A 57,671-nucleotide genomic window follows, 5' to 3' on the forward strand; every position below is an offset into this window, starting at 1 on the left:
CAGCACCGCTTCCGTGAGGAACTGGCGCAGGATGTCGCGCCGGCGCGCGCCCGTCGCCATGCGGATGCCGATTTCACGCGTGCGCTCGCGCACCGTCATCAGCATCACGTTCATGACGCCGATGCCGCCCACCACGAGCGAAACGGCCGCGATCAGGCTGAGCATCATGGTCATATTGTCCTGCGTGCGCGCTTCGGCCGCAATAGAAGCGGCCGCGTTGCTGATGCCGTAGTCGCGGATGCGGTGGCGCTCGAACATGACGGCGTCGACCGCCTTCTCGGTTTCGGCGATGCGCTTCACGTCGTCGGCCGCCAGCACGATATACGTGGGCTCGCGCTGGCCGAAGACGCGGATACCTGCCGTGGAAAACGGCAGCAGCAGCACGTCATCCTCATCCTTGTCGCCAGTCAGCGCGCCCTTCTCGCTCATTACGCCGATCACCTGGAACGGCACGTTGCCGATCAGGATATTCTGTCCCACCGGGTTGGCAATGTCAGGCATCAGCTTGTGCGCCAGGCGCCAGCCCAGTACGGCAACGGTGGCCATCTCGCGCTCGTCCTGCTGCGTGAAGAAGCCGCCATGCGCCAGCGGCCAGGTCTGGATCTGCGGCAGCGCCGCGCCCGTGCCCCGTACATAGGTTTGCACGTCGAGGTTGCCATGGCGGATTACCTTGTTGCCGGTAACGTTAGGCAACACGTGGGAAATGCCGGGCACGCCCTCAAGCGCCTCGAGGTCGGCCAGGGTGATGCTGCGCCCGGGGATGCGCGAGCTTTCGCCGATCGACGACATATATAAGAGGTTCGAGCCGAAAGCGCCCAGCTGCGCCATCACCTGCTGGCGCGTGCCCAGGCCGATGGCCAGCATGACGATCACGGAAGCGACGCCAATGATGATGCCGAGCAGGGTCAGACCCGTGCGGAAGCGGTTGATCCACAGCACGCGCCAGGCGGCGCGCGCCGCGTCGAGCAATTCCGTGCCCAGCGACGCGCCGGTATCATGAGCGGCGCGCGACATGTCCAGCGGCGGCAGGGCCGTCGACGTGGCGGGAATGGCGATGGCGCCCGTGTCCGCGATGATTTCGCCGTCGCTGATCTCGATCACCCTGCGCGCCTGGGCCGCCACCTTGCGGTCATGCGTAATGAGGATGATGGTGTGGCCCGCATCGGCCAGTTCCCCCAGCAGGGCCATGACTTCGGCGCCGCTGCTGCTGTCCAGGGCCCCCGTCGGTTCATCGGCCAGGATGATGCGCCCGCCATTCATCAGGGCGCGGGCGATCGACACGCGCTGCTGCTGCCCGCCGGACAGTTGATTCGGCCGGTGGTCGAGCCGGTCACCGAGTCCAAGGCGCTTGAGCAGCGCCTTGGAACGGGCATGGCGCGCCGCGGCCGGCATGCCCGCGTACAGGGCCGGCACCTCCACGTTCTCGCGCGCCGATTCGGTGGCGATCAGATGATACCCCTGGAAGACGAAACCGAACGCTTCGCGCCGCAGCCACGCCAGTTCATCGGGATTCAGGCTGGCCACGTCCTGCCCGGCAAAACGGTAGGAGCCGTCGCTGGGCCGGTCCAGGCAACCGAGCAAGTGCATCAGGGTCGACTTGCCGGAACCGGACGCGCCGACGATGGCGACGAATTCGCCGGCGCCGATAGCCAAGGTCAGGCCGCGCAGCACTTCCACGGCCGGCGCGCCGTCATGGCCGCCGTAGCGCTTGCGGATGCCTTGCAATTCAATCAACGGCGCCGCCGGACCCGCGTCGCCGGACGGGCCCAGCGACGCCACTTCGCTCATGGCGCTCATAGCTGGAACCTGCTGGCGCCGCCACCGGCCGGCTGCTCGCCCGTGACCAGCAATTCGCCTTCGCGCAAGCCTTGCAGCACTTCCGCGCTGAGGCGGTTGCGCACGCCCACGGTGACGGTGCGCGTGTCGACCTTGCCGTCGGCATCCATCACGCGGGCCGTGAACTGGCCAGGCGGCGCGCCGTCCTCGGTGGACGGTTTCAGGGCCGGCAGGGGCACGGCCAGCACATTATTCTTCGCGGCCGTAACAAATACCACCTGCGCCGTCATCTGCGGCATCAACTCGCCATCGGCGTTGTCGACATCGAACAGCACTGTATACAGGATCACCTTGCTGGTCGACGGCGCCAGGGCCGTGCCGGCGCTGGTGCCGCCCGGCACCGGCGGCGCGGGCAGCACCTGCCGCACCTTGCCGCTCCAGCGCCGCTGGTCGCCGCCCAGGGTGGTGAAGTACACGGGCATGTCCGCGCGCACGCGGCGCACGTCCGCTTCCGACACTTCCGTCCACACCGTCATGGCCGACAAGTCGGCAATGCGCAGGATATTCGGCGTCTGGTACGTCGCGTTCAGGGTCTGCCCCTCTTTCGCATCCAGGCCCACGACGCTGCCGCCCATCGGCGCGTAGATGCGCGTATAGCCGAGACGCGCCTCGTCGGCCTTCAGGCTGGCCTGGGTCTGGTCGATCTGCGCCTTCAGGTGGTCGATCTTGGCGGCCGCCGAGGCCAGGGTGGCTTCCGCCGTTTCCAGGTCGGCCAAAGGCGTCGAGTCGAATTTCGCCATCTGCTTCTGGCGCACGTGCTGCTGGCCCGCCAGCCGGTGCTGCGCCTGCTGGTCGGCCAGCTGCGCGCGCAAACCGGCCAGCGCTGCGCGGCCCGCATCGACCGTGGCTTGCTGCACGCTGGGGTCGATCTCGGCCAGCAGCTGGCCTTTTTCCACGGCGCTGCCGGGCTGCACGTGCAGACGCGTGATCTGGCCCGACACCTGCGCGCCCACGTCGACATAGGTTTGCGGCTGCAGGGTGCCGATGGCCGTGACGCTCGCTTCGATATTGCCGCGCTTGACGGGCGCCGTGTCGAACACGGTGGCCGGGCCGCGCGTGGCCCATAGAACGCCGGCGCCAAACAGCGCCAGCAAGACCGCGCCGCCCAGGATGCGGGCGCGGCGGGAAGGCAGGCGGGCCGCCATCAGGAAGCCACTTTCAATACATTCAAAACATCAAACGGTGTCGCCAGGCGTAAAAAGTGCATCAGTCTATCCTTGAAAATGGCAGTCAACATTACTGCAGGAACGTCACAAGACCTGCCAGCGCGGCGACGGCTGCCAGCAGGGAACTACGAAACAGCAAGCGGGGCGCATACGGCAGCAACAGGGCCACCAGCAGCGCGCCGGCAGAAATAAAACCCAGCCAGGCGACCACGCCGACGGTGGCGCTCCAGCCGGCCACGCAGGGCCAGATGGCCAGCGCCAGCAGCAACGCACCGGCCAGCTGCAGCGCGCGCCGCACGTTCGGCGCCGCGTCGCGCCCCCATACCTGGCCGTGATGACGGTCCATGGCCAGCGAGAGGCTGGCCATGCCCGCATACGACAGACCCAGCGCGCAAAGGATGGTGTTGATCATGACTGTCCTTCCGTATTGACCTGCAGGCTGGCCACTGGCGCTGCCCTGGCGGCGGCCTTTTTCACCGGTTTTTCCTTGCGCTTGTGGACTTTCCACGCGCCCCAGACGGCCAGCAGGCCGAAGGCCATGCTGCCCAGTTCCACGCCGGCGCTTTCCCAGTCGCCGCGCGCGACCTGTGCCATCAGGTTGTCGCCCGTGCTCAGCACATTGAGGACGGGCAGCAACAGGCACAGGGCGGCCAGCAGGCACAGTTGCTCGATCCACGCGCGCTTTTCCGCGCGCAGGCAGGCGTGCACAAGCATCAAAAACCAGACGCCGAAGAAGGCGCGCACTTCCCAGCCGGCGCGCTGCTCGATGCCGACGGGGATCAGGCGGTTGGCCCACAGGAAGCCCACGCAGGCGATGGCCAGGCCGGCGATGGCCGCCACGTTCAGGCATTCGATGACGCGGTACACGCGCTGCGTATAGGCGCCGAACTCGCCGCCCGACTTCTGGCGGCGCTTGAGCATGAACAAAATGGCGCCCGTGCCCATCATGACCGTGCCGGCCAGACCGCAAAAGAAGTACAGCCAGCGCATGGGCGTGCCGCCAAAACCCACCATGTGCAGGTTCGACATGACGGAGCGCGTCAGGCCTGCGCCGCCCGTGTCCGACTCGCCAGGACGGCGCAAGGCGGTCTGCTCGCCCGTGGCCAGCGCATAGCAGGCCCTGCCCGTGTTGGCGCTGATGCGCTCCATCGTATCCGTTTCTTCATTCCAGCCGTACATGCAGACGCGCATGGAGGCGTCGTTCGGATTGTCCAGCACCACGGCGCGGATTTCCTGGCCGATGGCCTGCTCGGCGCGCAGCGCGAACGATTCCAGCGCGGGAATGGCCAGCGGCTGGCCCGTCTTCACAGGTTTGCCCGCATCGTTCCAGTCTGCCAGGAAGGCTTTCTTTGGATTGTCCATGCCGTACTGCGCCGCCACGGGCGCCGGCACATAGTCGTCGCTGTAGAACGCCAGGCCCGTGTAGGCGATCATGAACTGGAACGGCAAGGTCAGCACGGCCACCGCGTTGTGCGCATCGAGCCAAGAGCGCTGCCCTTTTGCCGGGCGGAAGGTGAAGAAATCCTTGAAGATGCGCTTGTGCGTGATGACGCCGCTCACCAGCGCCACCAGCATGATCATGGTGGTGATGCCGACGATCCATACGCCGATGCGGCCCGCGTGCAGCTCATAGTGGAAATCGACGAAATGGTGACCGCCGATGGTTTCGCGCTCCGTTGCTTCGCGCGCATGTTCGATGACGGCGCCCGTCAGCGGATCGAGGTCCGCCGAGCCATAGCCGCCGCTGGGCTGGAACCAGTAGGCGGACAGGCCGTGGCCGGGACGCTGCACGGGCCAGATTTCCCACATGTCCGCCTTCGGGTGCTCCTTCGCCATGAAGTCGAGCGCCAGCTCCAGGCGGTGCGCGCGGTCCGTGACCTTCGGCAGCGGCGGATCGTTCGCATGCGCCGCCTCTTCCAACGCGTGTTCGGGCGTCATCCAGTGGCCGATCGGGTCGTCGAAGACGGCCAGGGTGCCGGTCAGAAAGATGGCGAACAGCAGCCAGGAAATCCACAGGCCGCTCCACGTATGCAGCCAGGCCATGGCCTGGCGCAGGCCGCCCTGCTGTGGCGTTTTCACCACTTTGTCTACCTTGACGGCGTTCATGCGGCCCCCCGCGACAGCAGCAGGCCGATGCCGCCGCACAGGATCGCTGGCAGCAGCATGCCGAGCCAGGCGCGGCGCAGGTCTTGCACGGCAAAGACCCAGATCACGGCGCAGGTGTAGACGACAAAGGCGCTCAGGGTCGCCGTCAGCACGGCTTCGGCGCGCGACAGCGGCAGCACGGCCGCCAGCAGCACGGCCACGCCGGACGTGAGCGCATAGCCGCCGAAAACGGCGGCGAGCACGCGCGAAAACAACATCATATTGGCCGATTTCATCATCGCGGCGCTCCCTGTGGCATACGCTGGCCCGCGCCGTCGCGGGCCAGATTCAACTGCACATCCATAAGCCATGCATCCTTCATCAAGATAGGTCATTCAAAAGTGATTGTTTACAGTTTGTAGTTCAATGTCAGCATCACGTTGCGCGGCGCCCCTGCCAGGTTGCCGAAGACATCGGAATAGATGCTCTGGTAATAGTGCTTGTCGAGCGCATTGTTGACGTTCAGGCGCAGCTCGGCGCGGCTGTCGATCTGCCAGGCCGCGTTCAGGCCCACGATCGCATAGCGGCCCTGGCGCAGATGGTAGGTGCCGTCGCTCGACTCGGTCGCGCCCTGGCCGTACACCGAGGCGCCGACGCGCCAGCCCTGCGCCGCGCCGGACAGGCGGTAGCTGGTGGCCAGCTTGAGCTGCTGGCGCGGATAGCGGCTATTAAAATCCTTGCCGATATTGGCCGGATCGCTGTCGCGCGTAAATTGCGCCTTCACATACGTAAAACCGGCCGACAGCTGCCAGTTCGGCGTCAGCGCGCCCGCCACGTCCAGTTCCACGCCTTCGCTGCGCACTTCGCCCGAGGCGCGCTGGCAATAGCCCCAGGTGCTGCCGGGGCAGGGAGTCGGGCCGGCCAGATCGTCCACGCCGCGGTTCTGCTGGCGGATCTGGAACACGGCCGCGCTGGCATTGAGAGCGCCGCCGAAATATTCGCCCTTCACGCCAGCTTCATAGTTGGTGCCGCTGATCGGCTTCAGGGGCTGCGCATGGACGTCCGTGGCCGCCTGCGGCTGAAAGATCTCGGTCCAGCTGGCGTACACGGAATGCTGCTTGTCGAGGTCATACACGACGCCGGCGTAGGGCGTGAATTCGCGCGCCACCGAATAGCCGGCGTCGTCCTTGTACCAGCTTACGCGCCCGCCCAGCACCAGCGACAGCGGGTCGGCCAGGCGCAGGCGCGTGCCCGCATATATGCCGCTTTGCTCGGTGATGCTGGCCGTGCGCCACTGCGCGTAGTTGATGACGGGGCGCGCCACGCTGCCCGCGTCCCAGTTGTACGGGTCAAGCACGGGCGCGTTCGCGCCCCAGCTGTACGGCGCCCATCCGCCATAGCTGTTTTTCGACGAACGGCGGTGGCTGGCGCCGACCGTCAGCTCGTGCTGGCGGCCGAACAGGCCGTAGCTGCCGCTCGCATACGCGTCGTAGCTGGTGTTGGCCAGTTCGGCGCGGTAGCTTTGCGAATTGAAGCGCAGGGTGTCGCCACGACGGTTGATGCCGGAAAACGTGGTATCGATCTCCGGCGTCTTGCGCGTGGCCGCCAGCCTGGCCTTCCAGCCGTTGCCGAAGCGGTGTTCCAGTTCGGCGAAGATGGTTTTATCGGTCTGGCGCCAGCCGTCGAAGTCGCTGCCCAGGTAAGTCGAGCGGGGCAAATTCAAGAAGCGGCCGTCGGCGGCCGTGACCACGCCCGTCGTGACGCCGTCGTTATCGGTCTTGCGGTAATGCGCACCCAGGGTCAACGTGGTGTCAGGGCGCAGGTCGGCCTCGATGACGCCGTACAGCTGGTGATTGCGGCCATGCAGCACGTCGACAAAATCCTTCTTGTCCTGCAGCGTGACGACCATGCGCCCGCGCACGGTCTTCGCTTCATTGAGCGCGTTGGCGGCGTCGGCTTCCAGGCGGTAGTTGCTCCAGCTGCCCACGCTGGCCGAGAACGACGCCTGCGGCGTGGCCGTCGGGCGCTTGCGCACCATATTGATGGCCGCGCTGGGCGTGCCGCTGCCCGTGGTCAAGCCCGTGGCGCCGCGCACCACCTCGATGCGGTCGTAGATGGCCAGGTCGTCATTGTCGCCATTAAAAGTATTGTTCGCACCGAGGCTGGTGGGCAAGCCGTCGAGCAGGATGTTGTCGACTGGAAAGCCCCGTGCGCTGAAACTGCCCGAATCGCCCGTAAAGTTGCCTTTTTGCATGACCAACCCCGTGATCGACTGCACGGCGTCGTCCAGCGTGGTGATGCCCAGGTCGTCGATCTGCTGGCGCGTCAGCACGCTGACCGACTGCGGCGTCTCGCGCAGCGACAGGTTCAGCTTGGTTGCCGTGTTGCTCACGCCCGTCGTATAGGAGCCGCTGCCTTCTGTCGTCGCATCGCGCCCCGCGGTGACGGAGACGCCGGCCATGGTCTGCTCGGACGCAGGGCCGGCTGGCGCCTGCTGGGCCAGCGCCGGCAGGCCCGCGGCCAGGCACAGGGCCGCAGCCGCCTGCGCCAGCGGGCGCAGTCTGGAAAGATGCGATGTCGAAATAGCAATTTGCAAAGCTTGTGGCATGAAAAATCCTGAAAATGGCGTCATGAGACGGTAAGAAATAGGCGCCTACTCTGTAGGTGCCGCGAAAACTAAAAACGGGCAATCGAACTGTAAATATTTTTACGGGCCTGCTATGGGGCGGGCTCCACCGTCACCCAAAACGGCGTGCGGCTGCGCACCTGCACCGGCAGGGAATGGGGCAGCATGGTCAGGATGCGCTGGGTGTCGTCCAGCGGGAATACACCCGACAGGCGCAACCGGGCGACCTCCGGCGCACAATGAATCACGCCGGGGCGATAACGGGCCAGGTCGGCCAGGAAATCGCCCAGGGTCACGTCGTCGACGATCAGCTGCCCGCGCGACCAGCCGTCGGCAGACGCATCGATGGCGTGCGGCGCGCCGGGCGCGTGGCGCGAAAACGCCACGCCACGCCCGGCCGCCAGCCGCATTGGCACGCCATCGCCGTCGCGGGGGCTGATGTCAACGGCGCTTTCAAACACGTCCACCGTGCTGGTGCCATCGTGCTGGCGCACGGCAAAGCGCGTGCCCAGCGCGCGCACCACGCCTTCGCGCGTGACCACTTCCAGCGGCGCGGCGCTGCCGGCGCCGTGGCCGCTGGCGACGAGGATTTCACCAGCCAGCAGCTCGATCAGGCGGCGGCTGGCGTCGAAACGCACGTTCACGGCCGATCCCGTATTCAGGCTGAGCATGCTGCCGTCGTCCAGCGCCACCTCGCGCCGCTCGCCCGTGGCCGTGCGGTAGTCGGCGCGCACGGTGCGGACTGCATCCCAGGCGCCCGTCTGCGCGGCCAGCAAACCGCCGCCGGCCGCCACGCCCAGCCACGCCAGCAACTGGCGCCGCTTGCCGTTGGCGGCGTTCTGCTGCGTGCCGGCCAGCGCCTGCGCGGCCGCGCTGCGATGCAAGCCGTTGAAGCGCTGCGATACCGCTTCAATATGCCGCCAGGCCCGTTCATGTTCCGGGTCGGCTGCGCGCCAGCGCTGCCAGGCCGCGTGCTCCGCTGCGCTGGCCGCGTCCGACATCAGCACGGTCAGCCATTCGGCCGCCTGCTGCTGCACTTCCTCGTGGATCGCTGCCGGGGCCGTGGATTCTGCCACCGCGCTCATGCCGGCAGCGAGAAAAACACCTGGCGGTTGGCGCGCGTCAGGTATTGCTTGACCGAGCTGGCCGACACCTTCAGGCGCGCGGCGATCTCGGCATAGCTGAGGCCCTCCAATTGCGCCAGCAAAAACGCCGTGCGCACGGGCGCGGGCAAGCCTTCGAGGGCCTGGTCGATTTCCTGCAACGCTTCCAGCGCCAGCAGCCGCGCTTCGGGCGCGGGCGCCACCTCGTGCGGCAGGCAAGCGAGCGCCTGCAGGTAGGCGTCTTCCAGCACTTGCCGGCGGTAGCGGTGCGCCACCAGGCGGCGCGCGACAGTGGCAAGAAACGGCCGCGCTTCGCGGATCTGCGGCGCCGTACCGTTGCTCAGCACGCTGATGAAGGTGTCTTGCGCCAGATCCGCCGCATCGCCCGCATGGCCCAGCTTATGCCGCAGCCAGCCCTGCAGCCAGCCGTGATGGCTGCTGTAGAGCGCGTGCAGGTCTTGTTGCTGGGCAAAATCGGCGGCCGACATGGCATCCCTTTCCGGTCAAGCGCGGCGCGCCTGCGAATGTAAATAAGAATTATTCTCATTTTAACCGTGTTTTTGACTTTCATGCAATCGTGGCATTGCCAGAAATACCAACTCATTCAAAAGCAGGCCAACCGTCAGGCGCTGCTGCGCGGGACCGCCAGCCAACCGCGATAAGGTAAAATGACGCCCATCGTCCGGTTTAGAGCCTCCCGCCCAGTAGATGAATACATCTCCTGCTGGGCTAAGCTCCTAGCGCCGCCCACTCCCAAGCTTTTCATTGCAGGTTCATCATGCTAGATAATCTCACCCAACGGCTTGCCAAAGTCGTCAAGACCATGCGCGGCGAGGCGCGCCTGACCGAAGCGAACACCGCCGACATGCTGCGCGAAGTGCGCCTGGCGCTGCTCGAGGCCGACGTCGCCCTGCCCGCCGTGCGCGAATTCATCGCCAAAGTCAAAGAAAAAGCCATGGGCGAGGATGTCATTTCCTCGCTCACGCCAGGCCAGGCCCTGGTGGGCGTGGTGCAGCGCGAGCTGGCCGCCCTGATGGGCGCCGACCTGGGACCGGAAGCGTCGCAGATCAGCTTTGCCCAGCAGCCGCCCGCCATCATCCTGATGGCCGGTTTGCAGGGTGTGGGTAAAACCACCACCGTCGGCAAGCTGGCGAAGTACCTGAAGGAAGAAAAGAAGAAGAAAGTGCTGACCGTCTCGGCCGACGTGTACCGTCCCGCCGCGATCGCCCAGCTGCAATCGGTCACGGCCCAGGTGGGCGCCGACTTCTTCCCGTCCACCAGCACGGACAAGCCGGTCGATATCGCGCTGGCCGCGCTGGACTGGGCGAAAAAGCACTACCACGACGTACTGATCATCGATACGGCGGGCCGCCTCGGTATCGACGAAGAGATGATGCGCGAAATCGCCGCCGTCCACGGCGCCGTGAAACCGATCGAAACCCTGTTTGTCGTCGACGCCATGCTGGGCCAGGACGCCATCAACACGGCGAAAGCCTTTAACGATGCGCTGCCGCTGACCGGTATCGTGCTGACCAAGCTCGATGGCGACGCGCGCGGCGGTGCGGCCCTGTCGGTGCGCCACATCACGGGCAAACCGATCAAGTTTGCCGGTGTCTCGGAAAAACTCGACGGCCTGGAAGCGTTCGACCCGACCCGCATGGCCAACCGCATCCTGGGCATGGGCGACATCCTCGCGCTGGTCGAAGAGGCGCGCAAGGGCGTCGACAGCAAGGCGGCGGCCGATCTGGCGCAAAAGATCAAGGTCGGCGGCAAGTTCGACATGAACGACTTCAAGGCGCAGCTGGGGCAAATGAAGAAAATGGGCGGCATGGCCAACCTGATGGACAAGCTGCCGGCCCAGTTCCAGCAGGCGGCAGGCGGCAAGAACATGGATCAGGCCGATAAGCAGGTGCGCCGCATGTGCGGCATCATCGATTCGATGACGCCGCAGGAACGCGCCAAGCCTGAACTGATCAAGGCGACGCGCAAGCGCCGCATCGCCGCCGGCGCCGGCGTGCAGGTGCAGGAAGTGAACCGCATGCTGACGCAATTCGAGCAGATGCAGACGATGATGAAGAAATTGTCGGGCGGCGGCATGATGAAGATGATGCGCTCCATGAAGGGCATGATGCCCGGGATGAGGTAAGGCTTCAAAATCCGCTGCGCGGGGCGCCTTGCGGCCGGCGATGCTCAGCGCACTAGAGTGCGCTTGCGCTTCTCGGCCACAAATCATCCCCGCTCGCTGTGATTTTGAAGGCCTTTTTTACGCCGCGTGAGGCGTAGTTCGAATCCAGAAACACCGTTATAAAATAATGCCGGATTGCATTTTCAGGTGTCCGGCATCACGCTCCCCTCCCTCCGCAGTCCCCCTCCCCGCATAGCCAGCAACCATGCCATTTACGGGCAAAAACGCCGTTCTGCGCTCCCAAGCGGTGCGCCCGGGCGACAGCATTGCCATTTCCCTGCTTTTTCCTCGTGAAAACGTGAAAAACACTTGCATACTAGGTAAATCCACACCAATATTAGCCGTGCGATTAATTGCGCAATTTCCCATGTGTTTGTTAAGGAGGCTCGAAGATGGCAACAGCCAAAAAAACCCCAGTAGCAGCGCCAGCCAAAGCAGCAGCAGCCAAGCCTGCAGCCGCCAAGAAAGCAGCACCCGCAGCCAAAGCAGCAGCGAAACCAGCAGCGGCGAAGAAAGCGGCAGCACCGGCAACACCACGCAAGCCAAACGCAGCATTCATGAAAGCGATGACGCCATCCGCCTCCCTGGCAGCCGTCGTTGGCGCAGCACCGCTGCCGCGCACGGAAGTGACCAAAAAGGTATGGGATTACATCAAAAAACTCGATCTGCAAGATCCGGCCAACCGCCGCATGATCAATGCGGACGACAAGCTGAAAGCAGTTTTCGGCGGCAAAGCCCAAGTCTCCATGTTTGAAATGACGAAACTGATCTCCGATCATTTGAAATAAATCAGATACGCGCCGGCTTCAACCGCCGAGCGAGTGCCCCGCCGCATCACTGCGAGCGGGGCATTTTTTTGCCTGCCGGTCAACTGGCTGGCTTGAATTCCCACTGCCGCCACGCCGCCCGCACGGCATTCGGGTACTCGGCCCGCCCCCGGCTGCCGTTGTAGCGCCCCAGCGCCAGGTATAAGTCGCCCTTTTCCATGTCCAGGTACATGCGCAGGATGGCGCAGCCGTAGCGCAGATTCGTCTGCATGTGGAACAGCTTGCTGCGGTCATGGTCGCCGATGACGCCCGTCCAGAATGGCATCACCTGCATGTAGCCGCGCGCGCCGGCCAGCGAAACGGCGTATTTGCGATAGGCCGACTCGACCTGGATCAGGCCCAGCACCAGGGCCGGCTCCAGGCCCGCGCGGCGCGACTCGTACCAGACGGTTTCCAGGAATTCCGTGCGCAACTGGGCGTCCGGCAGCTTGCGCTGCAGGCGTTGCGACATCTGCGCCAGCCATTGCTGGTAGCGCTGCAAGTCGGCGCGCGTGGCAAATTTGGGTTGCGGCGGGCGTTCGTCGCGGATCGCGTGCGACAGGGCCAGGCGGACGGAGTCGGCCAGCGCCTCCTCCTTCTGGTTGCCGGCCTGCGCCAGGGGAGCGCAGGCCAGGCAGGCGGCCAGCGCGAGCGCGCCGGCCGTTTTACTTAGCGATGGGCGCTTCACTGCGCCATTTTGCCCTGGATGAAGGCGACGATCTCGTCCGGCGCCACGCCGGTCGCTTCCGCATCGCGGCGGCCCTGGTATTCCAGCTTGCCTTCTTTCAGGCCGCGCTCGCCGATGACGATGCGGTGCGGCACGCCAATCAGTTCCCAGTCAGCAAACATGGCGCCAGGGCGCAGGCCGCGGTCGTCGACGATGACGTCCACGCCAGCGCCTTGCAGGGCCGCGTACAGCTTCTCCGTCTCTTCCTTGACCAGTTCGCTGCGGTCCATGCCCATCGGGCACAGCACGACTTCGAAAGGCGCGATCGACGCTGGCCAGATGATGCCCTTGTCGTCGAAGTTCTGTTCGATGGCGGCGCCCAGGATGCGCGTCACGCCGATGCCGTAGCAACCCATCTGCAGTGGCGCCGGTTTGCCGTTTTCGTCGAGGAAGGTGGCTTTCATGCTTTCCGAATACGCCGTCCCCAGCTGGAACACGTGGCCCACTTCGATGCCGCGCTCGATGGCGAGCAGGCCCTGGCCGTCCGGCGACGCGTCGCCGGCAACGACATTGCGCAAGTCGGCCACGATGGCAGGCTCTGCCATGTCACGGCCCCAGTTGGCGCCCGTGTAGTGGAAACCGGCCGCATTCGCGCCGCAGACGAAATCATTCATGAGGGCAACAGTGCGGTCCGCCACCACGGTGACCGGTGCTTGCGTGCCGATCGGGCCCAGGTAGCCGGGGATGGTGCCGTAGACTTCCAGGATTTCCGCTTCCGTCGAGAAACGGTGACCGGCCAGGCCGGCAACCTTGCCCACCTTGATCTCGTTCAATTCATGGTCGCCGCGCAGCAGCAGCATGAAATGCTGCTTCGTGACTTTCTCGTCCTTGCCCGTCGTTTCCACCGTCAGGGCGATGGTTTTCACGGTGCGCGACAGATCAATACCCAGCAAGGCTGCCACGGTTTCGCACTTGACGGTGTCCGGCGTGGCCGTTTTCGTCAGGGCCTGGGTGGCGGCTGGACGCGCGCCCGCTGGCGGCAGCGCTTCGGCCGCTTCCATGTTGGCCGCGTAGTCGGACGTCGGGCAGTACACGAGCGCGTCTTCGCCCGTATGGGCGATGACGTGGAATTCGTGCGAACCGGAACCGCCGATGGCGCCGTTATCGGCCGCCACGGCGCGGAATTTCAGGCCGAAACGCGTAAAGATGCGCGTGTAGGCGTCAAACATGACTTTATACGACGCCTGCATGCCGGCCAGGTCGCGGTCGAACGAATAGGCGTCTTTCATGGTGAATTCGCGGCCGCGCATCAGGCCGAAGCGGGGACGGCGCTCGTCGCGGAACTTGGTCTGGATATGATAAAAGTTCAGCGGCAGCTGGCGGTAGGACTTGATTTCCGTGCGCACGACATCCGTGATGACCTCTTCCGACGTCGGCTGGATCGCGTATTCGCGGCCGTGGCGGTCCTTCACGCGCATCAGTTCGTCGCCCATCTTGGTCCAGCGGCCCGTCTCCTGCCACAGTTCGGCTGGCTGCACGAGCGGCATCAGCAGTTCGATGGCGGCGGCTTTGTTCATCTCGTCACGGATGATGGCTTCCACCTTGCGGATCACGCGCAAGCCCATCGGCATGTAGGTATAGATGCCGGAACCGAGGCGTTTGATCATGCCTGCACGCATCATCAATTGGTGGCTGACGATTTCCGCGTCAGAAGGTGCATCTTTAAGTGTGGAAATAAAAAAACGGGAGGCGCGCATAACGGTGAATTCTTTTTAAAAAGAGAGGGTTATAATCAACCTAATTTTAAAGGATTAGCTGGCTGATGCGTCCATACTTTACACAAATGCGCTCAATTGGCGCGATTCCGGCGCTTTTCGCACCCCGAAAAGGCTGCCGGCTTGCGGAGTTGTGGGCAAAAATGTAAAAAAAGACGCGATGTCGCAGAAAGTTTGAGGTGCATTATGCTCGACCGTGAAGGGTTTCGGCCCAACGTCGGCATCATCCTGCTAAACGCCCAGAACGAGGTGTGGTGGGGCAAGCGGGTGCGCGAGCACTCTTGGCAGTTTCCGCAGGGCGGTATCAAATATGGCGAAACACCGGAACAAGCCATGTTTCGCGAACTTGAAGAGGAAATCGGACTCAGACAGGAACACGTCAAAATTGTCGGCCGCACCCGCGACTGGCTGCGCTATGAGGTGCCAGACCACTTCATCAAGCGCGAGATTCGCGGCCATTACCGTGGCCAGAAGCAGATTTGGTTTCTGCTGAGAATGTGCGCGCGCGATAACGACGTCAATCTGCGCCTGACCGACCATCCCGAGTTCGACGCCTGGCGCTGGCATGAGTACTGGGTCCCGCTCGATGTCGTGATTGAATTTAAACGCGATGTGTACCAGCGCGCCTTGCAGGAGCTGTCCCGCTTCCTGACCTGGCCCGTGCATGGCAACGCACAGCAAGCGCACCGCCACACGTCGCGCTACCTGCGCCAGCCCCATGCGCCCCGCGCGCAGGACGCTGCAGCGCTGGCCAAGCCTTGCGACGGCATTGCCGCCGAAGGGTGTACGCCGGAGCTGATTCTGCCGGGCAAGGAGTAGTCCGAAGCAATGAACGCACTCTCCCACGCAAAAGGGGCAGCCTGAACAGGCTGCCCCTTTTGCGTTCATGCCGACAGGAAACTCCCCTGCCGCTCAGGCTGACTTAATTTGCTGTCGGCGCTGGCGCAGCGGCGGGAACATCGAGCGTGATCGCTTTCAAGCCCAGGATATTGCTGCTGTAGTGGCGGATCTTGTTGGCCAGGGCTGGGTCATTGTTCAGCTTTTGACCATACGACGGCACCATTTCCACCATCTTTGCCTGCCATTCCGGGGTTGCCAGGCGGCTCTTGAATGCCGTTTGCAGCACCTTGATCATGATCGGCGGCGCGGTCGAGGCGCCTGGCGAAGCGCCCAGCAGGGCAACGATGCTGCCATCGGCGGCGCCGACGACTTCCGTACCGAACTGCAGCAAACCGCCTTTGACAGGGTCATCCTTGACGATCTGCACGCGCTGGCCCGCGTTTTGCAGGGTCCAGTCTTCCATCTTGGCGTTCGGCAAGTATTCGCGCAGGGTCTTCAAACGGTCTTCCGGCGTGTTCATGACCTGCTCGACCAGATATTTCGTCAGCGGAATATTGTCGTAGCCGGCTTGCAGCATCGGTTTGACGTTGCCCGTGCCGATCGAGGCAGGCAGGTCGATCCAGGAACCGTTTTTCAGGAATTTCGTCGAGAAGGTGGCGAACGGGCCAAACAGCAGGGCTTTCTTGCCGTCGATGATGCGCGTATCGAGATGCGGCACGGACATCGGCGGCGAACCGACGGAGGCCTTGCCATACACCTTGGCCGCATGCGCCGCCACCAGTTCCGGATTGGTCGTGACCAGCCATTGGCCGCCTACCGGCACGCCGCCGTAGCCCTTGGCTTCAGGAATGCCCGATTTTTCCAGCAGCGGCAGCGAGCCGCCGCCGGCGCCGATGAAGACAAACTTGGCGCGCATGGTCTTTTCCTTGCCGGCGGCCAGGTCTTTCACCGTCACGTTCCACACGCCATCGGCGCCGCGCCGGATGTCTTCCACCTGGTGGCGCAGGTGCAGCACCATGCCGTGGCTGTCCGTCAGGTACTTCACCAGGCCGCGCGTGAGGTTGCCGAAATTGACGTCGGTACCGATGTCCATGCGCGTGGCCGCCACTTTCTGGCCCTTGTCGCGGCCTTGCATGACCAGCGGCGCCCATTGCGCGATCTGCGCCGGGTCTTCCGAGTACAGCATGCCCTTGAACAAGTTTTCCTTTTGCAACGCTTCATAACGTTTGTGCAAGAAAGCAATATTTGCATCGCCCCAGACAAAGGCCATGTGCGGCACGTTGTTGATGAAGGTGTGCGGCGCGCCCAGGTGCTTGTTAGCTACCTGATAAGCCCAGAATTGCTTGGAAATTTCGAATTGCTCGTTGATGGCAACGGCTTTCTTGGTCTCGATGCTGCCGTCGGCCGCTTCCGGCGTGTAGTTCAGTTCGGCAAACGCCGAGTGGCCCGTGCCGGCATTGTTCATCGCGTCCGAGCTTTCGGCGGCCACGGAATCGAGGCGCTCGACCATTTCCATCGTCAGCGAGGGGTCGAGTTCCTTGAGCATGCTGCCCAGGGTGGCGCTCATGGTGCCGGCGCCGATCAGCAGCACGTCGACCGGTTTCTCTGACGAGGCCGGAGGGGTCTTGTTACATGCCGCCAGGATCAGGCACGACATCAAAAGTAATAGCGATTTACGCATACGTAACTCCGTTTATGAATACTGAAGGATGATTCTTGCGCGCCACCGTGGCGGCACCATCGCGGCTATCGGCGAATCTGACGAAAAACAGCCAGCGCTCCGGCGCGCCGAGACGGCCGGACAGCTCAATGTCGATGGTGATAGGCATGCTGCCGCGCTCCGGGATAAGCCAGGAGCAAGATCTGGTGGCAAAGGTGCGGGCTATGGACAGCGCGGACATCGTTGTCGGCTGAAAAACCGGCAATGAAATCGCCGTCATGTCCAGTGCAAATATCAAGAGCGGCGATTTTATCACCGTTATTTGGCGCCGCCGGGCTGCGGCGGTAGTGGATAATACTTACTGCAGGGTATTAAATTGCGGTGACTATCGGGTCATGCAAGCGCGTGCCAGACGGCAAAAAGGGCATCGTCGATGCCCTTTGTTTATGTACGCGGTACAATGCCGGCTGCCCTTTAGTCCTAGCCCTTCAGCCATGTTCAACCCCTCTTCCGACGACGTGCGCCGTTTCTTTTGTGAAACATTGCGCAAGCACCGCGCCCATGAAATCCTCACGCCGATGGAAGCCATCGCGCTCGACTGGATACTGGAACACCCCGAATATGAAAACGAGCTCTCCGACGTGGAAGCGGCGCTGGCGCGCGACTACTCCGTCGAAGGCGGCCAGGCCAACCCGTTCCTGCACCTGTCCATGCATCTGTCGATCACGGAGCAGGTGCAGGTGGACCAGCCGCGCGGCATCCGCCCGGCTGTCCAGCAGCTGACCCAGCGCCTCGATTCGGCCCATGCGGCCCAGCACGAAGTGATGGAATGCCTGGGCCAGATGATCTGGGCTTCGCAGCGCTCGGGCTTGCCGCCCGATACGGACGCGTATATCGACTGCGTGCGCCGCCGCTAAGCCCAAGGTAGTATTCTGCACAAGTTTGCTTGATCTGGCATAAGACGTGCAGATAAGCAACACTCTACAGTGGCAACTCCAGCCATGAACAGGGTGTGCCATGAGCGATCCCAGCAACGGACCGGTTAAGCCCGCTATCGATCCCCGCCTTATCATGGCAGGCAAGATCTGCGGCAGCACCAATTTCAGCCACAGCCTGCTGGAATGCCTGCAGCAGGTGCCGTCACCGGGCATCGTTATCTTTGTGCATGGCGTCAATTCCGATGGCGAGTGGTACCGCCAGAGCGAGGAAGGCCTGTGCAAGGGCTTGAATACCCGCCTGAAACGCTGCGATGAGCACCTGGCCTACCCCAGCGTGGAAGGTGGACAGTTATGGCCCGTTACCTACCGGCGCGAATTGACGGATGACGGCTTTATCGACCCCGACCGCACGCCCAACACCTTCATTGCCGACGCCGGGCACCACTCGCCCGTGATCCAGTTCCGCTGGGGTTACAAGGCCAGTGACCTCGAATTACAGGAATACGGCGCTTCCATTTATCTCAACGAATATGACTACTGGGGCGGCGGGCCATTCGCGAACGGCTGTTCTTCCTTGCCTGACCTGTGGGGCAATGGCTTGCTCGATACCTTGTTTCTGTGGATACATATCGAACACCTCAACCCCCTCAACGACGCCATGGTGTTTTCGGCGCCGCCCCGCCCGTATTTTGTGCTGGCCGCGCTGCGACTGGCGAAGCTGGTCGAATCGATACGCAAGGAACAGGCCGACGTGCCGATTACCCTCGTGTGCCATAGCCAGGGCAATATGATCGGCATGGCGGCCGCCTTCCAGGGCGACAAGATGGCCGATGTGCAAGATGCAGCAGGGATCAAGGGCCGCTGCGTAGCCGACACCTATGTGCTGTGCAATCCGCCATACAGCGTACTCGAAGACAACAGCACGGAAGACTGGGTGCAAGGCCAGGAGGCGGATCCGGACGGCAACGTGGGCCGGCAGACCTGCCAGGCGCGCATCGATACCTTGAAAAACTTCTTCAAGATCGTCGGCCAGCAGGCCGATGTGCCGCCGCATTCAGCCGCGCTGGCGCAACTGGCCGCCAACCACGCGCACGGTTTTACGCTGGATAGCGACAGCAACAAATACCGCTGCGGCCCCGTCACCACCACACGCGGCAAGGTCACCTTGTATTGCAATCCGCATGACCAGATCATCTCCTCGACCGCCATCCAGGGCATGGGCTGGCGCGGCCTGTGCGCAGCCGAAATCCAGGCGGCGCAAGGAAAGAATGTATTCACGCAGCGGGTGTTTTCCCAAGGCTACCCCGTCGGCAAGCCCGGAATTTATGATTACTGGAGCAAGCAACACAATCATCCGGAACGGGGCAGCCTGGACTTCTGGGTGCCGCATTCGAAGATCACCGACTATTCCAGCCAGAAAGGGCGATTGGCCAACAGCACAGGAAGCGGCCGCGCCATGACGCAAGTCGCCGCCCTGGCCTTGATTCCCCTGGCGAAAGGAGCGGGCGTGCGCATCAACGCGCTGCCGCCGCGCGACTGGAGCATCCCCGTCAATGCGCCGGCGCTGCCCGAACCGTTCTTACCGCAGGCAGTGCAGTACGGCGTGGCCAGCGAGGACTTCGACCAGCTATACAATCCGCGCGGCAGCCTGCGCGATCCACGGCGCAGCCATGCCGCCGGCGATCCATACCAGGCCTTGAGCGACGAGCAGATAGGCGCGCCCAAGGGCGACCGCGACAGCCACGCCACCATGCTGTACGAAGACCACGCCCGCGTGCGCTTGATGGCCAAACGCACGGGTCGCACGCCGATGGGAGAGAAGGTCAGCGAGGAAGACATGCCGGCCACCGCCAGCGAAGAGCACAAGCGATGGCGCGGCGACCTCATCACCGCCAATCTGGCCGCCAACCTCGACACGCACGCCACCGATCATTCAACCATCATGACCAATGGCATGCATGCGGAAAAGGCATTGGCGTATGACGTGGCGGTGGGGGTAAGCCATATTCAAGAAAAGGCGTTGCGCAAATTGCGAGTGATAGCCGATTGGCGATTGTTGAAGAACTTGGATGACAGTCATTCGCACAAGATATTTTATGAATACTTTAGAACTGGAAAATTCAAGACAATGAGTGTATTCGATTGGGTTCATAGTCCTGGCAGCACTGGCGCGTTACCAGATTCCATCGTTAACAAACGCAGGAACTCGCGCTGGAAGGATCACTGATGCGTGCACTGATCGCCACTCCCCTACGCCGCCTGGCTTGGAGCTGCTGTGCATTTTTCCTGCTTGCCAGCATGGCAGTCTGGTTCGCCAGCCAGTCCGACGCCGCTCCCCTCACCGATGGAGACATGATGAAACGCTATCTCGTGATGCCGTTCTTATTTGCCCTGATGATATTTTCCTTGCTCAGTGCTTGCGCGATCAAGCCAGCCACGAAAGGCGATGTCGCGACAGCGACGCCTGCGCAGCCAGCCAGGCCTTATATGGCCCAGGTGGTGGGCGTGCAATGGCTCAATCCCTTGCAACGGCGCGACTATTCGACGGAGTGGCAATTGTTGTGGACCTTGGGGCTGGCCAAGCCGAACCAGAACGATGACAAAGTCAGGGAAAATCCAGCGCGCTTCAGCAAGGTGCAATCCATCGGCATGATTGCATCGGGAAACGATGGCGAGGAGACCTTCAAAGGCTATCACCATAAATACGTGGATGAGCTGACACTATTGTTCCGTCAATCCTATTTCGCCAATGGCAGTTACTTCTACAACGCGCACTCGCTGAAAGACAAATCGACCCGGCGCGAACTGGCCGGCATCCATATCGAGTATGCACTGCCCGCCGGAAGGCTCGATCCAGTGGAAGCGGGCAACTTTGTGCGCGACAATATCAACGATACCTTCAGCATCGGCAATCCCCACTTCCCCAATTCCTGGACCACGGCAACGCCGCCCGATGTGCGCGTGACGATGGGCGGCGCGAACGCAGGTTTTACCTCGCTGGCGGCGGGCCTTGCATATTTGCAGGCGCATCCCGATAAAACCGTATGGGTGATGAACTGGGACGCGCCCAGCTTTCCGCCCAAGGATGAGCAGATCGATGAAAACATCGCTCTCTTGATACTGGCCGGTCCCGACTTCAAGACGCAGCGCGCGCCGCTGGCCTGGCTGGGCTTCCCGGCAACGGCCGCCGTCGCCGACTACCAGGCGGCGAAAGGTCAACCGCCGCGCGCGGTACAGGCATGGGCGGCGGCCATCGAACAGGCGGCGGAGCAGGCCAATCTCGATACTGACAAGATAGCCTATGTGATCCACGATGCGGGCAATAGATATCCGGCATCTTCCGAGCGCATCGGCTCGCTGGCGCAAAGCCTGACCCTGAATTTACCCGATCTGGACTTTACCAAGCAAACCTTCAACACCTCGGCCCTGCTGGGCGAGATGGGGGCCGGTACGGCGCTGACGAATGTGGCGCTGGCCGTCGCCTATGCGAATCATCAGGGCCGGCCGGTGCTGGTGGCGGGCACGGGCGACCTGGAGGCGCCCGTTGCCGTGCTGGTGGCGCCACCTGCAGTGGCGCGCCCCATCGATCCGGAAAAACCCTGGTTCCGCGCACGCGGCGAAGCTTCAGTCTTTTTACCGTGGTGGGGACTGCGCCACGATGCAAAGACCTTGATGCAGGGCTATTCGAACTGAGCTCACAATGGTATGCCGGCAGCCGCCGGCCGCGTGCCCTCGCTCACCTGCGGCCTTAGCAACCCCAGCACCACCTGCAGCGCCATGGCCACCGCGCCGACGATGAACACCACGTCGCCGAAGGTACGTATCCAGCGCAGGTTCTGCAACAGCGGCTGCTGCATGAATGCCTCGCTGCGCGCATGCCACAGGCCTTCCGTCACGCTGGCGTGGAACTGGATGATGCCAATCGGCAACAGACTGGTAAAGATCATCAGCGCCAGGCCCCCGTTCAAGCCCCAGAACGCCGTCTTCATCAACGCAGGGCTGAAGCGGTAATCGGGCCGCAAATAGCGCAGCACCAGCAAGGTAAAGCCCAGCGCCAGGAAGCCGTACACGCCGAACAGCGCCGCATGCGCATGCACGGGAGTCGTGTTCAGGCCCTGGATGTAGTACAAGGCCACGGGCGGATTGATCATGAAGCCCAGCACGCCCGCGCCCAGCATGTTCCAAAAGGCGACGGCGACAAAGCACATCAGGGGCCAGCGCAGGTTTTCCATCCACGGCGCGCGTTCCTTCAGGCGCCAGTTCTCCCACGCTTCATGGCCCAGCACGATCAGCGGCACCACTTCCAGCGCGCTGAAGCTCGCGCCGATGGCCATCACGGGCGTGGTGGTGCCGGCAAAGTACAGGTGGTGGAAGGTGCCGGGTATGCCACCGAGCATGAACAGCGAAGCCGACGCCAGGCTGGCCGTCGTGGCCATGCGCACCGACACCAGGCCCAGGGTCGAGAAAATGAAGGCCAGCGCCGTGGTGGCGAACACTTCAAAGAAACATTCCACCCACAGATGCACCACCCACCAGCGCCAGTATTCCATCACCGATAAATGCGTGCGTTCGCCGTAGAACAGGCCGGCGCCATAGAACAGCCCGATGGCGCCCACGGACGCAGTCAGCAGCGCCAGCAGGTTCCTGTCGCCGCCCGGCTGGCGCAGGGCCGGCACGACGCCGCGCAGCATCAGCACGAGCCACAGCAGGATGCCGACGAATTTGCCGATCTGCCACAGCCGTCCCAGGTCGACATATTCATAGCCCTGATGACCGAGCCAGAAATTCCACTCGGGCGGCATCACTTGCGCGATGGCCAGGTAATTGCCGATAAACGAGCCGACGACGACCGCGACCAGGGCCCAGAACAGCACGTCGACGCCGAGGCGCTGCCACTTCGGGTCCTTGCCGCCGTTAATCAGGGGCGCGAGGAACAGGCCGGCGGCCAGGAAGCCCGTGGCGATCCAGAACAGCGCGGCCTGGATATGCCAGGTGCGCGTAAGCGCATACGGGAACCAGCGCGACACGTCGATGCCGTAGAACTGCTGTCCTTCCACCGTGTAGTGCGCCGTAAAGCCGCCGATGAAGACCTGGAAGATGAACAGCGCCACCACCAGGAACAGGTATTTGCCCAGTCCGCGCTGCGAAGGCGTCAGCGCGAAAGTGGTGAGCGGGTCGCGCGGACCGGCCGCCGGCAGCGCTTCGTCATGGTCGCGCAAGAAGGCCCAGCCCCAGACGAGGAAACCCACGCCGGCCAGCAGCACCACCACGCTGGCGACCGACCAGACGAGGTTTTCGCCGCTGGGCTGGTTGCCGATCAGCGGCTCGTGCGGCCAGTTGTTCGTATAGGTCACTTTCTGGCCCGGACGCTCGGTGGCGGCAGCCCACGCCGTCCAGAAGAAGAACTGCGTCATCTGCGCGCGCCGCCCGGCGCTGGGCAGGGTGTTTTCCTTCATGGCGAAATGCTCGCGGCTGGCGTGCAGCAAAGGCGCGTCCGAGAACAGCTGGTCGTAATAGTGCGCCGTGCTGGCCATCGCCTGCACGCGGCGCGCCGACAGATGCAGTACTTGTTCTTCATCGACCCGGTTGGTGCGGTATTCCAGCTTGAGCGCCTCGCGCAGCGCCGCCTGCGCGGGGCCGTCGAGCGCCGCGTATGCCTTGCCATGCTGCTCTTGCGCGGCCAGTTCCAGCCAGGCCGTCAGTTCGCGGTGCAGCCAGTCGGCTGTCCAGTCAGGCGCCTGGTAGGCGCCGTGGCCCCAGATGGAGCCCAGCTGCATGCCGCCGACGGATTGCCAGGCCGTCTGGCCGTCGAGGATGCCCTCGCGGTCGAACAGCTGCCGGCCGTCCTGCGCCAGCACTTGCGCGGGAATCGGCGGCGCCTGCCGGTAGACTTCCGTGCCGTAATAGCCGAGCAGCGAGAACGTCACGATCAGCACACCGATCAGGGTGAACCAGAGTTTCTTGTAGGGACCCATGGGTCTTTCCTTTGTCAGTGCACCACAGCCGGCGCAAAGCGCTCGAACAGGATATTGTTTTCAGTATGGATATGCGCCATCAGATCCTCGCGGAAGGTGCGCAAGCCCGTGTACAGCGCGCGCCAGGTGGTGCAGGCGCCGGCCGGCGCGGTGATGTCGTTCGTCATCGCCTCCATCGCGCGCAAGGCCACGCCATGGTCGTCATGCTCCATGCGCATCACGTTGATGGGCGCGCCGGCCCTGGGGCCCTGGCCGCGCACGATCATGGGGAACAGCACGTCTTCTTCCTTGCGCATGTGGCTTTCCAGCTCCTGCGCCATGGCCGACAGGTGTTCCGCCAGCCCGTGCGGACAGTCGGCGCGGTCGCCGTGCACCTGCTCGACCTTGCGCGCCAGGCGTATCAGCTCGGGCAGCTGCTCGCGATGCACGGCGTGGTAGCGCGCCAGGATGTGTTCCACCAGCTCGGTGGCCGAAGCGTCCTGCCAGTCACGCGCGCCGCTGGCGTCAATCCGTCCGGCCAGCACTTCCAGTTCCTTGACGATGGGCGCCGGGTCCACGCCGGCCGCTTCGGCCGCCGCGCGCAGGGTCTTGTTGCCGCCGCAGCAGAAATCGAGGCGGTGCGCATCGAACAGGCGCGTGGCGCCGGGGATGCGGCGGGCCAGCTGGCCCAGGGATTGTTCGATCATTTCCATAACAGTTCCTTGATGATGAATGGGGGGTTGTTTTATTGGACGGCGCCCGCGTGGTAGACGCCGGGCACGGCTTCGCCCGTCACTTCCAGCACGCCCACGGCGCCCTTGCCGGCGCGCGACAGCGCATGGTCGACCAGCAGATAGCTGCCAGGATGCTGTACCTTGAGTTCGACGATGGTCGCGCCGCCCGGCGCCACCAAGGTGGTTTGCACGTCGTGTTTCGGGCTGCTGATGGAGCCTTCGCTGTACACCTTGTCGAAGATCTCGCCGATGATGTGGAACGATGAAATCTTGTTCGGGCCGCCCACGCCGAAATAGATGCGCACCGTCTCGCCGACTTTCGCCTGCAATTTGTGCGTCTTGCTCAGGGCCCCAACTTCGCCGTTGAAGACGTAGTAGTCGGGTAGTTCATTGGCCATTTTTTCCAGGTTCGGTTCCTGGTGCACGGGCGCGCCGTGTGGACGTCCCGTATACATCTCGCCCTGCATCACGTAATACTCGCGGTCGACTTTCGACAGGCCGCCTTCCGGTTCGACCAGGATCATGCCGTACATGCCGGCCGCGATATGCTGCGGCACCAGCGGCGTGGCGCAGTGGTAGACGAACAGACCCGGATTGAGCGCCTTGAAGGTGACGGTCTTTTCCTGCCCCGGCGCCACCTGCGTATGCTGTCCGCCGCCATGGCCGCCCGTCACGGCGTGCAGGTCGATCGAGTGGATCATCTTGCTGTCCCTGGCGTTGAACAGGGTCAGTTCCACCGTGTCGCCCACTTTCGCGCGCAGCATGGGGCCGGGCACTTGCCGGTTGAAGGTCCAGTAGGTAAAGCTGGTGCCGTCATCGAGCTTGCCCGGCAATTCAACCGTCTCCATGCGGTATTTCAGGGTTTGCGGCGCGCGCGCGCCGATGGCGGAAGGCACTTGCGCCGGATTGGCCGCCACGCTGACGGCCGACGGATCGGGGCCGCGCATCGGCGACGGCGCGGGCGTGTACAGGGCCAGCGCGGCGGCCTGGCTCGATTCGCCCGCTGCGCTGCCGGCGCCGGCGGCCTTCGGCGTCCCGGCTTCGGCCAGCGACGTGCCGGCGACTTCCAGCTTGCCTTCCATGCCGATCTGGCGGTGGCCGGGAATCGAGCAGTAATAGGTGAACGTGCCGGCGCGCGTGACCTTGAAGCGCACGGTGGTGCTGCCGCTGTTGGCGCTGAATTTGCTTGATGCCACATTGAGTTCCGGGATCAGCAGGTCGTGCTCGGCGCCTTCGCCGCTTTTCAGCACGAGTTCGACCGTGTCGCCCACCTTGGCCGCCAGCACGGGATTGACCTGCCCTTTGGCATCGATGAAGACCATCTTGCCGTCGACGATATTGGTCTGCAGCTCATAGCGCTTGAGCGTGGCGGCGGCAGGTTTGGCCGCAGTGGCGGCAGTGGCGGCGGCGCTGGCCGGCAGGCTCGCCTGGGCCTGCACGGACAGGGGCATGGCCAGGACACAGACGGCGGCGGCAATGGCGCGGAGGGAGGGAGTCGTTTTCATCAGGCTTTCCTTGGTCTTGTATGCCGGTTTGGCCCCCTTACCTACGCAAACGGCGTGCCAGGAAAAACTTGTTTTAAATCAATGATTTGAAAAATGCAGGGTAGTTACAACCCTGGCCGGACATGGTTGCATATACCATTCATGGTGAATATGACCACTTCCGCCACCCACCTGCTGTTGCTCACCGACCTGGTCGCCGACTTGCCCGTGGCCGTGCGCCTGCAGCGCCTGGTCGGCAGCCTGCGCGCGCACTTCGGCTGCGAGGCCGTGGCCTTGCTGAAACTCGACGGCGAGCATCTGCGCCCCGTGGCGATGGCGGGCCTGGCCAGCGATGCGCTGGGACGCCGCTTTTCCGTCGCCGACCATCCGCGCCTGGCCGCCATCCTGCAGCGGCGCGGCGTGTTGTGCTTTCATCACGACAGTTCCCTGCCCGATCCCTATGATGGCTTGATCGCCGAGCGGGCCGGCGAGCCGCTGCCTGTGCATGACTGCATGGGCATGGCACTGGACCTCGAGGGCGAGCGCTGGGGCGTCATCACCCTCGACGCCCTGCGCGTCGGCACCTTCGATACCACTGCGCAGCGCGAACTCGCAGAACTGGCTTGCGCCATCGAGGCGGCCGTGCGCGTGACCCGGCTGGAGACGGAAATCCGCGCCCTGCGCCTGTCGGGCGGCGCCATGCAGGCCGCTGCGCAGGCGCCGCGCGAGGAACACGACTTCGTGGGCCAGAGCGGCGCCATCACACAGCTGCTGCACGAATTGCAGGTAGTGGCCGATTCCGAACTGCCCGTGCTGCTGCTGGGCGAAACGGGCGTGGGCAAGGAACTGTGCGCGCACCGCCTGCACCGGCTGTCGCGCCGTGCGGGAAAACCATTGATTCACGTCAATTGCGCGGCCTTGCCCGAATCGCTGGCCGAAAGCGAGCTGTTCGGCCATGTACGGGGGGCCTTTTCCGGCGCCGTCAGCGACCGGCCGGGGCGATTCGAGGCGGCCGAAGGGGGCACGCTGTTTCTCGATGAAGTGGGAGAATTGCCATTGTCCATCCAGGCCAAGCTGCTGCGCACCTTGCAAAATGGCGAAATCCAGCGCCTGGGCGCGGATCGGCCGCGCCGGGTCAACGTGCGCGTGATCGCCGCTACCAACCGCAGCCTGCGCGAGCATGTGCGCGACGGCACGTTCCGCGCCGACCTGTATCACCGTTTATCCGTGTATCCCGTGCCGATTCCGCCGCTGCGCGAACGGGGCAACGACGTGCTGCTGCTGGCCGGTGGCTTCCTGGAATTGAACCGCGCACGCCTGGGCTTGCGCAGCCTGCGCCTGTCGGCCGCGGCGGAAGACGCGCTATGCCACTACCGCTGGCCGGGCAACGTGCGCGAACTCGAGCATGTGATCAGCCGGGCCGCGCTGAAAGCCGTGATCCGCGGTGCGGACCGCAAGGAGATTGTAACGCTGGAGAAAGATATGCTTGACCTCGATGCGCTGGAGCCGCCGGCCGGCGCGGGTGCGATGGCGACCGTGCCGGCAGCGTGCGGCACGTCGGCGGCGCCACTGCTCAGCATGCATCAAATCGTGGAAACAAGCCAGCGTCAAGCCATCCGGCAAGCGCTGGCCCTGCATCAGGATAACTGGGCCGCTGCTGCGCGCCAACTGGGACTCGACGCCAGCAACCTGCACAAGCTGGCGCGCCGGGTCGGCATCAAGGCCTGAGCAAGGCCAGAACTCAGCGGTGGATGACCAGGGTGGTCGGCAGACTGTGGAAGTAGGCAGCCAGGTCCTTGATGTCCTGATTGGTCAGCGGCTTGACCTGGCCCGTCATGATGGCGTTGTTGCGGCCGTTGGCCTTGTCGCCCCGTTTATACGCCGTCAGGGCATGTTCCAGGTAATCCTTGTGCTGGCCCGCCAGTTTCGGGTACGAAGGGTCGATGGGCGAACCGTAATCCTTGCCGTGGCAGGTGGCGCAGCTGTATTTTTCCGCCAGGGCCTTGCCCGTGTTGATGTTGCCGGCAGCGAGGGCGGAAAACGAGGCGGTGGCGCAAACCAGGGCGGCGAGTAGTGTTTTCATCATCTGGCTGGTCCTCAGTTCGGCTTGGCTTGTTGCGAATAATAGGCGGCGACATCGGCGATATCCTGATCCGACAGGCTGCTGGCGATGCCCTTCATGCTGGGGTGTTTGCGATCGCCCTTCTTGTAGGCTTGCAACGCATTCTCGATGTATTTCGCCGACTGGCCGCCGATCATCGGCACCTGGAATACTTCGGGGAAGGTCGCCTTGTAGCCAGGAATGCCGTGGCAACCGATACACATTTCCACCTTGGCAGTGGCTGCCTTGGCGTTTCCTACAATGTCAGCCGCTGTGACGGCATTTGCGATGCCGGCAAGCACGAGAAGTGCAAATATTTTTTTCATAGTGGCAAAGTGAACAAAGGTAATCGGAGAAACGCCAGAGCTGGTTTTTATTGATTTTATGTGTTGACAATTAATCTGCTGCTTGCCGATTCTAGCCAAGATATTCTTGCAAGTCCACCTATAAAACCCGCATTGTGTGCGGGTGGGTACAGGCCACCGGCGTGACGCCGCGCCGCAGTTCTGTTTATACTCACCCTTTCATTTCTTTGGCAGACCGCTCATGCAAGCAAAGCACCCCCAGCAAAGCCTCCGCTTCGAAGGTTCCGACAGCTACGTCGCCACCGCCGACCTGAAACTGGCCGTGAATGCGGCGCTGACCTTGCAGCGCCCCTTGCTGATCAAGGGCGAGCCAGGCACGGGCAAGACCATGCTGGCCGAGGAAGTGGCCGCCGCGCTGAACATGCCGCTGATGCAATGGCATATCAAATCGACCACCAAGGCGCAGCAGGGCTTGTACGAATACGACGCCGTGTCGCGCCTGCGCGATTCGCAGCTGGGCGACGAGCGCGTGCGCGACATCCAGAACTACATCGTCAAGGGCGTGCTGTGGCAGGCATTTACGGCACCCGAGCCGGTGGTGCTGCTGATCGACGAAATCGACAAGGCCGACATCGAATTCCCGAACGACCTGCTGCGCGAACTGGACCGCATGGAATTCTACGTGTACGAAACGCGCGAAATGGTCACGGCGCGCCACCGGCCGCTCGTCATCATCACCTCGAACAATGAAAAGGAATTGCCGGACGCCTTTTTGCGCCGCTGCTTCTTCCACTACATCAAATTCCCGGACAAGGATACGATGGAGCAGATCGTCGCCGTCCACTACCCGCACCTGAAACAGGAATTGCTGGCGCAGGCGCTGCAAACCTTCTACGAAGTGCGCGACGTGCCGGGCCTGAAGAAAAAGCCGTCGACGTCGGAATTTCTCGACTGGCTCAAGCTCCTGCTGGCCGAGGACATCCCTGCCGAAGCGCTGCGCAGCAAGGACAACAAGGCCGTCGTGCCGCCCCTGCACGGCGCGCTGCTGAAAAACGAACAGGACGTGCACCTGTTCGAGCGCCTGATGTTCATGTCGCGCACCAACCGCTAAGGAGCGCCGGTGAACGACATCAGCCCGGACAAGGTCTTCGTCCCCCTGGAACTGCACGGCATCCGCCTCGAAGCGCTGGCGCCGCATCACGCACCGGGCCTGCGCGCGGCGGCCATGGATGGCGAACTATGGAATCTGCGCGTCACCTCCGTGCCCGAACCGGACCAGGTGGACCAGTACATCTTCAAGGCCATCGAGATGCGCCCTGCGCGCTTCGCCTTTGCCGTCATCGACGCGGCCAGCGGCGACGTTATCGGCACCACCAGCTACCACGACGTGGTGCCTAACATAGGCCGCCTGGAAATCGGCTACACCTGGTATGCGAAGCGCTGCCAGCGCAGCCACGTCAACACCACCTGCAAATTGCTGCTGCTGGCGCACGCCTTCGATACCCTCGGCTGCGCGCTGGCAGGTTTTCGCACCGATAATTTCAACCATGCTTCGCAGGCGGCCATCGAACGCCTGGGCGCGAAAAGGGATGGTGTGCTGCGTCACCATGCGCTGCGCCGCGACGGCACCGTGCGCGACACGGTCATGTACAGCATCACGCGCGGCGAATGGCCCGAAATTGCCGCCCACCTGCGCTACAAGCTGGCGCAGCGCCCCATCGCCGCACTGCCCCGCTTGGGAGACCCTGGGACAGAGGAAGCACCATGCTGATTGATTTCTTCTTCACGCTCAAGGATGCGAAGATTCCCGTCTCGATCAAGGAATTCCTGACGCTACTTGAAGCGCTGCAAAAGAATGTCATCGACGCCTCGATGGACGATTTCTATTATCTGGCGCGCCTGACCCTGGTCAAGGATGAAGCCCATTTCGACAAGTTCGACCGCGCCTTTGCCCAGTACTTCAAGGGCGTCAATGCGGCCTTCGACACGAACGCGGCGATTCCCCTCGACTGGCTGCTCAAACGCATGCAGCGCGAATTGTCCGAGGAGCAGAAGGCGCAGCTGGAAAAATTCGGCTACGACAAGCTGATGGACCGCCTGAACGAGCTGCTGAAGGAGCAGAAGGAGCGCCACGAGGGCGGCAGCAAGTGGATAGGCACGGGCGGCACTTCGCCGTTCGGCAATGGCGGCACGAATCCGGAAGGCATCCGTATCGGCGGCAAGGGCGGCAACCGCACGGCCGTGAAAGTATGGGAAGCGCGCAGCTACAAGGATTACGACGGCGAGCGCGAACTGGGCACGCGCAACATCAAGGTGGCCTTGCGCCGCCTGCGCAAGTTCGCGCGCGAAGGCGCGGAAGACGAGCTGGCGCTCGACGCCACCATCGCCGCCACGGCCAACAACGCGGGCTATCTCGACATCAGGATGCGTCCCGAGCGCAAGAACCGCATCAAGGTGCTGATGCTGTTTGATGTGGGCGGCAGCATGGACGACCATATCGAACGCACCGAGGAACTGTTCTCGGCGGCGAAGACAGAATTCAAGAACATGGAATTCTTTTACTTCCATAACTGCGTCTACGACTACCTGTGGAAGAACAACCGGCGCCGCAACGCCGAGCGCTTTCCCACCTGGGACGTGCTGCGCAAATACCCGCCCGACACCAAGCTGATTTTCGTCGGCGACGCCACCATGAGCCCCTACGAAATCCTGCAGCCGGGCGGCAGCGTCGAATACAACAACGAGGAAGCCGGATCGGCGTGGCTGGCGCGCTTTACCCAGGCGTTCCCGAAATTCATCTGGCTCAATCCGGAAGCGGAAGGATTATGGCAGTACCGCCAGTCCATCGGCGTGATGCGGCAGTTGATGAACAACCGCATGTTCCCCCTGTCGATCGACGGGCTGGAACGGGGCATGCGTCTGCTCAGTAAATAAGAGCACGCAACAAAAAGTCCATGGCGGCATGCCGCCGCCATGCCGTACACTGCGGTGCAGAACTACCGTGCGGAGCATCTCCGCTGCGGGCGGGTACCATAGGCTGATATCGGCCCCGCCCCAATTTGCTGCATCTTGTGCGCGGCCGCCATGGCCGCGGCACTGTTCGATTGCGCACATTGTGCGCGCCTTCTGCTCCGGTAGAATCGGCGCATCGCTCTGCGCAAACAATGCACCATCGCTGCACCACGACATTGCCGCGCCAGCTCCCATGCTGCCGGCCGGTGCCAGCGCTATTTCAAAGGAATGAGCATGCAAAGTCTCCTCTCGATCGCCGCCGACCTGTCCTGGCCATTCGCCATTACCCTGGCCTGGGTGGTGGGCGAATTTGGCCACCGCTGGACGGGCCTGCCGCGCATCAGTTTTTATGGCGTGATCGGCTTCATCCTGGCGCAGACGCAGGTGGGTATCCTGCCGCAGACGGACGCCGGCCCCATGCTGGTGCTGGCTGACGTGGCCTTCGGCCTGATCCTGTTCGAGGTCGGCTACCGCATCAACCTGCGCTGGCTGAAGAACAACCCGTGGATCGCCGTCACCGGCCTGGTCGAATCGCTGTTCACATTTGCCGTCGTCTACTTCATCGGCATCGAATTCGGCACCACCTCGATGACGGCGCTGCTGCTGGCCTCCCTGGCCATGTCCACCTCGCCGGCCACCATCATGCGCGTCATCAACGAAGAACGCAGTTCGGGCCAGGTCACGGAACGCATCGTCCACCTGACGGCACTCAATTGCGTGCTGGCCGTGTTCACCTTCAACATCATCATCGGCTTCTGGATGTTCCAGAGCTCCACCGACCTGATCGAGGCGACCAGCAGCAGCGCCGCCGTGCTGGCCGCCTCGGTGGCCGCCGGCACCGTCTTCGGCATCGTCGTGCCGGCCATGCTGCGCCGCCTGGGCAATATGGCGCAGGACGCCACCGTGGCGTTCGCGCTGTCGGTAATGCTGCTCGTCGCGCTGACCTACACCACCAGCCTGTCGCCGCTGCTGGCCACCCTGACATTCGGCCTGGTGGCGCGCCACCGCCGCGTCGCCTTCAGCCAGGCGCAGCGCAATTTCGGCGCGCTGGGCGAACTGCTGACGGTATTGCTGTTCGTGTATGCCGCCTCGACACTGGAATGGGCCAGCGTAACGGCTGGCGCGACCCTGGCCCTGGCCGTCGTTGGCGGACGCCTGCTGACGAAAGTCGTCGGCGTGGCCGCGTTTTCGCATGTGAGCGGCATTTCCTGGCGCAAGGGGGTGCTGACGGGCGTGGCCCTGACGCCCGTCTCCGTCTTTATCATCCTGCTGCTCGAGCACGCGCGCCAGCACGGCGTGAACTTCGGCGACGAATTGAACGCCCTGGCCGCCGTCACCCTGGGCCTGGAACTGGTCGGTCCCGTGCTGGTGCAGCGCGTGCTGATGCTGGCAAAAGAAACCCACGAAATCAAGGAGCGCTAAATGCCGCTGGAACCCTTTGGCCAATCGGCCGCGCTGACCTTCGGCGTCGAACTCGAACTGCAACTGGTGAACCTGTCGGACTATGACCTGACGGCCGCCAGCCCCGACCTGCTGCACCTGCTGGGAAAAAAACCGTTTCCCGGCAACGTCACGCCGGAAATCACCGAGAGCATGATCGAGATCAACTCGAGCGTGCACACGCATCACGGCCCCCTGCTGGAACAGCTGCAGGAAATCCGCGACACCTTGATCACGGCGGGCGACAAGCTCAATATCGGCATCGCGGGGGGCGGCACACACCCGTTCCAGCAATGGTCGTCGCAAAAGATCTTTTCCAAGCCGCGCTTCCAGGAGATTTCGGAACTGTACGGCTACCTGGCCAAGCAGTTCACCATCTTCGGCCAGCATGTGCACATCGGCTGCGCCTCGGGCGACGACGCCATGTTCCTGCTGCATTCGCTGAACCGCTACATCCCCCATTTCATCGCCCTGTCGGCCTCCTCGCCCTACGTGCAGGGACGCGACACCCTGTTCGATTCGGCCCGCCTGAACTCCGTATTTGCGTTCCCCATGAGCGGACGCGCGCCGTTCACGCTGAGCTGGGAGCAGTTCTCCAACGAGTATTTCGCCAAGATGGAGAACACGGGCATCATCAAGAGCATGAAGGATTTTTACTGGGATATCCGTCCCAAGCCGGAATTCGGCACCATCGAACTGCGCGTGTGCGACACGCCGCTGACGGTGGAGCGGGCCGCCGCGCTGGCCGCCTACCTGCAAGCCCTGTGCCGCTACCTGCTCGAACGGCGCGAAGCGCCGCCCGTGGAAGACGATTACCTCGTATATAACTACAACCGCTTCCAGGCCTGCCGCTTCGGCCTCGATGGCGCCATCACGCATCCGAAAACCTACGAAACGATGTCGCTGCGCGAAGACATCATGACCACCCTGCGCAAGATGGAGCCGCACGCCGAGGCGCTGGGCAGCACGCCGGCCCTGAAACACCTGTCGGACGTGGCCAAGCAGTGGAGCGATGCGCAATACCTGCGCAAGCAGCACAGCCTGCAGGGCAGCGCCGAGGGCATGGTCGATTCGGCCATCCGCTGCTTCCGGGGCGAACCCATGAATTACTGACACGGCACGCGCTGGAAGCGTAGGTCGGATTAGCCCATAGAGCGTAATCCGACAATATTGTTAGCGCCAGTGGTGGCGTCGGATTACGCGCCTGCGCGCTAATCCGACCTACAGCCTGGCCGAAGCGACGTCGCGTCCATGCAGTCTGGCCCGCCGGGTCAGACCCCGGCATTCAGCAGCGTCAACCAAAAAAACCACACCCGCCGTTCCCGTCATTTACAGCCACCTCCCCCGCTTGCTACAATGAGAATGATTCTTATTATTGTTTAAAAGCGCAAGGGGAATGCGATGCCGCTGGCAAAGCCGCTACAACGCCACGACATCGCGACACTGTATGCCGACCACCACGGCTGGCTGCAGGGCTGGCTGCGCAAAAAACTCGGCAGCACGGCCTGCGCGGCCGATGTGGCGCACGATACTTTCATGCGCCTGCTCGACCGCGAAGACGCCGTCGCCGCGCGCGAGCCGCGCGCCTTTCTCGCCACCGTGGCGCAGCGCGTGCTGTTCAACCATTACCGCCGCCAGAAACTCGAACAGGCTTACCTGGACGTGCTGGCGCAGCTGCCGCCCCGGCATGCGCCGTCGCCCGAGGAACGCGCGCTGCTGCTGTCCACGCTGTTTGAACTGGACCGCATGCTCGACGGCTTGCCGCCGCCTGTGAAACGGGCTTTCCTGCTGCGCCAGCTCGACGAGCTGCCGCAGGAAGACATCGCGCGCCAGCTCGGCATCTCGCTGGCCACGGTAAAACGCCATCTGCAGCGGGCCGGCAGCGCCACACAGGCGTGGCAGCAGCTGCAAACGCAGCACGAACACCTGCCGCCCGCGGCGCACGCGAGCCTGCTGCGCGCTTGCATGCAAGCGAATGCGCCGCGGCGCCACGCCGTCAAGACCCTGGCCCTGCTGCTGGCCTGCGGCGCCTCGCTGTATGCGTTCGAACGCCGCAGCCCGCAGCGCGGCTGGATGGCAGATTACCGCACGGGCGTCAACCAGCGCCGCGTCGTGACCCTCGATGACGGCACGCAGCTCACGCTCAACACCAGCAGCGCCGTCAATATCGTTTACAGCGGCGCGCAGCGCCGCATCGACCTCCTGGCCGGCGAAATCTTCATCGCCACCGGCAAGGATGCCGCGCAACGGCCGTTCTTCGTCGGCACGCCGCACGGCAGCCTGCAGGCGCTGGGCACGCGTTTCACCGTGCGCCTGCACGAGCAATACGCCAGCGCCGGCGTGCTCGAAGGCGCCGTCGCCGTGCTGGCCGATGACGGTAGCCAGCGCCTGCTGCTGCGTCCCGGCGATGGCGCCCATTTCGACAGCGCGGACTTGCACCGCCAGGCGCTGGCGCCCTATGGCGGCGCATGGCTCGATGGCATGCTGGTGGCGCGCGACATGCGCCTCGCCGATTTCCTCGCCGAGCTGTCGCGCTACAGCGACCATCCGCTGGGCAGCACGCCCGCCATCGCCGGCCTGCGCGTGTCCGGCTCCTACCCGCTGGCCGACGTCGGCGCCGTCCTCGACACCGTCTGCGCCAGCCTGCAACTGCGGCGCAATACCGTCACGCGCTTCTGGGGCCATCAGGTGGTGCGCATCGAACTGGCTGCCCGCTGAAAAATATTTTCTGCAAAGTGAGCTGTTTTACCGTGCTCGCGTGACTTGGTAGAGAGGTAGTTTCCATCTTGCGCATCCACGAAAGGCTTTATTCCATGCACCACGCTTCGCGTTCCCTCCTTACCCGCACCGTTTTGGCCTGCGCCCTGGCGCAGATCGGCATGGCCCTGGCCCTGCCGGCGCCAGCCCAGGCGCAAAGCCGGCAAGTACGCGCCTACAGCATTCCGGCCGGCGCGCTGGGCGACGTGCTCACGCGCTTCGGCAGCGACAGCGCCATTTTGTTGTCGTTCTCCAGCGACACCACGCAAGGCTTGCACAGCGCCGGCCTGCAAGGCAGCTACAGCCTGCACGATGGTTTCCGCGCGCTGCTGGCCGGCAGCGGCCTGCAAGCCGTGCCGCAGGCGAATGGCGGCTACCTGCTGCAAAAGATCCCCGCCAGTGCCAGCGCACCCACGGCGGACAGCCGCGGCGTGGCTGTCATGAGCGGCGTCACCGTGGTGGCGGCGGCCGAGCGCAGCGCCGCCACCAGCGGCACGGGCAGCTACACGGGCGGGCCCGCCAGCGGCGCCACGGGCCTGGCGTTGACGCAGCGCGAAACGCCGCAGTCGCTGACCATCGTCACGCGCCAGCAGATGGATGACCAGAACAGCAACGCCGTCTCCGACGTCATGAAGAACGTCAATGGCGTGAGCGTGCAAAACTACGACAGCGACCGCTGGAGCTTCCAGGCGCGCGGCTTTGCCGTCACCAATTTCCAGTACGACGGCGTATCGGCCATCTATGACGGCGTCTACGACTGGGGCACGACCAACAGCGACATGGCCATCTATGACCGCATCGAAGTACTGAAGGGCGCGACGGGCCTGATGAGCGGCTCGGGCGACCCGTCGGCCACCGTCAACATGGTGCGCAAGCGCCCCACCGCCAGCTTCGAGGGTTCGGCCACCCTGGGCGCGGGATCGTGGGACAACTACCGCGGCGAAGCCGATGTCTCCGGCCCCCTGAACGACAGCCGCACGGTGCGCGGCCGCCTGGTGGGCGCCTACCAGGACAAACACGCCTACCTGGACCGCTACACGCAGCAGAAATCCGTCGCCTACGGCATCATCGAGGCGGACCTGACACCCGTCACCCTGCTGACGGCCGGCTTCACGCACCAGGATTACAAGCCGCGCGGCTCGACCTGGACGGGCTTCCCCGTGCTGCTGGCCGACGGCTCGCGCACGGATTTCCCCACCGCGTGGAATCCGGCCACCGGCTGGAGCCGCCGCGACATGCAGAACACCACGCTGTTCACCTCAGTCGAGCATAGCTTCGCCAACGCGTGGAAACTGACACTGAGCGCCAACCAGTTGCGCAGCAAGCATGACAGCGTGCTCGGTTCGGCCAGCGGCGGCAATCCCGACCCCGTCACGGGCGAAGGCGCCTATTTCTTCATGGGCAAATACAAGGGCGACCGCCGCCAGACCACCGTCAACGTCGACGCCAGCGGGCCGTTTACCGCCTTCGGCCGCCGCCATGAAGCGATGCTAGGCTACTCCCATTCCAGCGCGAAGCAGGACGGCCCCGTCTACGAATCGGTCTACCCGCCCGTCGCAGGCAGCTATTTCGACTGGCGCGGCCAGTACGCCGAACCGGCCTTCATGCGCCTGGGCAACGACAACGACAGCACGCGCCAGAGCGGCCTGTATGGCGCCGTGCGCCTGCATCCGGCCGACGCGCTGTCCGTCATCGTCGGCGCGCGCGTGAGCAACTACAAGCAGGAGCAGGACCGCAGCTTCTTCGACCCCAAGACCGCGCGCATCACCTCGCGCATCGAGGAAAGCAAGGTCATCACGCCATATGCGGGCGTCGTATATGACCTCGACAAGACCTATTCCGTGTTCGGCAGCTACACCAGCATCTTCGCCCCCCAGAGCAACCGCGACATCAACCGCAACGTCCTCGCCCCCGTGCGCGGCAAGGGTGTGGAGGCGGGCGTAAAGGCCGAATACCTCGATGGCAAGGTCAATGCCAGCGCGTCCCTGTTCCAGATACGCCAGAGCAACGTGGCCAGCTCTGTGGGCGAAGTCAACGGCGAAGAAGCGTATACAGCCATCGACGGCGTTACCAGCCGCGGCGTGGAAATGGAGGTGACGGGAGAGGTGATGAAGGATGTGAAGCTGAGCGCCGGCTATACCTACACCCACGTGCGCGACGCGGATGGCAAGGATGTCTTTTCCACCATGCTGCAAACGACGCAGCCTGCCCATCTGGTGCGCGTGCAAGGCACGTGGCGCCTGCCCGCCAGCCTGGACAAGCTGACCGTCGGTGGCGGCATCAACTGGCAAAGCAGCTACTACGGCAATATCTGGAACCCCGCCATCGAGGACAATGCACGCATCAAGCAGGGCGGCTACGCGCTGGTCAACCTGATGGCGCGCTACGAGATCAGCAAGAATGTCACGGCCAGCCTCAACGTGAACAACCTGCTGGACAAGAAGTACTTCACGGGACTGGGCCTGTTCCAGACGGGTTTTTACGGCGAACCGCGCAATGTGATGTTCACCGTGCGCACGAAGTTTTAACCAATAAGTTTTAATTCACTGCCGTACAGCGCCAGCGCCCAGGCTGGCGGGCGCAATTCCAGCGCCAGGGACAGGTAAGCGGGATCGAAGCGCGCCGCCAGCAGGTACACATTGGCGGCGCCCTTCGGCTCCCAATTCCCTGTAAATCCCTTTTCTCCGGCCGCCACGCGCTTGCGGTCGAAGGGCACGGCGCTTTTCGCGAACTCCTCGTGCGTCTTTTTACCCTGCGCATACGGCGCCAGCCAGGCCAGCGCCTCGCCCAGGCGCCGCGCTTCCGGCGCGCCATACCAGTCGTCGCCGTGCGCCTGCGCCATCAGGGCTGTCGTCAGCAGCGGCTCCAGGCTGTAGGTGGTGTAATGCAGGGCGTCGCGCTGCTCGAAGTCGAAGGGCATGCCGCCGGCGCCGATATTGCGCGGCACATGTGCCAGAAAGCGTTCCTTCGCCCGCGCGACCAGCAAGGCGTCGCCCGTGACATACGCGGCGGCGGTACCAATCTTGATGCGGTGGCTGTGCCAGTTGTTGCGCGCCGTGGACGGGCCTCCGACCTTGACGGGATCGCTCAGATAACCCTGCGCCAGGGTGCGGCAAAACGCCTGCACCTGCTCGCGCTCGACGCCGTTCAAGCGCTCCTGTACCAAATCAAAACCCATCAGCAGGCTGGCCAGCTCCGTCTCGTCGACGGGGCTGAACGACGGCTGGTAGGCGCCGCTCCAGGCCAGCAGCAGCTGGCGCGCCGCCTCGAAATGCGGCATTTCGCCCGACAGGCGCCAGGCCAGCGCCTGCAAGCGCGCCTGGCGCCAGTCTTCCTGCGCCTGCTGGCTGGTTTCGCGTCCGCCCTCCCCCTTCAGCAAGCCGCCCGTGCGCACTTCGGCCATCAGGTGCACGGGCCGCGCCGCGTCCTTGCGCGCCGCCTTGACCACCTGTTCGGCGATGGCCGGCGCCACCCGCGCCTTGAGCGTGCGCGCGCGCGTGGCGGACGTCAGCGCAAACGGCAGCGCGCCCTCATGCGGGCGCGGCGCCGCGCGCAAGCCCGCCAGGGGCAGCGCCAGCAAACCGGCCAGCACCGTGCGCCGGCGGATCAGATGCGTACTCAAAACCGCGTCTCCCGCGCCGCGCGCAAAAAGTTATCGAGGATGGGCGTGCAATCGAGCAGCTCGACGCCGCCCGCCGAATGGAATTCCGGGTGCCATTGCAAGCCCATGACGAAGCGCGCCCGCTGGTAGCGGATGGCTTCGACGATATTGTCGCCTTGCGAATACGCTTCCACGGTGATGTCGCGCCCCAGGTCCTTGACCGACTGGTGGTGGATGGAATTGACGAGCGCCTCGCCTGTCTTCGGGAACATGCCTGCCAGCGACGAGCCTTTCGGGAAGACGATGCTGTGGCGGTGGCGGTCATACAAGTCATTGACGTGGGAAGTGGCACCCTCCACGTCCGAGGCGATGTCCTGGTACAGCGTGCCGCCAAAACCCACGTTGATCAGTTGACAACCACGGCAAATGCCCAGCACGGGTTTGCCCGCATCGACGAATTCGTGCAGCAGTTCCAGTTCGTACAGGTCGCGCGCGCGGTCGCCGCTCCACTCGGGCCGCGTGGCCGTCTCGGAATACGTCTGCGGCGAGACGTCGGCGCCGCCCTGCAGCACCAGGCCGTCCAGGTGGCGCGCATAGTGGCGCAGGGTGATGTTACTCGGGTGTAGCAGGCCGCTGGTATTGACCGTCGGGATCATGAACACCAGCACGTCGCGCGACATGACCCACTGGGCAATCGACTCTTCCAGGTATTGCAGGTTCTTGCTGCGCAGGCCGGTGGCGCCCGGCTCGGGGTGGAAAATGCGCGCCGAGATGCCGATGCGCAGGGTGCGCCGCATGAAATCGCGGCTGGCCTTGTCGCGCATCGAGCGGTAGCGCGACGAGATCACCCGCCAGGCCAGCGCCAGCGGCGTGTCATTATCCTTCAGGTAGCGGGGTGCCGCGTCGCGCGCACGGTGCTCATCATCGGGCGCCCGGCGGCCCACCCGGTCAGGCCGCACCGGCGCTGCAGAATCAGTGGAAGAGCGAAGCTGGGGATCTTTTTCGTCTGACATGGCAAGGCTGACTGAAAGCGGAGACGTTTTCAATATAAACCCCCGCCCCCGGAAGCACGATTCAATTTTGTAACAAAAGCATACGCACTGGCATCTGCGCAACATGCCCACGTCCGACGCATACAGTCCGTTTACGCCCACGGCCCCGCTTTTTAGAGAATCTTTACGCCCCCGCTGCTAATCTTGAACGTACCTCAACCACCGCTGCAAAGCCACCATGGAACCCCATTCACGCCTGCAAACGCATCAAGCGCATCAAGCGCATCAAGCGCATCATGCTCTGCCCCACCGCCATCCCCGCCTGCCCACCTTCCTCATGCATATCACGGTCGACAAGTCCTGCCTGGCCGAGCTGCGCCAGCTGGTCGTCAGGACCTGCGGCAGCATGCTGTCGTTCATGCGCGTCGAGGCGGTCGACCATGCCGAGCGCATGAAGGTATGGTTGTGCGTGACGGAACCGGCCCTGCGCCTGACCATGGATGCCGTCATGCGCCTGCTGCCGGCAGCTGAATTTGGCCGCATCAGCCAGGGGAAATCGCTATGAACCAGTATGCCTGCGACCAGGCGATGTCTTCATCGCGCATCACCGCGCACTTTCAGGGCATCTGGGTGCCCATGGTCACGCCATTTTATGATGGCGATGGCGACATCGACTTCGACGCCGCGCAGCAGCTCGCGTGCGAACTGGCCACCAGCGGCATTGACGGCCTGGTGGTGTGCGGCACCACGGGCGAAGCGGCCATGCTGAGCGCCGCGGAAAAAACCATGCTTTTAGACAGCGTGCTCGAAGCCGTCGGCCCCCGCTTCCCCGTCGTGATGGGGATAGGCGGCAGCGATACGCGCGGCGTTGTCGCCTCCGTGCAGCGCTATAACGACCATCCGCTGGCCGGCCTGCTGATTTCCGCGCCCGCCTACGTGCGCCCCTCGCAGGACGGCATCGTGCGCCACTTCCAGGCCATCGCCGCCGCCACCGACCAGTCCATCGTGCTGTACAACGTGCCGGCGCGCACGGGCGTCAATATCGAGCCGCAGACGGCGGCGCTGCTGGCGCGCGACTCGCACTTCGTCGCCATCAAGGAAGCCGGCGGCAAGCTGCAGCAGCTGGGCGAACTGCTGCTTGAGACGCGCCTGGACGTCTTGTGCGGCGACGATGCGCTGCTGCTGGCCAGCCTCACCATGGGCGGCCACGGCGCCATGTCGGCCGCTGCCCAGGTGCGCCCCGACCTGTACGCGCAATTGTTCGACCTCGTCAAATCCGGGCGCCACGGCGCCGCCAGCGCCCTGTTCAAGACAATGCTGCCCGTCATTCGCCTGTTGTTCTCCGAGCCGAATCCAGGCCCTGTCAAGGCGGCCCTGGCCTTGCAGGGCAAGGCGCGCGACGAACTGCGCCTGCCGATGACCGCCATGTCGTCCGCCGGCCAGGCCAGGCTGGCTGCGGCACTGGAACCCTTGATGGACCTGCCCCGCTGGACTGCCAGCGACAAAGAAGAGCCGCGCGCAGGCTGTCTGCTGCAGCTGGTCTCCACCGCCAACATCATGCCAGCCGTACGCCAAGATGATCATCGCCATCACGGATGAACGCGGGGGCATGGAGAAGTCCATCGTGGCCGGGCGGCTGGCCGCCTCGCGCGCGCTGGCCGGACGCAAGGTATTGCTGCTCGATGCCGATCCGCGCCAGGGAGCCATGGCACAGGCCAGGAACATGCACGACGGCGCCATGCACGGCAGCGTGACGCGGCCGCGCCTGATGGCGCGCGCCATCAGCGCCAAGGGCGTGCAGCCGGAACTGGAGCACCTGGTGACCTGCTACCACGACATTGTCATCGACAGCGAAGGCCGCGACTCCATGGGCAGCCGCTCGGCCCTGATCGCCGCGCGCGTGCTCGTGGTGCCGCTCGACGGCGTTGCTGACGCCGCCGCGCAGGCTGGCCTGGCGCGCCGCATCGCGCATGCACGCAGCTTCAACCCGGGGCTGCGCGTCCTGTTGGCGACAGATACGCAAGCGGCAGCCGCCCATGCCCTGGCCACGCAGATTCCGGCCGCCCGCGTGGTCGGCCTGGGACAGCTGTATTGCGCCGTCTTCGACAGCCATCACCGCGCCGCATAGCTCCCGACAGCCGGGGTCTGACCTGACGGGGGAGCGCGCCCCAATGGGACGCGCTCCGGTCAGGCAGTGACTGACCCTGTTTTTAGCGCAAAAAAGGCGGCGCATGCGCCGCCTCTCCTCTCATCTCCGTCAATTAAAACGTCTTGCTGACCGTCAGCTGCAGTGCCGTCTTGCCCATAAATTTGCCATTTACGGGCGAGGCATACGCCGACTTGCCCGCGTTCGTGCCGATCACGGCCAGCGCGCCCGAAACAAAGCCGAAGTCGCGCGCGACGCCGACTTTCCAGTCCGTGTAGCTAGCCGCGTCATTGTTTTTCACTTTCTGGTGGCCCGCATGCAGGTTGCCGGTCCAGCCGTTCGTCAGGTCGATGGTCGCGCCGATATCGAGGTAGCCGCTGTTCTTGCTGTTGACGATGCCGAACAGGTTCGAGACGGCGTGCGAATACTTGACGTAGGCGGGGCCGTACGACAGCTGGCCGTAGACTTCCTGCGTATCCGCGTCGGCCAGGCCGGCGATGTGCTTCAAGCCGTTGTCCGCATACACATAGGCGAGCACGCCGACGTCGTAACCGATATCACTACTCAGCTGCCCGCGCTTGCCCGCATACAGGTCCACTTCCACGTCGCCGCTGCCGCCCGCATCCTTGGTCCACTTGATGGTGGAAGCCCAGGCGCCCGCATACAGGCCAGTCGGGTTGTTGATGTAATCCACGCCGCCCTGCAGCGCGGGCTTCAAGCGCGTCTGCGAGATGCCCCGATAACGGTAGTCGGACACGCCGGCCACGTTGAAACTGACTTCATTGTCGGGCTTGGTCTCTTCCGCGTGGGCCAGGCTGCCAGTAAAGGCGGTCGCGACGGCAAGTGCAAGTAACATTTTATTCATGGTTTTTTCTTCTTCATGGGTGGTATGGGCCTTTGCCAACATGGCGCAGCTGGCCCGCTGCTGCAAAAATTCGCTGCAAAAATTTAAAGTAAAGCGTCCCCCTGGCGCGCGCGGCGCCTGTTTTCCAACAGGGGATATCAGGTGTTAGAGCGGCAGCAGCAGCCGGTAGCCGACGGCCGTTTCCGTCAGCAGGTACTGCGGCTGGGCCGGATCGGCTTCCAGCTTCTGGCGCAGATGGCCCATGTAGATGCGCAGGTAGTGGCCGTTTTCGCTGTTCGACGGCCCCCATACTTCGCGCAGCAGCTGCGGATTGGTGACCACCCTGCCCGCGTTCTTCACGAGGACCGACAGCAAACGAAATTCCGTCGGCGTCATGTGCACCAGCTGCTTGTTGCGCGTCACCAGCCGGTCCTTCAGGTCGACCCGCACGTCGCCGAACTGCACCACGCCGTCGTCGCTGGCGGCGGGCTGGCGCTGGCGGCGCAAGGTGGCGCGCACGCGCGCCAGCAGCTCGCCCACACCGAACGGCTTGGTCAGGTAATCGTCGGCGCCCGCATCGAGCGCGCGAATCTTGTCCTGCTCGTCAACCCGCGCAGAGAGCACGATGATGGGCACCGCCGACCATTTTCGGATATCGGCAATGAAGTCGATGCCGTCTCCGTCGGGCAGGCCCAGGTCCAGCACGATCAGGTCCGGCCGGCGCGTGCCGGCATCGATCAAGCCCCGCTGCATGGTAGCGGACTCGAAGATCTGCCAGCCTTCGTCCTCCAGCGCGGAGCGCACGAAGCGGCGAATTTGCGGTTCATCCTCGACCAGCAAGGCCGTGGCGGAAGGTTCGTTCATGATGGTTTTCCTGTTTCAAATACGTTGGCGTCGTCCAACTCCGCGTCAGGCAACGCCGGCGGCGTACCCAAGGGCAGACTGAAGACGATGGCAGCGCCCTGTCCTGGCGCTTGCGGCTGCGCATGAATGGTGCCGCCGTGCGCTTCAACGATGGCGCGGCAAATGGCCAGCCCCAACCCGACGCCGGGCTTGTTCGATTCGCGCTCGCCGCGCGTGAATTTTTCAAAGATGGCTTCTTCACGGCCAGGCGGCAGGCCCGGCCCATCATCGAGCACCCTCACCTGGAGGAACTGGCCGTGCACCCCGGCCGCGACAGTGATGGTGCTGCCAGGCGGCGTGTACTTGGCCGCGTTTTCCAGCAGGTTGCACAGCACGCGCTCGATCAGCACGGCGTCGTAACGCACCAGCGGCAAGTCTGGCGCCAGTTGCGTCTGCACCCGATGGGCCTGCAACTGCGGGCCGCTGGCGCGCAGCGCGCTGCCCACTACCTCCTCCAGCGCCTGCCACTGCAGGTTCAGGCGCACCTGGCCACTCTCGATGCGCGCCATGTCCAGCAGGTTCGCCACCAGGGCGCTCATGCGCACTGTTTCGGACTGCAGCGAACGCGCCATGTCCAGCTGCGCGGGCGACAGCGCAGGCCGGGACAGGGCCAGCGATTCTGCCAGACCCACCAGCGACGTCAATGGCGTGCGCAAGTCGTGCGACAGGGCCGCCAGCAGCGAATTGCGCAGCCGCTCCGATTCCATCTGCACCAGTGCGCCCTGCGCCACGTCGATGTAGTGCACGCGTTCGAGGGCGATGGCCGCCAGCGCGGCAAAGGTGTCGAGATGCTGGCGCTGCTCCGGCACCAGCAGCCAGCGCCCGTGGGTTGGCGCCTCCAGCGGCAGCAGCGCCAGCAAGCCCCGCGTGCGCATGGGCGCGATCAGCGGCAGGTAGAAAATGCTCGACCCGGGCAGGGTGTCGGTGCCCGTGCCGGCCGCCTGGGCTTGGTCGAAAGCCCACTGCGCAATGCCCATGTCCAGCTGCTCGCCTCCCATGGCCGTGCCTTGAGACTCCTGCAAGCGGCCTTCATCGTCAGGCAGGAGCAAAGTGGCGCGGGCGCGGAAAGCCCGTTCGATGGCGCTTTTCGTGATATCGAAAATCTGCTCCGTCTGCAGCACGCCAGACAATTCACGCGAAAATTCATACAGGGCGCGGGCACGCGCCTCACGGTGCGAGGCCACGCGTGCCTGGAAGCGCAGGCCCGCAGTCAGGTGCCCGGTGATCAGGCCCACGGCCAGCATCACGCCAAAGGTGATCACGTACTGGAAGTCGCCCACGGCAAACGAGAAGCGCGGCGGCACGAAGATGAAATCAAAGCAGGCCACGCCCACCAGGCTGGCCAGCGCCGCCGGCCCGCGCCCCAGGCGCACGGCCACCAGCACCACCGTCAGCAGCGACAGCATGGCGATATTGGCCAGGTCCAGGTAGGGCTGCAGTGGCACTGAGGCCAGGGCAGTGGCCAGGCTGGCGCCGGCGGCCGACAGGTAGCGCCAGTGGCGCGAGGGGCGTCGCGGTGCGGGCGCCTCGTCGCCCGCCGTGCGCCGGACAGCCACGTCAGCCGGCGGCAAGCCCACTTCGATCAGGTCGATATCCGGCGCCAGGCTGGCCATGCGCACGGCCGGCGGCGCATTCCACAGGCGCGCCACGACGCTGCCTTGCCCCCTTCCGACGATGACTTTCGAGATATTCGCATTGCGCGCATAATCGACCACGGCGCCGGCGATGTCGCCCGATGGCACGATGGCCGTGCGCGCCCCCAGGTCCTGCGCCAGTTTCAACGTCTTGAGGATGCGTTCGCGCTGGCGCGCCGGCAGCCGTTGCAGGCGTGGCGTTTCCACGTACAGCGCGTGCCATTCGGCGTTCAGCTGGCTGGCCAGACGTGCCGTGCTGCGGATTACATGTTCACCGCCCGCGCGCGGCCCCACGCAGGCCAGCAGCGCAGCGCCCGTCTTCCAGACGGGATTGATGGATTTCTCGACGCGGTAGGCCTGCACGTCGTCCTGCACGCGGTCTGCCGTGCGGCGCAAGGCCAGTTCGCGCAGGGCGATCAGATTCCCCTTGCGGAAAAAATGCTGCGACGCCCGCTCCGCCTGCTGCGGCTGATAAACCTTTCCCTGCTTCAGGCGGCGCAGCAGTTCATCGGCCGGGATATCGACCAGCACCACTTCGTCGGCGCGGTCGAACACCGTGTCGGGCAGGGTTTCGGCCACGCGCACGCCCGTGATCCCGCCCACCACATCATTGAGGCTTTCCAGGTGCTGCACATTCACAGTCGATAGCACGTCGATGCCGGCCGCCAGCAATTCCTCGACATCCTGCCAGCGCTTCGGATGACGCGAACCGGCCACGTTCGAGTGGGCCAGTTCATCCATCAGTATCAGCGACGGAGCGCGCGACAGCGCCGCGTCCAGGTCGAACTCGAACAGGGTCTTGCCGCGGTACTCGACGGCTTTGAGCGGCAACAGCGGCAAACCATCCAGCAGAGCGACCGTATCCTGGCGCCCATGCGTCTCCACCACACCCACCAGCAAATCCTGGCCATCGGCCAGCAATTTGCGGGCGGCAGCCAGCATCGCGTAGGTCTTGCCGACGCCGGCCGAAGCGCCAAAATAAATGCGCAGCCGGCCGCGCGCGGCTTTCTTTTCCTGCGCCTGCACTTGTGCCAGCAGGGCATCAGGGTCTGGGCGTTGGCTGTCGTTGGGGAGCATGGGGCATCTTTTTAAATTAAACCAACTTGAAAGCAAAATCTAGGGTCAGACCCGGCGGGGGAGCGCGCCCCGATGAGACGCGCTCCGATCACGCATCGACTGACCCCGCTATCATCTTACTTCGCGGCCGCATCGAGCGCCAGATTCAGTTCCAGCACATTCACGCGCGGTTCGCCGAAAAAGCCGATATACGCTGTTTTCTGCACCTTGGCGATCGCGTTCTCCACCTGCGCCAGTGGCACGGCGCGGACGCGGGCCACGCGTGGCGCCTGGTACAGGGCGGCCGCCAGGCTGATTTCCGGATCCAGGCCGCTGCTCGACGCCGTCACCAGGTCGACGGGGATGGCGCGCGTGTTGCCGGGGTCGACTTCCTTCAGCGCGGCGATGCGCGCCTTGACGGCGTCCACCAGGGCCGGATTGGTCGGCCCCTGGTTCGAGCCGCCCGAACCGGCGCCGTTATTGGCCATCGGCGCGGTGGCCGATGGACGGCCCCAGAAGTACTTGGGCGAGGTGAACGACTGGCCGATCAGGGTCGAGCCGATGGGCTTGCCACCACGTTCGACGATGCTGCCGTTGACTTCATCGTTGAAGGCCAGCTGCCCGATGCCGGCCGTGGCAAACGGATAGACGACGCCGCAGATCACGGTCAATGCGGCAAACAGGACCAGGGCGGGACGTACGATAGTGCTCATGGTGGTTCCTTTAGACTAAATTGAGTGCGGACAGCAGCATGTCGATCAGCTTGATACCGATGAAAGGCAGGATGATGCCGCCCAGGCCGTAGATCAGCAGGTTGCGGCGCAACAGGCTGGCCGCGCCGATGGCCCGGTATTGCACGCCCTTCAACGCCAGCGGAATGAGCACGACGATGATCAGTGCATTGAAGATCACGGCCGACATGATGGCCGAGGCAGGGCTGGCCAGGTGCATGACGTCGAGCGCCTTCAATTGCGGATACGTGCCCACGAAGGCGGCCGGGATGATGGCGAAGTACTTGGCGATGTCGTTCGAAATCGAGAACGTCGTCAGCGAACCGCGCGTCATCAGCATCTGTTTGCCGATTTCTACGATTTCCAGCAACTTGGTCGGGTTCGAGTCCAGGTCGACCATATTGCCCGCTTCCTTCGCCGCCTGCGTGCCGGAGTTCATGGCAACGGCCACGTCGGCCTGCGCCAGCGCAGGCGCATCATTGGTACCGTCGCCCGTCATGGCCACCAGACGGCCTTCGGACTGATAGCTGCGGATAAGTTTCAGTTTGTCTTCCGGCGTCGCTTCGGCCAGGAAATCGTCCACGCCCGCCTCGGCGGCGATGGCCGCCGCCGTCAGCTTGTTGTCACCCGTGATCATGACCGTCTTGATACCCATGCGGCGCAGCTCCGCGAAGCGCTCCTTGATGCCGCCCTTGACGATATCCTTCAGTTCCACGGCGCCCATGATGCGGCCATCGTCGACCACCACCAGCGGCGTGCTGCCGCGGCGGGCGATATCGTCAACGGCGCGCGCCACTTCATCGGGATACGGCTGCCCCAGCGCTTCCACATACTTTTTCATCGAGTCGGCCGCTCCCTTGCGCAGCTGGCGCACATGCTCGCCGGCCGGGATATCCACGCCGCTCATGCGCGTCTGCGCCGTGAACGGGACAAACGTGGCGTGCAGGCTGGCCATCTCGCGTTCGCGGATATTGAACTTCTGCTTGGCCAGCACGACGATGCTGCGCCCTTCCGGCGTTTCATCGGCCAGCGAGGCCAGTTGCGCCGCGTCGGCCAGCTGCTGCTCCGTCACGCCGGGCGCCGGCACGAAATTCGATGCCTGGCGGTTGCCCAGGGTGATGGTGCCCGTCTTGTCGAGCAACAGCACGTCCACGTCGCCCGCCGCTTCCACGGCGCGGCCCGAGGTGGCGATCACATTGGCCTGCATCATGCGGCTCATGCCGGCCACGCCGATGGCGGACAGCAAACCGCCGATGGTGGTCGGGATCAGGCACACGAGCAGCGCGATCAATACCGTGATGCTGACGGGTGCGCCGGTGCCGGCCGCCGCCACGGAAAACAGCGAGTACGGCAGCAGGGTCACGGTGACGATCAGGAAGACGATCGACAGAGCCACCAGCAGAATCGTCAGGGCGATTTCATTTGGCGTCTTCTGGCGCTTGGCGCCTTCGACCATGGCGATCATGCGGTCAATGAAGGCTTCGCCCGGATTGACGGACACGCGCACCAGCAGCCAGTCCGACAGCACGCGGGTGCCGCCGGTGACGGCGGAAAAATCGCCGCCCGACTCGCGGATGACGGGCGCCGACTCCCCCGTGATGGCGCTCTCGTCGACGGAGGCCACGCCGGCCGTCACTTCGCCGTCAGCTGGAATCACGTCGCCTGCCTCGACCAGCACGGTCATGCCCTTGCGCAGGTCGGTCGCCGGCGTGGGCAGCCAGGAAGTGCCGTATTTCGGCGTTTGCATTTTCTTTGCCATCACCGTCTGCTTCAGGGCGCGCAGGGATGCTGCCTGCGCCTTGCTGCGGCCTTCAGCCAGCGCTTCGGCGAAATTCGCGAAGAGCACGGTAAACCACAGCCACACGGCGACGGCAACGATGAAGCCGAACGGCGCTTCACCCTGACCGTTCAGGGCCTGGATGGCCAGCAGGGTCGTGATAATGCTGCCCACGTAGACGACGAACATCACTGGGCTGCGCCACTGTGTGCGCGGGTCGAGTTTTTTGAATGCATCGACGACGGCGGGGCCGATCAATGCGGAGTCGAACAAGGTCAGGCTTGTGCGTGACATGGTAGCCTCTTATTTTATGAAAAGTTGCAGGTGTTCGACGATCGGGCCCAGGGCCAGCGCGGGAACGTAATTCAATACACCAACCAGCACGACAACGCCGATCAGCAGGCCGATAAACATGGGTCCGTGCGTGGGCATGGTGCCGGCATTGGCAGACAGGCGCTGCTTGGCCGCCAGCGAACCGGCCACCGCCAGCACTGGCACGATCACGCCGAAGCGGCCGAACCACATGGCGATCGCCAGCATCACGTTATAAAACGGCGTATTGGCGGACAGGCCGGCAAAGGCACTGCCGTTGTTGTTGGCCGCCGAGGTGAAGGCGTACAGGATCTCCGAGAAACCGTGCGCGCCCGGATTGGCCACGCCGATCTTGCCCGGTTCGACCATCACGGCAATCGCCGTGCCCGTCAATACGAGCGCTGGCGTGACCAGGATGGCCAGCGACACCATCTTCATTTCATAGGCCTGGATTTTCTTGCCCAGGTATTCAGGCGTGCGGCCTATCATCAGGCCGGCGATGAAGACGGCCAGGATGGCGAACATCAGCATGCCGTACAGGCCCGTGCCCACGCCGCCGAAAATCACTTCGCCGAACTGCATCAGCAGCAGCGGCACCATGCCGCCCAGTGGCATGTAGGAGTCGTGCATGGAATTGACGGCGCCGCACGATGCGGCCGTCGTCACTGCCGCGAACAGGGTCGAGGAGCTGATGCCGAAGCGCGTTTCCTTGCCTTCCATATTGCCGCCCGATTGCAGGCTGCTGGCCTGCTGGTCTACACCCAAGGCTTGCAGGGCGGGATTGGCCTGTTGCTCGGCGCTCATCACGCCAGCCGTCATGACGACAAAAATCAAGGTCATCGCGGCCAGCACGGCCCAGCCCTGGCGCAGGTCGCCCACCATGCGGCCGAACGTGAAGCACAGGCCGGCGGGAATGATGAAAATGGCCAGCATCTGCAGGAAGTTCGACAGCACGGTCGGGTTTTCGTACGGGTGCGAGGAATTGGCATTGAAGAAGCCGCCGCCGTTGGTACCCAGCAGTTTGATCGACTCCTGCGACGCAACGGGCCCCATGGCGATCGTCTGCGTTGCCGCCACTTGCGCTTCCATCACGGGTTTGCCGGCCGCGTCCAGCACCGGCTGGCCGTCAGCCGTCACTTTCGGCGTTGCATACGCCACGTGATCGAGCAGGGTCACTTCCTTGTAGGCGGAAAAATTCTGGATCATGCCTTCGCCCATGAAGACGACGGACAGCGCCAGCGACAGCGGCAACAGGATGTACAGGGTCGAGCGCACCAGGTCGACCCAGAAATTGCCGATCGATTTGCCCGAGCGCGAGGCGAAACCGCGCAACAGCGCGAAAATCACGGCGATGCCGGTGGCCGCCGAAAAGAAGTTCTGGCACGCCATGCCCAGCATCTGTGTCAGGTAGCTCATGGTCTGTTCGCCGCCGTAGCCCTGCCAGTTGGTATTGGCGACGAAGCTGACGGTGGTGTTGAACGAGGAATCGGGGCTGACGGCGCCGAGACCCTGCGGATTGAGTGGCAGGAAGCCCTGCAGGCGCTGCAGGCCGTAGACGAAGACGGCGCCCACGGTATTGAAGACGATCAGGGCGATGGCATAGCTTTTCCAGCCCATGGCCTTGTCGGCGGGCAGGCCGGACCAGCGGTACAGCAGGTTTTCCAGCTTTTGCAGCCAGCCCAGGCCGCGCACGGGGCCGTCGCCAGCCACCCTGGCCATGTACAGGCCCAGCGGATAGCCGGCGGCCAGCAGCACGGCCAGGAAGGCCACCAGTAACAATATCGATTGCGTCGTCATCACAGCTCCTCCGCCTTCAGCAGCGCCACCAGCAAATACACGAGCAAACCGGCCGACACGACGGCGCCCAGCACATAAAAGGCATTCATTTGACGCTCCCCAGTTTGTCGCAGGCCGCGGCAAAGCCGGCCGCCACGACGAAAAACACGGCAATCAAGCCCAGATACACGAGATCCATTCCCACCCTCATTCAGGTTTGTTTTGATAGTGAGCAGATTAGCCAAAAGGGTCTAAAAAATTCGTAAAGACTGGGGAAGGGGCTGTAAACAAGATGTAAAAACGGCGGCTTTACCGCATAAAATCCTTCACAATTGACGCAAAACCACGCGCGCAGCGCACTGTTGTTGCCTTGGAGTAGCGCTATTGCTCGCAGGACAAGATAGAATGCGCGAGCGTCCGCACAAGGACGCCATGCCTGCCGCACTGCCCTCCCCCAGTGACGCTGGACGGGATATACTGTATATTCATACAGTTATCGCCGCCGTTGTCATTGCGCCCCGCAGTGCCCAGGCCTGGCGTTCCAACCACTGTCTTTACTTAGCTTGAACACGTATGGCCACTAAAAAACCAGCATCCGACTACAGCGAATCATCCATCCGTGTCCTGAAAGGACTGGAACCCGTCAAGCAGCGCCCGGGGATGTACACCCGCACTGAAAATCCGCTGCACATCATTCAGGAAGTGATCGACAATGCCTCCGACGAGGCGCTGGGAGGTCATTGCACGCATATCGCCGTGACGCAAAACACGGATGGCAGCATCACCGTCGAAGACAATGGCCGCGGCATTCCCGTCGGCCTGCACCCGGAAGAAGGCGTGCCGACGGTGGAAATCGTGTTTACAAGGCTGCACGCGGGCGGCAAATTCGATAAAGGTTCGGGCGGCGCCTACGCGTTTTCAGGGGGTCTGCACGGCGTCGGCGTGTCCGTCACCAATGCGCTGTCCTCGCGCCTGGAAATCACCGTCTGGCGCAAGGAAAGCGACGGCAACGGCCTGCATCACATGGTGTTTGCCAACGGCGACGTGATCGAGCCCCTGAGTTCCCGTCCCGCCCCGCGCGACGGAAAAAAATCCGGCACGCGCGTCACCGCCTGGCCCGATGCAAAATACTTTGATTCGCCGAATATCTCGCAAACGGAGCTGCAGCGCCTGCTGCGCTCGAAAGCCGTGCTGCTGCCCGGCGTGACCGTCACCCTGACCAACGCGAAGACCGGCGATACGCAGACCTGGCAATACGCGGAAGGCTTGCGCGGCTACCTGACCGAAACGCTGGCGCAGGTATCGAATGGCGAAACCCTGATTCCCCTGTTCGAAGGCGCGCAATACGCGGGCCCGGACTCGGAAGGCTTTGCCGAAGGCGAAGGCGCGGCCTGGGTAGTGGCGTGGACGGAAGAAGGCGCCATCGTGCGCGAATCGTACGTCAACCTGATTCCCACCTCGAACGGCGGCACACACGAATCGGGTTTGCGCGACGGCCTGTTCGGCGCCGTGAAAAACTTCGTCGAAATGCACTCGCTGCTGCCCAAGGGCGTGAAACTGCTGCCGGAAGACGTGTTCGCGCGCGCATCGTTCGTGCTGTCGGCAAAAGTGCTGGATCCGCAATTCCAGGGCCAGATCAAGGAACGCCTGAACTCGCGCGACGCCGTGCGCCTAGTCTCGACCTTCACCAAGCCGCCGCTGGAGCTGTGGCTGAACCAGCACGTCGACTACGGCAAGAAGCTGGCCGAACTGGTCATCAAGCAGGCGCAATCGCGCCAGCGCTCGCTGCAAAAAGTGGAAAAGAAAAAATCCTCGGGCGTCGCCGTGTTGCCGGGCAAGCTGACCGACTGCGAATCATCGGACATCGCGCGCAATGAACTGTTCCTCGTCGAGGGCGACTCGGCGGGCGGTTCGGCCAAGATGGGGCGCGACAAGGAATTCCAGGCCATCCTGCCGCTGCGCGGCAAGGTATTAAACTCGTGGGAAACAGACCGCGACCGCCTGTTCGCCAATAACGAGATCCACGATATCGCCGTGGCCATCGGCGTCGATCCGCACAGCATCGGCGACTCGCCCGACCTGTCCGGCCTGCGCTACGGCAAGATCTGCATCCTCTCGGACGCGGACGTGGACGGCTCGCACATCCAGGTACTGCTGCTGACCCTGTTCTTCAAGCATTTCCCGGCGCTGATCAATAAAGGGCACATCTGCATTGCCCGCCCGCCTCTGTACCGCGTCGATGCGCCCGCGCGCGGCAAAAAACCGATCCAGAAAATCTACGCGCTCGACGACGGCGAACTGGTCGCCATCGAAGACAAGCTGCGCAAGGAAGGCGTGAAACAGGGCGCCTGGTCCATCTCGCGCTTCAAGGGCCTGGGCGAGATGAATGCCGAACAGTTGTGGGAAACGACGATGAATCCGGACACGCGCCGCCTGCTGCCCGTGACCCTGGGCGAAATCGACCACATGGCCTCCGCCGCCCGCTTCAATATGCTGATGGGCAAAGGCGAAGCGGCCGGACGCCGCGCCTGGATCGAAGAGCACGGCAATGAAGCGGAGGCGGATATCTGATGATCATCGGCATCGACCTCGGCACCACCAACAGCCTGGTCGCCATCTGGCGCGACGGCAAGGCATCCATCATCCCGAACGCACTGGGCGAACACCTGACGCCATCGTGCGTGAGCATCGACGACGACGGCACCGTGCTGGTGGGCCGCGCCGCGCGCGAACGCCTGCAGACCCACCCGCAACTGACGGCGGCCGTCTTCAAGCGCTATATGGGCAGCGAAAAGAAGATCGTCCTCGGCACCCAGCAATTCCGTCCGGAAGAGCTGTCATCGATGGTGCTGCGCGCACTGAAGGAAGATGCGGAAGCCTTCCTCGGCCACAAAGTCGAAGAGGCCATCATCACCGTGCCCGCGTATTTCAGCGATGCACAGCGCAAGGCCACGCGCATCGCTGGCCAGCTGGCGGGCCTGCGCGTGGAGCGTTTGCTCAACGAACCGACGGCTGCCGCACTGGCCTACGGCATCCGCGACAAGGAACAGGAAAGCAAATTCCTCGTCTTCGACCTGGGCGGCGGCACCTTTGACGTGTCGATTCTGGAGCTGTTCGAGGGCGTGATGGAAGTGCGTGCCTCGGCCGGCGATAATTTTTTAGGGGGCGAAGACTTCGTCACCGTGCTGGTCGACGCCTTTCTGGACAACAGCGGCTTGCGCAGCGCCGTCGGCAGCCGCCCGCTGGACCCGCGCCAGCAACAGCTGCTGCGCGACGAGGCGGAACGGGCCAAGCGCTTGCTGTCGGACCAGCCGTCCGTGCGCATGGCCACGCGCTACCAGGACAAGGAATACAGCTGGGAGATCAGCGAAGACAAGCTGGCGCAATTGTGCGAACCGCTGCTGGCGCGCCTGCGCCTGCCCGTGGAACGCGCGCTGCGCGACGCCACCATCCGCGCCGCCGAATTGAATGAAGTGGTGCTTGCCGGCGGCGCCACGCGCATGCCGCTGGTACGCAAGCTGGTGTCGCGCATGTTCGGCCGCTTCCCCGCCATCCATCTGGACCCGGACGAAGCCGTGGCGCTGGGCGCCGCCGTACAGGCGGGCCTCAAGATGCGCGACGCCGCGCTGGACGAGGTGGTCATGACAGACGTGGCGCCATATTCCCTGGGCATCTCGATTTCACGCCAGATCGGCCCGAATCAGTATGAAGGCGGCCATTACCTGCCCATCATCGAGCGCAACTCCGTGGTGCCCGTCTCGCGCACGGAAAACATCACCACCATCTACGACAACCAGAAGGAAATCAACGTGGCGATCTTCCAGGGCGAGTCGCGCCTGGTGGCCGACAACGTCTTCCTTGGCAAGATCAGCTTCCCGATTCCCCCAAAAAAAGCGGGCGAGATCGGCATTGACGTACGCTTCACTTATGACATCAGCGGCGTGCTGGAAGCGGAAGTGACGGTGCTGGCCACGCAGGAACGGCACAAGATGGTCATCAGCGACAATGCCGGCGTGATGACGCCGGAGCAGATTGAACAGCGTTTTCTTGAGCTGGCCGACCTGAAGATCCACCCGCGCGAGCAGCTGGAAAACCGTACCCTGGTCACGCGCGCGGACCGCCTGTACGAACAGTCGCTGGGCGACGTGCGCAACTACATCGCCGCGCATACGGCCAACTTCCAGGCCGCGCTGGAGACGCAGGACCCAGCCGTTATCCGGCAGGCGCGTACGGCGTTTGCGGCGATACTCACGGAAATAGAAAGTGACAGTTTCCTGTGACGGGTAACGAGACGCTGGATATCTGGAATGTCCTGGACATCGCCAAGACGAGCGATGAACGCGACATCAAGCGCGCCTATGCGCGCCAGTTAAAGCTGAACCGTCCTGAAGACGGTGCGGCAGCATTCCAGCGCCTGCGCGATGCCTATGAATATGCATTGCGCGTCGCGGCGCACAGCCAGGAACAACAGCAGCCTGCCGACGCCGGAACAACGGCGCTGCCAGTCGCGGCGCCTGAGCCCCCGGCCGCCACGGACACGCTGCCGACACTAGCCCCACTGGCTGCCGCGAAGCTCGACTTCGGCAAAGTGCCGCCTGCGGCGCGTCCACCGGCACCGCCAACCGTGACAGTCGATCCCCTGAAGGAAGCGCAGATCCTGTGGCAGGAATGGCTGAACTCCGGCACTGGCATCAAGCTCTCAACGCTGGAAAAGCGTGAAGCGATGACCCGCCTCGCCGTGCGCGAGGAATTTGAACGCCTGGCCCTGCGCTACTGCGCCACGGCTGCGTGCCATGACGCCACACGCGGCCGGTTCATCGAGCACTACCAGTGGGACCAGCGGCTGCCGCAATTGCACAAAATGGATGCGGACGCGGCACGCGTCATGGTCGGGCGCCACAACGCGACGTCTTCGCTGGCCTATTTGCGCCGCAGCGCAGAGTACGGTGCATGCCTCGATCTGCTGCTGGCCACGCCGCCGGCATCCGCGTTCTGTCTGCGCGATGGCGCATTGACGCAGACCATGCTGGCACTGATCGAGGGCATGCGCGCGCATCATGGCGACCTGCTGGCCTACAAGATCGATCCCGCATCGATCACCTGGTGGGAGGGCAAAGCCCGCGCCAAAAAATATTTCACCAGCACCGCCGTACGTTCCGCGGTGACCGGCCTCGCCGTCTACGGGCTCGCGCTGCTCATGCATGAACGCTGGGGGCTCTTCGGCATCGACTCCTTTTATTCTATTTTTTTCGTGCTGTCACAGCTGCTGTCCTTCTCGGCCTACGCCGCGTTTACCTTTTACCGCCCCACCGCGCTGCTTGAGCGGATGGCGCAGTTCAGGCAGCAGCACTTTGGCGTCTACCTGCAGCAGCACCGGTATCGGCACCAATGGCAATTCGGCTGGGTGTATGCCTATGCCGCTCTGTCGCTGCTGCTGTTTGTCAACAGACCATCGCCGATACTGGTCTCTGGCGCCACGATCCTGCTTGCAGCCTGCGCGCTGCTGGCGACATTTGCCGCCTCAGCGCATTTCAAGCCGGGCGCCTATCTGCTCCTGCTGCCGATTGCATCGCTGCTGACCTGGCTGATGCGGGAAACCGCCTTCGAGTCCTTTCCTGCCAGTGCCTGTTTTGCTTTCAGCCTGTGCCTGTTGATACTGCTGGCGCGCGGCGGCGCGCAACTGTATCCGGCCCTGGGCTTGCCAAAGGCATGGCGCCACCGATTGCGCATTACCTGGCTGATGGGCGGCACCTTGCTGTTTTTTGTCGCAGCGGCAGGCGTGCTGCCGGCCGGCCTGGCGCCGGTGCTGGCCTGGCTGTGGTGCCTGGCCGGGGTGCCGCTGTACCAATTCACGATGCCCAGCGTGTCCCGGCATCTGCTATGGCCGGCCCTGCTGCTGGTCAAGCTCACGCTGGCATCAAGTACCTCCTTTTTTTCCAATTTGCCCGATAGCCGCCTGATGATGCCGGAAGCCCTGCTGCCACTCATCGCCACGCTGATTCTGGCCAATCTGTATTATGAAAACCAGCAAGAGAACGTCCATGCCTGAACGCGCGCCCATGCCCCTGCAAACCACTTTACCCGACCTGTCCCAGAACGGGAGTGACCACTGATGGACGGCGGCACGTACAGCGCTGAACGCAACCTGTGGGACATCCTGGACACGGCGCCGACAGGCGACGAGCGCGCGCTCAAGCGCGCCTACGCGAAACGCCTGAAGGTAACGCGGCCGGAAGACGACCCGGCCGCCTTCCAGGAGCTGCGCGACGCCTATGAATATGCGCTGCGTCATGCGCCGCGCTTTGCCGCCGAGCTGGCAGAGCGGCACGCCATGCCAGCGGCTGAACGACCGGAGTCAGACCCGGCGCGTCTGCCTCCTGCCCTTGCATCCGGCTTAAAGACAGACACCGGCTTGACGCCACCGG

47 protein-coding genes and 1 pseudogene (2 of these 48 cut by a window edge) are annotated in these 57,671 nt (G+C 63.8%); 22 read left to right on the forward strand and 26 right to left on the reverse strand.

Annotated features, from left to right (window positions below; translation table 11 throughout):
* The 8 genes from AC07VI_RS03915 to AC07VI_RS03950 form a co-directional block, all read right to left on the reverse strand.
* On the reverse strand, positions 1 to 1,788 hold the 5' portion of the coding sequence (locus AC07VI_RS03915) for a MacB family efflux pump subunit (RefSeq protein ID WP_492996379.1). The gene continues 207 nt to the left of window position 1, outside the view; 1,788 of the gene's 1,995 nt are visible here — the first part of the coding sequence; it begins with the start codon at positions 1,786 to 1,788; its stop codon lies beyond the left edge, outside the window.
* A 5-nt stretch (positions 1,789 to 1,793) separates the two neighbouring features.
* Positions 1,794 to 2,981 carry an efflux RND transporter periplasmic adaptor subunit gene (locus AC07VI_RS03920; RefSeq protein ID WP_492995764.1) on the reverse strand — a complete coding sequence of 396 codons (1,188 nt, stop codon included), beginning with the start codon at positions 2,979 to 2,981 and terminating at the stop codon, positions 1,794 to 1,796.
* Between the two features lie 91 nt (positions 2,982 to 3,072).
* A complete protein-coding gene (locus AC07VI_RS03925) occupies positions 3,073 to 3,414 on the reverse strand; it encodes a DUF3325 domain-containing protein (RefSeq protein WP_086143746.1) in 342 nt (113 codons plus the stop codon).
* On the reverse strand, positions 3,411 to 5,108 hold the full coding sequence (locus AC07VI_RS03930) for a PepSY-associated TM helix domain-containing protein (protein ID WP_492995766.1): 1,698 nt from the start codon (positions 5,106 to 5,108) through the stop codon (positions 3,411 to 3,413). Before AC07VI_RS03930 ends, AC07VI_RS03925 begins: the two co-directional genes overlap by 4 nt.
* Positions 5,105 to 5,386 (reverse strand): hypothetical protein, encoded by a 282-nt coding sequence (locus tag AC07VI_RS03935; protein ID WP_083287002.1) that lies wholly within the window; start codon positions 5,384 to 5,386, stop codon positions 5,105 to 5,107. The genes AC07VI_RS03930 and AC07VI_RS03935 overlap by 4 nt, the downstream gene beginning before the upstream one ends.
* A gap of 110 nt (positions 5,387 to 5,496) precedes the next feature.
* Positions 5,497 to 7,695 (reverse strand): TonB-dependent siderophore receptor, encoded by a 2,199-nt coding sequence (locus AC07VI_RS03940; RefSeq protein WP_157792363.1) that lies wholly within the window; start codon positions 7,693 to 7,695, stop codon positions 5,497 to 5,499.
* A 110-nt stretch (positions 7,696 to 7,805) separates the two neighbouring features.
* On the reverse strand, positions 7,806 to 8,798 hold the full coding sequence (locus AC07VI_RS03945; protein ID WP_172404641.1) for a FecR domain-containing protein: 993 nt from the start codon (positions 8,796 to 8,798) through the stop codon (positions 7,806 to 7,808).
* A complete protein-coding gene (locus tag AC07VI_RS03950; protein WP_086143743.1) occupies positions 8,795 to 9,304 on the reverse strand; it encodes a sigma-70 family RNA polymerase sigma factor in 510 nt (169 codons plus the stop codon). Before AC07VI_RS03950 ends, AC07VI_RS03945 begins: the two co-directional genes overlap by 4 nt.
* Positions 9,305 to 9,594: 290 nt before the next feature.
* Here AC07VI_RS03950 and ffh point away from each other — a divergent pair, with 290 nt between their 5' ends.
* Both ffh and AC07VI_RS03960 read left to right on the forward strand, forming a co-directional pair.
* Positions 9,595 to 10,962, forward strand: coding sequence for a signal recognition particle protein (gene ffh / locus AC07VI_RS03955; RefSeq protein ID WP_034746567.1), 1,368 nt, complete (start codon positions 9,595 to 9,597; stop codon positions 10,960 to 10,962).
* Between the two features lie 431 nt (positions 10,963 to 11,393).
* A complete protein-coding gene (locus tag AC07VI_RS03960; RefSeq protein WP_086143742.1) occupies positions 11,394 to 11,789 on the forward strand; it encodes an SWIB/MDM2 domain-containing protein in 396 nt (131 codons plus the stop codon).
* A 79-nt stretch (positions 11,790 to 11,868) separates the two neighbouring features.
* On the opposite strand, the gene AC07VI_RS03965 is transcribed toward AC07VI_RS03960, so the two are convergent.
* Complete coding sequence (locus tag AC07VI_RS03965) at positions 11,869 to 12,495, reverse strand: lytic transglycosylase domain-containing protein (RefSeq protein ID WP_086143741.1); 627 nt, start codon at positions 12,493 to 12,495, stop codon at positions 11,869 to 11,871.
* Complete coding sequence (locus AC07VI_RS03970) at positions 12,492 to 14,231, reverse strand: proline--tRNA ligase (RefSeq protein WP_099374158.1); 1,740 nt, start codon at positions 14,229 to 14,231, stop codon at positions 12,492 to 12,494. Before AC07VI_RS03970 ends, AC07VI_RS03965 begins: the two co-directional genes overlap by 4 nt.
* Before the next feature lie 204 nt (positions 14,232 to 14,435).
* On the opposite strand from AC07VI_RS03970, the gene AC07VI_RS03975 reads away from it, so the two are divergent.
* The gene (locus tag AC07VI_RS03975; protein WP_086143739.1) at positions 14,436 to 15,068 is read left to right on the forward strand and encodes an RNA pyrophosphohydrolase; all 633 of its coding nucleotides are present in this window, start codon (positions 14,436 to 14,438) and stop codon (positions 15,066 to 15,068) included.
* 103 nt (positions 15,069 to 15,171) lie between these two features.
* Here AC07VI_RS03975 and mqo read toward each other — a convergent pair whose 3' ends face one another.
* Both mqo and AC07VI_RS03985 read right to left on the reverse strand, forming a co-directional pair.
* Positions 15,172 to 16,770 carry a malate dehydrogenase (quinone) gene (gene mqo, locus AC07VI_RS03980; protein WP_226935428.1) on the reverse strand — a complete coding sequence of 533 codons (1,599 nt, stop codon included), beginning with the start codon at positions 16,768 to 16,770 and terminating at the stop codon, positions 15,172 to 15,174.
* Positions 16,763 to 17,029, reverse strand: a complete 267-nt coding sequence (locus AC07VI_RS03985) for a hypothetical protein (RefSeq protein ID WP_086143737.1) — start codon at positions 17,027 to 17,029, stop codon at positions 16,763 to 16,765. The genes mqo and AC07VI_RS03985 overlap by 8 nt, the downstream gene beginning before the upstream one ends.
* Positions 17,030 to 17,243: 214 nt before the next feature.
* Here AC07VI_RS03985 and AC07VI_RS03990 point away from each other — a divergent pair, with 214 nt between their 5' ends.
* From AC07VI_RS03990 to AC07VI_RS04000, 3 genes are all read left to right on the forward strand, one after another.
* A complete protein-coding gene (locus AC07VI_RS03990; RefSeq protein WP_034780276.1) occupies positions 17,244 to 17,666 on the forward strand; it encodes a DUF1841 family protein in 423 nt (140 codons plus the stop codon).
* 100 nt (positions 17,667 to 17,766) lie between these two features.
* A complete protein-coding gene (locus AC07VI_RS03995; protein WP_494808772.1) occupies positions 17,767 to 19,914 on the forward strand; it encodes a T6SS effector phospholipase Tle3 domain-containing protein in 2,148 nt (715 codons plus the stop codon).
* The gene (locus tag AC07VI_RS04000) at positions 19,914 to 21,380 is read left to right on the forward strand and encodes a virulence factor (protein WP_086143734.1); all 1,467 of its coding nucleotides are present in this window, start codon (positions 19,914 to 19,916) and stop codon (positions 21,378 to 21,380) included. Before AC07VI_RS03995 ends, AC07VI_RS04000 begins: the two co-directional genes overlap by 1 nt.
* Before the next feature lie 2 nt (positions 21,381 to 21,382).
* Here the strand turns inward: AC07VI_RS04000 and AC07VI_RS04005 are convergent, their stop codons facing one another.
* The 3 genes from AC07VI_RS04005 to nirK are packed head-to-tail and all read right to left on the reverse strand — an operon-like array spanning position 21,383 to position 25,880.
* Positions 21,383 to 23,662: a nitric-oxide reductase large subunit gene (locus AC07VI_RS04005; RefSeq protein ID WP_492995775.1), complete on the reverse strand. Its 2,280-nt coding sequence runs from the start codon at positions 23,660 to 23,662 to the stop codon at positions 21,383 to 21,385.
* A 14-nt stretch (positions 23,663 to 23,676) separates the two neighbouring features.
* Positions 23,677 to 24,354 (reverse strand): iron-sulfur cluster repair protein YtfE, encoded by a 678-nt coding sequence (gene ytfE, locus AC07VI_RS04010; RefSeq protein ID WP_086143732.1) that lies wholly within the window; start codon positions 24,352 to 24,354, stop codon positions 23,677 to 23,679.
* A 32-nt stretch (positions 24,355 to 24,386) separates the two neighbouring features.
* Positions 24,387 to 25,880, reverse strand: a complete 1,494-nt coding sequence (gene nirK, locus AC07VI_RS04015; RefSeq protein ID WP_492995778.1) for a copper-containing nitrite reductase — start codon at positions 25,878 to 25,880, stop codon at positions 24,387 to 24,389.
* Positions 25,881 to 26,030: 150 nt separating this feature from the next.
* Here nirK and norR point away from each other — a divergent pair, with 150 nt between their 5' ends.
* Positions 26,031 to 27,587, forward strand: coding sequence for a nitric oxide reductase transcriptional regulator NorR (gene norR, locus AC07VI_RS04020; RefSeq protein ID WP_492995780.1), 1,557 nt, complete (start codon positions 26,031 to 26,033; stop codon positions 27,585 to 27,587).
* A 13-nt stretch (positions 27,588 to 27,600) separates the two neighbouring features.
* Here norR and AC07VI_RS04025 read toward each other — a convergent pair whose 3' ends face one another.
* Together AC07VI_RS04025 and AC07VI_RS04030 are read right to left on the reverse strand one after the other, a co-directional pair.
* Positions 27,601 to 27,942, reverse strand: coding sequence for a c-type cytochrome (locus tag AC07VI_RS04025; protein ID WP_099420197.1), 342 nt, complete (start codon positions 27,940 to 27,942; stop codon positions 27,601 to 27,603).
* Between the two features lie 14 nt (positions 27,943 to 27,956).
* Positions 27,957 to 28,286 carry a c-type cytochrome gene (locus AC07VI_RS04030; protein WP_076566305.1) on the reverse strand — a complete coding sequence of 110 codons (330 nt, stop codon included), beginning with the start codon at positions 28,284 to 28,286 and terminating at the stop codon, positions 27,957 to 27,959.
* A 220-nt stretch (positions 28,287 to 28,506) separates the two neighbouring features.
* Here AC07VI_RS04030 and AC07VI_RS04035 point away from each other — a divergent pair, with 220 nt between their 5' ends.
* The 8 genes and pseudogenes from AC07VI_RS04035 (at position 28,507) to AC07VI_RS04070 (ending at position 38,002) form a co-directional block, all read left to right on the forward strand.
* Complete coding sequence (locus tag AC07VI_RS04035) at positions 28,507 to 29,376, forward strand: AAA family ATPase (protein ID WP_076566303.1); 870 nt, start codon at positions 28,507 to 28,509, stop codon at positions 29,374 to 29,376.
* A gap of 9 nt (positions 29,377 to 29,385) precedes the next feature.
* Complete coding sequence (locus AC07VI_RS04040; RefSeq protein WP_086143730.1) at positions 29,386 to 30,036, forward strand: GNAT family N-acetyltransferase; 651 nt, start codon at positions 29,386 to 29,388, stop codon at positions 30,034 to 30,036.
* Entirely contained in the window at positions 30,030 to 31,199 is a 1,170-nt protein-coding gene (locus tag AC07VI_RS04045; protein ID WP_230538916.1) for a vWA domain-containing protein, read from the forward strand. The genes AC07VI_RS04040 and AC07VI_RS04045 overlap by 7 nt, the downstream gene beginning before the upstream one ends.
* 312 nt (positions 31,200 to 31,511) lie before the next feature.
* Positions 31,512 to 32,699: a cation:proton antiporter gene (locus AC07VI_RS04050; RefSeq protein WP_172404640.1), complete on the forward strand. Its 1,188-nt coding sequence runs from the start codon at positions 31,512 to 31,514 to the stop codon at positions 32,697 to 32,699.
* The gene (locus AC07VI_RS04055; protein WP_086143727.1) at positions 32,700 to 33,830 is read left to right on the forward strand and encodes a YbdK family carboxylate-amine ligase; all 1,131 of its coding nucleotides are present in this window, start codon (positions 32,700 to 32,702) and stop codon (positions 33,828 to 33,830) included.
* A gap of 288 nt (positions 33,831 to 34,118) precedes the next feature.
* Positions 34,119 to 34,601: pseudogene (locus tag AC07VI_RS04060) on the forward strand (sigma-70 family RNA polymerase sigma factor); the annotation flags it as partial.
* Between the two features lie 189 nt (positions 34,602 to 34,790).
* Complete coding sequence (locus AC07VI_RS04065) at positions 34,791 to 35,435, forward strand: FecR family protein (RefSeq protein ID WP_492996382.1); 645 nt, start codon at positions 34,791 to 34,793, stop codon at positions 35,433 to 35,435.
* A 95-nt stretch (positions 35,436 to 35,530) separates the two neighbouring features.
* Positions 35,531 to 38,002: a TonB-dependent siderophore receptor gene (locus AC07VI_RS04070; RefSeq protein ID WP_492995785.1), complete on the forward strand. Its 2,472-nt coding sequence runs from the start codon at positions 35,531 to 35,533 to the stop codon at positions 38,000 to 38,002.
* On the opposite strand, the gene AC07VI_RS04075 is transcribed toward AC07VI_RS04070, so the two are convergent.
* Together AC07VI_RS04075 and AC07VI_RS04080 are read right to left on the reverse strand one after the other, a co-directional pair.
* Positions 37,999 to 39,096, reverse strand: a complete 1,098-nt coding sequence (locus AC07VI_RS04075; protein ID WP_099420190.1) for an alginate lyase family protein — start codon at positions 39,094 to 39,096, stop codon at positions 37,999 to 38,001. The genes AC07VI_RS04070 and AC07VI_RS04075 overlap by 4 nt on opposite strands.
* Positions 39,093 to 40,088, reverse strand: a complete 996-nt coding sequence (locus AC07VI_RS04080; RefSeq protein ID WP_086143723.1) for a gamma-glutamyl-gamma-aminobutyrate hydrolase family protein — start codon at positions 40,086 to 40,088, stop codon at positions 39,093 to 39,095. The genes AC07VI_RS04075 and AC07VI_RS04080 overlap by 4 nt, the downstream gene beginning before the upstream one ends.
* Positions 40,089 to 40,404: 316 nt before the next feature.
* Here AC07VI_RS04080 and AC07VI_RS04085 point away from each other — a divergent pair, with 316 nt between their 5' ends.
* Genes AC07VI_RS04085 through AC07VI_RS04095 form a run of 3 tightly spaced genes read left to right on the forward strand, consistent with a single transcriptional unit; the run spans position 40,405 to position 42,195 of the window.
* The gene (locus AC07VI_RS04085; RefSeq protein WP_086143975.1) at positions 40,405 to 40,632 is read left to right on the forward strand and encodes a hypothetical protein; all 228 of its coding nucleotides are present in this window, start codon (positions 40,405 to 40,407) and stop codon (positions 40,630 to 40,632) included.
* Positions 40,629 to 41,666 carry a 4-hydroxy-tetrahydrodipicolinate synthase gene (gene dapA, locus AC07VI_RS04090; protein ID WP_492995790.1) on the forward strand — a complete coding sequence of 346 codons (1,038 nt, stop codon included), beginning with the start codon at positions 40,629 to 40,631 and terminating at the stop codon, positions 41,664 to 41,666. The genes AC07VI_RS04085 and dapA overlap by 4 nt, the downstream gene beginning before the upstream one ends.
* 10 nt (positions 41,667 to 41,676) lie before the next feature.
* Positions 41,677 to 42,195 carry a P-loop NTPase family protein gene (locus AC07VI_RS04095; RefSeq protein ID WP_492995792.1) on the forward strand — a complete coding sequence of 173 codons (519 nt, stop codon included), beginning with the start codon at positions 41,677 to 41,679 and terminating at the stop codon, positions 42,193 to 42,195.
* A gap of 133 nt (positions 42,196 to 42,328) precedes the next feature.
* On the opposite strand, the gene AC07VI_RS04100 is transcribed toward AC07VI_RS04095, so the two are convergent.
* The 7 genes from AC07VI_RS04100 to kdpF all read right to left on the reverse strand — a co-directional run bounded on the left by AC07VI_RS04100 (position 42,329) and on the right by kdpF (position 51,356).
* Complete coding sequence (locus AC07VI_RS04100) at positions 42,329 to 43,078, reverse strand: TorF family putative porin (RefSeq protein ID WP_492995794.1); 750 nt, start codon at positions 43,076 to 43,078, stop codon at positions 42,329 to 42,331.
* Positions 43,079 to 43,222: 144 nt separating this feature from the next.
* Positions 43,223 to 43,921, reverse strand: a complete 699-nt coding sequence (kdpE, locus tag AC07VI_RS04105; protein ID WP_071321986.1) for a two-component system response regulator KdpE — start codon at positions 43,919 to 43,921, stop codon at positions 43,223 to 43,225.
* On the reverse strand, positions 43,918 to 46,671 hold the full coding sequence (locus tag AC07VI_RS04110) for a DUF4118 domain-containing protein (RefSeq protein ID WP_492995796.1): 2,754 nt from the start codon (positions 46,669 to 46,671) through the stop codon (positions 43,918 to 43,920). Before AC07VI_RS04110 ends, kdpE begins: the two co-directional genes overlap by 4 nt.
* 116 nt (positions 46,672 to 46,787) lie before the next feature.
* A complete protein-coding gene (gene kdpC / locus AC07VI_RS04115) occupies positions 46,788 to 47,363 on the reverse strand; it encodes a potassium-transporting ATPase subunit KdpC (RefSeq protein WP_099374148.1) in 576 nt (191 codons plus the stop codon).
* 10 nt (positions 47,364 to 47,373) lie between these two features.
* A complete protein-coding gene (kdpB, locus tag AC07VI_RS04120; protein ID WP_492995799.1) occupies positions 47,374 to 49,452 on the reverse strand; it encodes a potassium-transporting ATPase subunit KdpB in 2,079 nt (692 codons plus the stop codon).
* Positions 49,453 to 49,461: 9 nt separating this feature from the next.
* Positions 49,462 to 51,267, reverse strand: a complete 1,806-nt coding sequence (gene kdpA, locus AC07VI_RS04125; protein WP_086143717.1) for a potassium-transporting ATPase subunit KdpA — start codon at positions 51,265 to 51,267, stop codon at positions 49,462 to 49,464.
* Entirely contained in the window at positions 51,267 to 51,356 is a 90-nt protein-coding gene (gene kdpF / locus AC07VI_RS04130; protein ID WP_034746483.1) for a K(+)-transporting ATPase subunit F, read from the reverse strand. Before kdpF ends, kdpA begins: the two co-directional genes overlap by 1 nt.
* Before the next feature lie 463 nt (positions 51,357 to 51,819).
* Here kdpF and AC07VI_RS04135 point away from each other — a divergent pair, with 463 nt between their 5' ends.
* The 4 genes from AC07VI_RS04135 to AC07VI_RS04150 all read left to right on the forward strand — a co-directional run.
* A complete protein-coding gene (locus tag AC07VI_RS04135) occupies positions 51,820 to 53,817 on the forward strand; it encodes a DNA topoisomerase IV subunit B (protein ID WP_086143716.1) in 1,998 nt (665 codons plus the stop codon).
* Positions 53,817 to 55,526, forward strand: a complete 1,710-nt coding sequence (locus AC07VI_RS04140) for a molecular chaperone HscC (protein WP_086143715.1) — start codon at positions 53,817 to 53,819, stop codon at positions 55,524 to 55,526. The genes AC07VI_RS04135 and AC07VI_RS04140 overlap by 1 nt, the downstream gene beginning before the upstream one ends.
* On the forward strand, positions 55,523 to 57,295 hold the full coding sequence (locus tag AC07VI_RS04145; protein ID WP_492995803.1) for a J domain-containing protein: 1,773 nt from the start codon (positions 55,523 to 55,525) through the stop codon (positions 57,293 to 57,295). The genes AC07VI_RS04140 and AC07VI_RS04145 overlap by 4 nt, the downstream gene beginning before the upstream one ends.
* 63 nt (positions 57,296 to 57,358) lie before the next feature.
* Positions 57,359 to 57,671, forward strand: the 5' end (the start) of a protein-coding gene (locus AC07VI_RS04150; protein ID WP_492995805.1) for a J domain-containing protein. The gene runs 1,625 nt beyond the window's last position; only the first 313 of its 1,938 coding nucleotides appear in the window; the start codon lies at positions 57,359 to 57,361; its stop codon lies off the right edge, out of view.

This window comes from Janthinobacterium sp. GW821-FHT03A03 (genome assembly GCF_059421435.1).

Excerpts from the sequence above, each read along its gene's own strand:
- AC07VI_RS03920 (WP_492995764.1), bottom strand. The coding sequence starts at position 2,981 with ATGGCGGCCCGCCTGCCTTCCCGCCGCGCCCGCATCCTGGGCGGCGCG.
- AC07VI_RS03925 (WP_086143746.1), bottom strand. The coding sequence starts at position 3,414 with ATGATCAACACCATCCTTTGCGCGCTGGGTCTGTCGTATGCGGGCATG.
- AC07VI_RS03930 (WP_492995766.1), bottom strand. The coding sequence starts at position 5,108 with ATGAACGCCGTCAAGGTAGACAAAGTGGTGAAAACGCCACAGCAGGGC.
- AC07VI_RS03935 (WP_083287002.1), bottom strand. The coding sequence starts at position 5,386 with ATGATGAAATCGGCCAATATGATGTTGTTTTCGCGCGTGCTCGCCGCC.
- AC07VI_RS03940 (WP_157792363.1), bottom strand. The coding sequence starts at position 7,695 with ATGCCACAAGCTTTGCAAATTGCTATTTCGACATCGCATCTTTCCAGA.
- AC07VI_RS03945 (WP_172404641.1), bottom strand. The coding sequence starts at position 8,798 with ATGAGCGCGGTGGCAGAATCCACGGCCCCGGCAGCGATCCACGAGGAA.
- AC07VI_RS03950 (WP_086143743.1), bottom strand. The coding sequence starts at position 9,304 with ATGTCGGCCGCCGATTTTGCCCAGCAACAAGACCTGCACGCGCTCTAC.
- ffh (WP_034746567.1), top strand. The coding sequence starts at position 9,595 with ATGCTAGATAATCTCACCCAACGGCTTGCCAAAGTCGTCAAGACCATG.
- AC07VI_RS03960 (WP_086143742.1), top strand. The coding sequence starts at position 11,394 with ATGGCAACAGCCAAAAAAACCCCAGTAGCAGCGCCAGCCAAAGCAGCA.
- AC07VI_RS03970 (WP_099374158.1), bottom strand. The coding sequence starts at position 14,231 with ATGCGCGCCTCCCGTTTTTTTATTTCCACACTTAAAGATGCACCTTCT.
- AC07VI_RS03975 (WP_086143739.1), top strand. The coding sequence starts at position 14,436 with ATGCTCGACCGTGAAGGGTTTCGGCCCAACGTCGGCATCATCCTGCTA.
- mqo (WP_226935428.1), bottom strand. The coding sequence starts at position 16,770 with ATGCGTAAATCGCTATTACTTTTGATGTCGTGCCTGATCCTGGCGGCA.
- AC07VI_RS03985 (WP_086143737.1), bottom strand. The coding sequence starts at position 17,029 with ATGACGGCGATTTCATTGCCGGTTTTTCAGCCGACAACGATGTCCGCG.
- AC07VI_RS03990 (WP_034780276.1), top strand. The coding sequence starts at position 17,244 with ATGTTCAACCCCTCTTCCGACGACGTGCGCCGTTTCTTTTGTGAAACA.
- AC07VI_RS03995 (WP_494808772.1), top strand. The coding sequence starts at position 17,767 with ATGAGCGATCCCAGCAACGGACCGGTTAAGCCCGCTATCGATCCCCGC.
- AC07VI_RS04000 (WP_086143734.1), top strand. The coding sequence starts at position 19,914 with ATGCGTGCACTGATCGCCACTCCCCTACGCCGCCTGGCTTGGAGCTGC.
- AC07VI_RS04005 (WP_492995775.1), bottom strand. The coding sequence starts at position 23,662 with ATGGGTCCCTACAAGAAACTCTGGTTCACCCTGATCGGTGTGCTGATC.
- ytfE (WP_086143732.1), bottom strand. The coding sequence starts at position 24,354 with ATGGAAATGATCGAACAATCCCTGGGCCAGCTGGCCCGCCGCATCCCC.
- nirK (WP_492995778.1), bottom strand. The coding sequence starts at position 25,880 with ATGAAAACGACTCCCTCCCTCCGCGCCATTGCCGCCGCCGTCTGTGTC.
- norR (WP_492995780.1), top strand. The coding sequence starts at position 26,031 with ATGACCACTTCCGCCACCCACCTGCTGTTGCTCACCGACCTGGTCGCC.
- AC07VI_RS04025 (WP_099420197.1), bottom strand. The coding sequence starts at position 27,942 with ATGAAAACACTACTCGCCGCCCTGGTTTGCGCCACCGCCTCGTTTTCC.
- AC07VI_RS04030 (WP_076566305.1), bottom strand. The coding sequence starts at position 28,286 with ATGAAAAAAATATTTGCACTTCTCGTGCTTGCCGGCATCGCAAATGCC.
- AC07VI_RS04035 (WP_076566303.1), top strand. The coding sequence starts at position 28,507 with ATGCAAGCAAAGCACCCCCAGCAAAGCCTCCGCTTCGAAGGTTCCGAC.
- AC07VI_RS04045 (WP_230538916.1), top strand. The coding sequence starts at position 30,030 with ATGCTGATTGATTTCTTCTTCACGCTCAAGGATGCGAAGATTCCCGTC.
- AC07VI_RS04050 (WP_172404640.1), top strand. The coding sequence starts at position 31,512 with ATGCAAAGTCTCCTCTCGATCGCCGCCGACCTGTCCTGGCCATTCGCC.
- AC07VI_RS04055 (WP_086143727.1), top strand. The coding sequence starts at position 32,700 with ATGCCGCTGGAACCCTTTGGCCAATCGGCCGCGCTGACCTTCGGCGTC.
- AC07VI_RS04065 (WP_492996382.1), top strand. The coding sequence starts at position 34,791 with ATGGCAGATTACCGCACGGGCGTCAACCAGCGCCGCGTCGTGACCCTC.
- AC07VI_RS04070 (WP_492995785.1), top strand. The coding sequence starts at position 35,531 with ATGCACCACGCTTCGCGTTCCCTCCTTACCCGCACCGTTTTGGCCTGC.
- AC07VI_RS04080 (WP_086143723.1), bottom strand. The coding sequence starts at position 40,088 with ATGTCAGACGAAAAAGATCCCCAGCTTCGCTCTTCCACTGATTCTGCA.
- AC07VI_RS04085 (WP_086143975.1), top strand. The coding sequence starts at position 40,405 with ATGCATATCACGGTCGACAAGTCCTGCCTGGCCGAGCTGCGCCAGCTG.
- dapA (WP_492995790.1), top strand. The coding sequence starts at position 40,629 with ATGAACCAGTATGCCTGCGACCAGGCGATGTCTTCATCGCGCATCACC.
- AC07VI_RS04095 (WP_492995792.1), top strand. The coding sequence starts at position 41,677 with ATGGAGAAGTCCATCGTGGCCGGGCGGCTGGCCGCCTCGCGCGCGCTG.
- AC07VI_RS04100 (WP_492995794.1), bottom strand. The coding sequence starts at position 43,078 with ATGAATAAAATGTTACTTGCACTTGCCGTCGCGACCGCCTTTACTGGC.
- kdpE (WP_071321986.1), bottom strand. The coding sequence starts at position 43,921 with ATGAACGAACCTTCCGCCACGGCCTTGCTGGTCGAGGATGAACCGCAA.
- AC07VI_RS04110 (WP_492995796.1), bottom strand. The coding sequence starts at position 46,671 with ATGCTCCCCAACGACAGCCAACGCCCAGACCCTGATGCCCTGCTGGCA.
- kdpC (WP_099374148.1), bottom strand. The coding sequence starts at position 47,363 with ATGAGCACTATCGTACGTCCCGCCCTGGTCCTGTTTGCCGCATTGACC.
- kdpB (WP_492995799.1), bottom strand. The coding sequence starts at position 49,452 with ATGTCACGCACAAGCCTGACCTTGTTCGACTCCGCATTGATCGGCCCC.
- kdpA (WP_086143717.1), bottom strand. The coding sequence starts at position 51,267 with ATGACGACGCAATCGATATTGTTACTGGTGGCCTTCCTGGCCGTGCTG.
- kdpF (WP_034746483.1), bottom strand. The coding sequence starts at position 51,356 with ATGAATGCCTTTTATGTGCTGGGCGCCGTCGTGTCGGCCGGTTTGCTC.
- AC07VI_RS04135 (WP_086143716.1), top strand. The coding sequence starts at position 51,820 with ATGGCCACTAAAAAACCAGCATCCGACTACAGCGAATCATCCATCCGT.
- AC07VI_RS04140 (WP_086143715.1), top strand. The coding sequence starts at position 53,817 with ATGATCATCGGCATCGACCTCGGCACCACCAACAGCCTGGTCGCCATC.